The sequence below is a fragment of the Corynebacterium sp. MSK041 genome (genome assembly GCF_030232265.1).
In the GTDB taxonomy this organism is placed as follows: Bacteria; Actinomycetota; Actinomycetes; order Mycobacteriales; family Mycobacteriaceae; genus Corynebacterium.
On sequence record NZ_JASPJK010000002.1, the window covers coordinates 230386 to 287525 of the forward strand.

Here is a 57140-nt window from a genome sequence, read left to right on the forward strand (position 1 = left end):
TTGTGTTCGGGCTCGCGCATATCGCGCCGGCTGCGATCATTTACACGTTCTTCGCTGGCCTTTCCTTCGCCCTGGTCACCCGGTGGCACCGCTCACTGTGGGCCGGCTTCATCCTGCATATGTGCACTAACGTGCTGGTGCAGATCATTGCGATGGCGGGACTCTAACCGCGTTTTTGCTGGCCAACGCCATAAGAAAAGCAACGGCCACGACGATGAGCCCCAGCGGGATCAAGAAGATAAAGAGGTTAATAATCGGCAGCGCCTGACCCGCCTGCACCTCTTCCCACGAGGCAAGCGCCGTCGAACCGAACCCGATAAACAACATCGCGCTGCCCACCAAGGCCGTAACCAAAACACCGGTGCCCACCGGCTCCCTGCGCGAGACCACGAAAAGGTACGTATCCAGGAAACCGACCCACACGGTGGCCAGCGTCGCTCCCATCGCCATAGTCACCGCACTGATCGCCGACCAGTACTCCGGATCACCAATAACGCTGTTGAGCAACACCGTCAGCACCGGAATGCCTATCGCACCGGCGAGCAAGGTTCCAAGAATCGCTTGAGGTTTCATGGGCAAAAGCCTAGCTGCATCCTTCTGTTCGCTCGTTTAGATAACGAGACACAACTCACATTCCCCGTTACCCTCGTGGGCAAAGCCCAAATCTGGAGAGAATCATGAAACCAGCTCCCTTTGCAGCCACGATCACCGTTCTTTTCACCTCCGCCACCCTGCTGAGCTCATGCACCCTAGGAGCTTTCGACGGTTCCTCTAGCCCCGCCGAATCAGACAGCGCCCAGGCTTCGGAGGACACATCCAAGTCCGACACCAAGGGCACACAGCGCGCCAAAGAAGGCCGAATCTCCATCGAACTTCCCGACGGCTGGACCAAGAACCCCGACTTCAAGCCCACCATGAACGGGTTCACCACATCATGGGCCAATGACCTGGACAACCCCACGGACATCGCCCGTATGAGCTCCAACCAAGGACAGGGTCCCACCGCCATGGCAAACATGGGCCACTTCGAGGCGAACGCCCTGTTCAGCACCACACACGGCACCGACTTCGAACTCGGTGAATCCCGTGACCTCAAGATCAAAAACGCCGACGAAGCCAAACTGACCACCTGGACAACCAACGGCTCCAAAGGCGAGACCGTCAAAGACGCATGGGTATTCGTCTCCTCCGGCACCGGCGGCGCCGCCGGCCTCGAGATCACGGCCACCACATTGTCCGATAAGGAGATCGAGGAGATCATCGACTCAGTCGAATTCAACCCGGACGAATAAGTCCGTAAAAAGACCAGATCCCTTCGCATCAGGGATGCCCGGACCCAACCGGGTTAGTCGATCTTGTCATCCTCTTCTTTACGGACGGTTCTAACGAACTTGCCAAGAAACTGCATTACAGGAGGCGCTAGGAATAATCCAGCGAGCAATTCCGAACCACCGCCGAAGTAAACAAGTAATGAAGCCCCGACAGACGCGACAAACATTCCAAAGCTCAGATATTGGCCACGCTTCAGTGCGTCTACATCGCCCTTAGCAAGCCATTCCTTCTCACGGTTTGACGCCGCAATACTTTGCTCCGCCATTTGCATCGCACGGTCAGCGAAAGTCGGATCAACCTGGTTATAGGCTTCGAGAGTATCTGGCGATGGTGCTGGAGCGGCCCACATGTACGAACTAGCTACTACTTGCCGTTTTAGTTCGCTAACAAACTCAGCATCGATTACTTCGTCGAGAGAGCTTTCTGGATACTGTCGTCCAGCGCGCTGAATGTCGTTTTCCAACCGTTGTAAATGGTCAGCCGGGGATCGTTCCCCTCCATGCGCGCTTTCGTCCGCAGCGGACGCGGATTGGTCTCCATCAGGTCCACTCCCCGGCGACGTGCTCGAACCGTGGCGTTCCTCATCTTGAGAGTCATAGCCCATGCACCTTCTTCCTTTCGGTAGCCAGATCCGCTGGATGTTGTTTCCTTGTGCCATTCAACCACAAAATCAGTTCCTTCATTACAGCACATCCGACTGACCTAAAAACCACAACCGGCGCCTTGGAAAATAAAAACCATGACGCCGGTTTGTCAACGATGTCGCAACTCATAGTGTCAACTATGACGCGACTCATGACAACGCGTCCCCGACAGGATTCGAACCTGCGACCTTCGGTACCGGAAACCGATGCTCTAATCCACTGAGCTACGGAGACAGTCAAACTGTGCAGCGTACCGCACATGCTGTGACAGCGCTCCCTAATCTAGCACTCCCCTATTGGCACCTGACAAACCGGCCCGCTGAAGAAAATTCACAAATATTGTTGACATGTCACCGTCTTGCTCTTACTATTGAAAACAGCCCCGTTGGGGACACGTCAACATCTTTAGGAAAATGATTTAAGGAGTCACCATGACCAACACTCTGACCGGTACCTACGACCTTGACACCACCCACTCCACCGTTGGATTCACCGTGCGCCACGCCATGGTGACCAAGGTCCGCGGTAACTTCAACGACTTCCAGGCAACCCTGACCGTGAACCAGGAGAACCCGGCAAAGAGCAAGGTGGAGGCGACGGTGGAGACGGGTTCCGTCGATACGCGTAACGCTGACCGTGATGCACACCTGCGCAACGAGGACTTCTTCGACACCGACAACCACCCGCAGATGACCTTTGTGTCCACCGCGTTCGACGTCGACGCATCCGGCAACGGCACCGTCACCGGTGACCTGACCATTAAGGGCACGACCAAGTCCGTCACCCTAGACGTGGAGACCTTCGGCACGGAGGTTGACCCTTACGGCAACACTCGCGTTGGTTTTGAGGCACGCACCACCATTAACCGCAAGGACTTCGGCATCGACTTCGAGGCACCGCTGAACTCCGGCGGCGCACTGGTTGGTGAGAAGATCGCCATCGAGATCGACGGCTCCGGCATCAAGCGCGCTTAGTTAGCGGTGGGGGCATCCGCATCGTCATTGGCGTCAACAGCCAGGATGCCCTCAAAGAACCGTGAGATCGCGGGAATATCGGCGGGGGCCAAGTGGTCAAAGACCGCGCGGCGCACCGTCTCAACATGGTCAGGCGCAGCCTGCTCCAGGTGAGTCATCCCCCTATCGGTGAGGCACACCATCACGCCCCGGGCATCGCCCGGGCTTTTTTCTTTGGACACCAAACCGCGGCGCTCCATGCGCGTGATCTGGTGGGACGTGCGGGACCGGTCCCAGCCAAGCTCCGCGCAGACTTCACGCAGGCGCAAGCGCCGGTCCTCGGCTTCGGACAACGTAACCAACACTGCAAATTCCGGGCTGGAGAGATCCGCGCTTTCATTCAATGCGGTATCCACTACCTGGTCGAGTGTGCGGCCGGCTGCCAGAAGCAACCGCCAGAACGCCTGCTCTTCATCGCTGAGCCAGCGGGGTTCGGCTGTCATACTGGCCTAGACTAGCCAACCCTCAGATCGCCGCGCGAATCCACCCGCGAATTACCGCCGGCTCTTCAGCTCCTGGATCGAAGCACTCTTGGCCGCGGAAACACGGTCGAAGCGTTGCGGGAAACAGGTCAGCACAAACACCTGGGAGCGTGTACCCACTTGCGTGAACAATGCGTTCATCAACTCCAGGCGCGTGGGGTCCGTGGCCCCCAAGGCATCATCGACGACCACTGGCATCGCATCCGGTGAATTCCCCGCCACCATGTCCGCGATGGCAAATCGAGTGAGCAGCGCCATCTGCTCCTTTGCGCCACCGGAAAGCTGGTTCATATCCACCGTCGTGCCGTCGAGCGTGCGGGCGGTGACCTGCAGCGACTCATCCAGGGTGAACTCGGTACCCGGGCCAAAGACGCGCGACGCGTAGCGCTGCAATGCCTGAGCAAACGGTGCCGCATACTTCGCACGCGCCGCATCGCGGTGCGCGACAAGGGTTCCATGGAGCAGCTTGACGGCAGCGGCTTGGCGGCGCAGCCTGTCGCACCGTACTCGTGCTGCCTCCAACGCGGCTTCTGCCTTGTCAAGGGCCTCTGCTTCGCCTTCCGCACTGGTCACGCGGAAGCCGAGCTCCAGCTTGCGGTCACGGGCAGCGTCATAGCGCCGGCTGAGGTTGGCTACTCGGTTGGCAGCGCCCTCGCGGAGGCTTTCTGCCTGCTCCGGATCAACGTCTGCAACCTGGGCGGTGAGTTCCTCGACAACTGCCTGCGCTTCCTTTTCAGCGAGCGCCGCTTCTTCGGCGGCAGTGGCCAAGTCCGCATCACTGATCTTCTCCCGTGCGGCATCGAGTTCAGCCTGGGCAGCATCACGGATTGCAGTGTGGTTGGCCACGCGCGCTTCAATATCCGCGAGCTTCGCCGCATCGGGCTGGGCAGCCAGCTGAGCCAGTTCCACTTCGAGAACATGCGCTGCTTCGCTCGCGTCTTTCTCCGTAGCGCGTGCAGCTTCCAGCGCGGCATCGGCATCCTCAACGCTGAGGATGACACCGTCATTGCCGGCAGCGTCCTCGGAGGACACTCCCGCAAGTTCACGCAGGCGCACCAATTCTTGGCGCAGTTCCTCCGGCTCCTTACCGCGAAGGATGTCAGCTCGACGAGCACGGTAGGCGGCAAGGGTGGCGGTGGTGTCCCTGTGCTCGTCGCGAAGCTTCCTTGCTTCCTCCAACGACTCACAGCCAGCGGCTTGCAGTGCACGCCCAAGTTCAGCTTCAGCATCCTCCACCGCATGGGACGCATTGCTGGTGCCGGGGGCAGCCCGGTAGGTCAACGTCACATCACCGATGGTCAGCTGGACACCGTCATGCAGGGCGAGGGACATCGCCTCATCCCCGACTCCCACCTCTTCCCCATCAACGGTGACCGTGGACGCGGTGGTGGCGGTGAGGTCTAGGCGGGCGGCCGCGGCATCGAGCAGCCGGCGTTGCAGTGCCACGTTTTGGGTAGCGCTTTCGATCGCGCGGACATCATCATCCGTCACGGGACGCGCGGGCAGGGCTGCCACGAGATCCGCGATCTCCTTGTCTACCCGGTCAAGCTCATCAACCTGATCCTCGACATCACCAATCCGCTCGTGCGCGATGGCAAGCTCGCGGGCGCGCTCCTTATCCGCAGTGGCCTGACGCGCAGCAACCAGTGCTTCACGGGCATCGGCGTGGGCAGTCTTCTTCTCCGCCACTCGCTCGTTTTCCGCCTCGGCCTTCTGCCGCGCGGGTTCCACCAAAGCAGCCAGTTCCGTCAGTTCCGTTGCTGCTGCTTCTGCGCGCTCCGTCAACGTCGTGCGGTATTTCTGGTCCGCTTCGGCGCGTTCACGGTCCGTGGTGGCACGCGTGGCCTTGTCTTTCGCCTCAGTGAGCTTGCCGGCAACTTCACGCGCCTGGGCAGCTTCGGCTTCGCGCTGTTCGAGTTCCTTCTCCGCGTCGGGCAGTTCGGCTGCGATGGTGCGCATCTCCTGCTCACTGCGCGCGTACTCATCCACGTCATCCTCATAGGCAGCCTTGCGTGCCGCGGATTCGCGCACGGTTTCTTCCGCGGCAGCCACCGCGGCATCAGCGTCCTTGAGGTTCTGTTTCTCCGCACCGGACTTCGGGGAGAAGAACTTCTCGTACTCCTTCTGCACTTTTTGCATCAGGCCCGAATCCTCAAGCATGTCCGCCCCTGCGGCTGAGCCAGCATCCGTGCCGGTCTGCTCCAGAGCGCGGGTGAAGGACGGAATGCCAGCGGCTTCAATGACGTCGGTGAAGGAGCCTTGGCGCATAAACAACGCGCTAAAAAGCTGCTCATCCACATGCTCTTCGAGGATCTCCCGCAGACGGTTGTGGGCCTGCTCCCCCGTCAACTCCTCACGCTTGGGCGCTGTGATCCTCAGCTCTGTTTTGCCCTTGGCTCCCTTAGCAAAGCTCTTGTGCACAGTGAATGTGTACGGCCCCACCGTCGCCCCGAGTTCTACTGACGGCGTTTCATCGCGCCCAATAGGGTTGAGCGCCCGGATATTCGCCGCGGTGGACGTATGCTTCGCGGTGAGCACCGCATCGAGCGCTTCGAGGATCGTAGACTTTCCGGCCTCATTATCACCGTGGATGAGAATCACACCGGTGTCCGGCACGTCCGTCAGGGCAAGGTGCTCCACGCCACGAACGTTGTCAATGACCAGGTTGTGGATGCGCATTAGTTCGCCTCCTTACTCAGACGGAACAGCAGGTTCACTGCATCACGCGTGGCTGTGTCTCCCGCTGGGACGGCAGCAGCACTGTCGATGAGCTCCGTCATCGCCTCACGGGCATAGCCCGCAATCGGGAGTGACTCAAGCTCCTCATCGCTGGGTTCTAGGTGTAGGTCCATGATCCGTTCACGCTCGTACAGCGCCCCGAACACGTGCTCACGCTCGGCCAGACCGGCCTCCAGCTCCCGGGTGGCCTCTAAACCCAAGGTGCCTGCCAACGAATACTTCACCACCGTGCGTCCCTTCTCCGGGTACGCATCCAACTCAGCCAGCAGGTGCTTCACGTCCTCACCGTCAGCGACATCCCAGTGCAGCGCCTCGAAGGTCCACTCGCCCACCTGATGTTCTGTCACCTCAACGCTTTGCTTATTCGCGTTCACCACCAGCGCCTTCCCGGAATTCACCTCATTCCCGGCCACATTCTCCCGCCGATCATGAAAGTCCGTAGTTTCCGGAGAACCAGAGAACCAGATCCGGCCGCTGGGACCAACAGGCCCTGCGGAGTGGGTATCCCCCAACGCCACGTAGTCAATGACGCCATCCTTCAGCGCACGTTCCAAGTTCGGGCGCGACAGAAGGACCTCTGACTCATCCCCGCTGCGCCCCTCCGTCTGGCCGTGAGCGACAAGAATGCGGATAGCATCCGTAGGCTCCAGTTCGGCAATGGCCTTGGCCGCCAAGTCCTCGGACGCATAGCGCGCCAATAGGGGCGCCCCGACGATTTCCACCCCGGGACGGTGCTCCACCGGGGTATTGTCACGTAACACGGTGATGTTGGCGCGCGCATCCGCCTTCTCTAGGGCAGCTCCGGGCACCAGCGGGTCGTGGTTGCCGGGCAGCAGGTAGACGGGCACCGGCAGCGCGTCAATCGCGTCCAAGGCACGACCCATCGTGCGCTCACTTAAGGCATTGGCATCAAACACATCGCCGGCGACGACGATGAACTCCGCTCCTGTTTCCACGGCGAGGTCGCCGAGGCGGGTGATGGCGCGGAGCCGAGAGTCGTCGAAACGCGATTGCGCTTCCTCATTGAGAAACCATCGTGTCATTCCCAATTGGAAGTCCGAAGAATGGATGAAAACAAGCCCGTCACTCATGCTGTCCACTTCTATCAGAGGGGTACGACACGCCACCGAAACATTCGAACATGCGCGCGTTAGTTTCTTGTCAGCGCGTCATACAGATCCTCCAGATCTGATACCGCACGCAACTGATCGATGTTGGTAAAAGAGATCATCTGCATCGCTTTATGCAGCAAATCCAGATCCGAATCCTCGATCATCGGGGCCACCTTCGGCTGTGGCAGATCGGGCAATTCATGGCCAGCCCAGAAAAACTCTGATCCTTCCGCCGCGGACGCCATTGCCCGCTGCCCCGCTGTTTCACGCAACTGTTGATCCAGCGTGTTCACGTCCAGGTTGCGCAGGCGGAACACAACGCTCGGATCCGAATCCACCAACTCCGCTGCCTTGATGGACACGGCCACGGCGTGCTTACACACATCAGAAAGATCCGGGCAATCACAGCGATAGCGGAACCGCTCACTGCTGCTGGCAAAGAGAATGTCCAACAAAGCGCGGTCGAACGTGCCCCGGCGCGCACGGTCAAGCAGTTTTGGCTGGCGGGTGATCATGTCCAGTGCCTCCGCGATCTCCGGTCCTTCGCGGTACGGGAGGATGACCAAGACGTTGAAAGGCTCGTTCTGAGATCCCGCAACGGTACCGGTGAATCGCCCGCTTTCCACGCGGACTTCTAGGACATTGCCGCCATCCGCATATCTGCGTCCTCTGCCAAAGCGCCCCTGGTCTGTGGCGCGTGCAGCCGCATTCATCAACACCTGTGCCGGGTCGCTGTACTCCAACTCAGTTCGCTGCGTAGCTTGTCCTTGCCGCAGCGTCCACGCATCCTTAATCTGCTGTGCTTCAACACGCTCATCAACAAGCCGGTGCGTTTCCTCCGGGGAATTGACCTTCTTGCGCTGATTGAAGTTGACCCAGGTGACATTGTCCTCGTGTGGTCGCTGTGCCATGGCTTTACTCCTTTCCCTCATCGCGGTAGCTCATCAGCGCAGCCAGATCCTCTGTGTCTAGCTCAGTGATCCAGCCTTCACCTTCCCCGATCACAGCGCCGGCGAGCTGCAATTTGCCGTCCAAGATGTCCTGGATAGACTCCTCCATGGTCCCGCGCGTGATCATCTTGTACACCTGCACGTTGCGGTCCTGCCCAATGCGGTACGCCCGGTCCGTGGCCTGGTTTTCCACCGCCGGGTTCCACCACCGGTCCATGTGAATGACCATCGAAGCAGCGGTGAGGTTCAAACCGGTGCCACCGGCACGCAGAGACAAGATCATCGCTCGCGGACCATTCGGGTCCTGGAATGTGGCCACCATCTCATCGCGCGCTGCCTTACTCACTCCACCATGCAGGAACGGAATAATGTGCTCCAGCCTGTCACTCAAGTAGGGCTGCAGGATGTCACCAAAAGCCTTGTACTGGGTGAACACGAGCACGCGCTGATCAGTCTCAATCGCTTGCTCGATGAGCTCCATGAGCATGGCCACCTTGCCGGAACGGTGCTTGCCTTTCTCCGTCACCGGGGAACCATCGGCCAGGTAATGCGCCGGATGGTTACAAATCTGCTTGATGCGCGTGATGGTGGACAGCACCAATCCCTTGCGCCCAATTCCGGTGCGGCTTTCCAGCTCCTTCTGCATTGCCTCCACCAGCGCGGTGTACAAGGCAGCCTGCTCCGGAGTCATATCCACCGTGACCACTTGCTCGGTTTTTTCCGGTAGGTCACCCACGATCGCGGGATCCGATTTCAGTCGCCGCAGCACAAAAGGCGAGGTCAATCGCTGCAGACGCTCCTGCATGGCATTGGCCAGCTCCTCATCCCGGCGCGATTCAATCACCTTGGCAAAGTGGTTGCGGAAGAACGCCTGGGAGCCCAGAATTCCCGGGTTCACAAAATCAAGGATGCTGCGCAATTCAGCCAGTCGATTCTCCACTGGCGTGCCGGTTAGCGCGATGCGGTGACGTGCACCAATCGCACGCACGCTTTTCGACGCCTTCGTTGCCGCATTCTTAATCGCCTGCGCCTCATCCAACACCACGTGGTCCCATTCCACTTCACTGAGGGTGAGGTAGTCCCGCCCCACAACGCCGTAGGACGTGATGAGCAGATCAAGATCCCCGATCCACTCAACGAGCTCGTCTCCCTTGAGACGGCCGGAACCATGGTGAACACCGACCTTGAGGCCCGGTACGAAGCGCTGCGCCTCCCGCGCCCAGTTGCCCACCACCGATGTCGGTGCAACGACGAGTGTGGGTCCGGTTTTCTCACCCTTTTCGGCTTCAACAGCCAGCAAGGTGAGAAGTTGCAGGGTCTTGCCCAAGCCCATGTCATCCGCAAGCACAGCGCCGAGCTGATTACGTGACATGAAATAGAGCCAATCCACTCCCCTGCGCTGATAATCCCTCAGCTCCGCATGCACCGTGTCTGGAATCTCTTGGCGGGTGGGGGCCGGCCGGTCCGTGCCACCGATGAGAGCTTGCATCCATACCGGCGAATGGGCATCCCCGATGATGTCCAAGCCACCACCGTCATGCTCCGTGGATGCCTCCAACGCCAACTGGCGGAGCTCCTCGGCGGTGATCAGACCTGAGTCCACTTCCTTCTTGTTCAGGGACTCGATGTATTTCCGCGACTTAGCCAAACTGCGGGTATCTGCCAGCACCCACTGGCCACGCAAATTGATGAGTCCTGACTTAGAGCTGACCAGGCGGCGCATCTCCGACTCAGTGAGTTCTGTATCACCCAGCGCCAGCTTCCAGTCATAGGCCACCAGCTGATCCACACCAAAGCGGCGTACGGCCCCCGGATCCCCTGAATCCGGTTCGGACACCGTCAACTTCGCCGTTGTTTCCATGCGCTGCCACGCCGCCGGCAACATGATCTTCACGCCATGTGCACTCAAAAGGCTCGCAGTTGTGCCCACCAAGCGCATGATCTCCTCGGTGGACAAGTAGGAATCCCAATCACCATCACGCTCAGTCGTCGGTGTGAAGGGATGGCGTGGATGCTTATCCGGATCCAACAGGTCAGTCACCGTCACTGCCTTGCGCAATTGATCCCGCAAACTCGACAGGGAGGCCCGATCTAATTCGCTGACCCGAATCGGGCGCGGCGCGTCCCCACCGGCGCGCACCTGCGCACGAACAGGCCACTGCAGGGCCTCGGATGTGGTGAGAGTTTCGGTGGGGTCCCCAGCGTCGCGGATAAGCTGCTCATCGACTGGTTCCTCCACGATGAACACGAGCTGCACATTGACCGCGGTGATGGACCCGTTCCACTGCGCGATCTGCTTCGACACATCCGAGCCGCCTCGACGCAAAGCGGACGACGTGAGCAGCGCCTCCGCGAAATCATGCCACGGGTACACGCGGGACTGCTCACGCTCATCGGCCAGCAACGCCGTGGCGATCCAATGGACCAGGTTGGTGGCTACATCCTCGTCCAAATTCATGTTGTTCGCGGTGATCACCCCCGGCGCGGCAGCAATCATCGCGGCGAGCCACCCGCGCTCCTCCAGCCCCGTTCCCAACTTCCACTCGGGGAACCACAGCCCCTCGATCGGGCGCACATGAATGCTCACGCGCCCAGCACGAACAAACCGAATTAAACCGTTGTACAGACGAATGATCCAGTACAGGTCTGGTGCGATGGCTTCCCGCTGCGCCGCGGTGGCTGCCGGGGAATTCTCATCCAGCATGGACACGGTGCTGAGGAACTGCACTGTGTCTGACGGTGAGAACGCCGCGGTGGGAACCTTGAGGTGCAACTGTTTGCCCTTCGGGGTTTGCAGCTTCACCGAATCACGGCGCCGGAAACGCGCATCCTCCAAGAAACTTTCCACCACAGCGGGAAACGTCCCAGCGGGCACTTGAGACGGCATAACAATCTTGTGCCCCTCCACACGCTCAACCCACAGGTTGAGACCAGACCCGGGCAACCACAGGCCGTGCAGAAGGAATTTAGGCATAAGGTCTTTTCTACCACCACAGCGCGACACTGACCTCCCTAAGCATTCCTTCAAAAAAGAGCCGGTGATCCCGCCCACACCCCTCGTGCGTTATTCTGACCACACTTTCCACCTGTCAGATGACAGGTGTGACATTTTCTCTTGCCCTCTAAGCAGATCTATGCAGAAAGGACGTGCGCATGTCTGATAACACCTGGATCATCATCGCCGTCGTCACCTACTTCGCCGTCATGCTCGGCATCGGCTACTACGGCTGGCGCAAAACCACCGCCTACGGCGACTACGTCATCGGTGGCCGCGACCTCCCCGCCTTCGTCGCGGGTATCTCCGCCGGTGCCTCCGACATGTCCGGCTGGCTCCTCATGGGTCTGCCTGGCGCCCTGTTCGTCTCCGGCATGAGTGAGCTGTGGATCGTCATCGGCCTCTTCCTCGGCACATGGGCCAACTGGCAGTGGGTGGCCCCACGCCTGCGTGCCTACTCCGAGGTGGCCAACAACTCGATCACCCTGCCCAGCTTCTTCGAAAACCGCACGCATGATCAGTCACGTGCTCTGCGCGTCATCGCCGCCCTGATCATCATCTTCTTCTTCACCTTCTACGTCTCCTCCGGCATGGTTGCGGGCGGCCGCTACTTCGAGTCCACCTTCCAGGGCGACTACGTCACCGGCCTGCTCATCGTTGGCATCATCACGGTGATCTACACCTTCATCGGTGGCTTCTTCGCGGTGTCCTACACCGACGTTGCCCAGGGCGTGCTCATGTTCGCTGCACTGGCCATCGTGCCCATCATGGCGCTGCTGGCCATTGATAACCCCGGCGACATCTTCTCCTACCCCACCAACCACGCCTACGGCCCATGGCCGGAAGGCAACCCAGACTTCTTCAACTTCTTCACCGGTGTGTCCGCCGCCGCCATCATCGGCAACCTGGCATGGGGCCTGGGCTACATGGGCCAGCCCCACATTGTCACCCGCTTCATGGCACTGCGCAGCCCAGCTGAAGCTCGCTCTGGCCGCAACTCCGGCCTCATCTGGGTGGGTGTCTGCTTCCTCGGCGCCATCTTCACCGCCATCATCGGTGCAAGCTACTTCGGCCAGACGGCACACTCCGTGACTGACCAAAAGGGCTTTGAAACCATCTTCCTGGACATGACCCGCATCCTGTTCCACCCGCTCATTGCTGGTCTGGTTCTCACCGCGGTTCTGGCCGCCATCATGTCCACCATGTCCTCCCAGCTCCTGGTCACCTCCTCCGCACTAGTGGAGGACCTGTTCAAGGTCTTTTCCAAGAAGGAGCCCTCCCAGTCCGCTCTGCTCATCGCTTCCCGCACGATGGTCATCCTCGTGGCCATCCTGGGCATGGTCATGGCCCTCAACCCGTCCGACACCATCCTTGGCCTCGTCGCCTTCGCCTGGGCTGGCTTCGGTTCTGCGTTCGGCCCCGTGGTCATCGCCTCCCTGTACTGGCGTCACCTCACCTCGCAGGGTGCTATGGCCGGCATGATCGTGGGCGCTCTCACCGTGTTCATCTGGGGTTCGCTGCCCGCCACCTCGGCTCTTATCTACGAGATGGTTCCGGGCTTCGCGTTCGCCACCATCGCCATGATCCTGGTCTCCCTGGCCACCAAACCCTCTGCCGCATCTGAGGCCGAGTTTGACCGTCATGTCAAGGTCATGGACTACGCGATTGCTCACCCAGAAGCAGACTTCCACCAGGCACTTTCCAACATTTCTGCACCCGAAGGGAACCAAACCGGCTCTGACGCAGTCTAAGGAGGTATGAAGCCCTTCCACATTTATCTCGGGGCACTGACCGCACTCACGCTTGCGGTCGTGCCCCTTCCGTTTGTTCACACACCGCCTATCAGTGCCACCTCAACAGTCCCCTCCCGCCCCACAGTCCCCGATTACTCTCGGGCGCAGTTCGGCGACGGCTGGGCTTACCACCCCACCGGCTGCACCACCCGGGAAACGGCCATGGCCGCTGCATACAACCAGTCAACCTGCTCCGTGCCCTACACCCAGTGGGAACCCGTGACCATCACGGACCCCTACACCGGCGACCCACTCCCACCTTCCGACGTGGAACTCGACCACCTCTTTCCCCTCCGCGCCGCCTGGGACATGGGCGCCCACTCCTGGCCCGACGAAAAACGCCTCACTTTTGCCAACGACCCTGCCAACCTCATCGTCACATCCTCTGCCGCCAACCAAGCCAAGTCCGACAAACTCCCCAGCCAGTGGCTCCCCACCGCCCGGTCCTACCGCTGCGACTACTCTCGTCGCCTCGCCGCCGTGGCTAACGCCTACGACCTCCCCGTCACCCGCGCCGACAAAGCCGCCATGCGCCGGGCCTGCGCTACCCTTCCGGCTTTACTCGGGTTGCCGGCATTGCCGTTCTGAGGAGGGTGGGTGGCGCCACGAATCCAGGCTCCGTCGAGAAGCGTGTGCAAAATTTTACATGCCACCGCAACTAAAATTCTGAACCTGCAGGTCACGAGTTCCTGCCCTTTGATAGTTACCCCTGCAATGTAAGCTTTTACACAGCCACCCCACGCCAACACCCACGCACCGCATACAAAGCCCGCCCCACCCCGTAAAGTGGTAACCCATGAACACCTTCCTCATTTTCCTGCACGTCGCCGCCGCGATCATTTTGATCGGCCCCGTCATGGTGGCCACATCCGCTTTCCCGAAGGCAGCTACTCAAGCCAACACCGGCGACGCCCAGGCAATCGGCCGCGCGGCCCTTCTGCATCGCACCTCCACTACCTACGGCTTGATCTCGATTCTCGCCCCGCTCCTTGGAGCCGCCGTCTTGGCCTTTGATTTTGAGACCTACCGGTCTAACTACTTCCTCCACACCGCCATTGTCCTGTCGGTGCTGGCGTGGGGCTTCCTGTTTGCAATGGTCATCCCGCAGCAGCGCAAGATCGTGGGCTCCCTGGGCGCCCTCGACCCGGCGGAAGCTGACGCCCGCGACGTGGCAACCAACTTCGAGTCCGCCCGCGTCAAGGCCGCTGCCGGCGCCGGCATCTTCAACCTGCTCTGGGTCCTCGTGCTCATCCTGATGTTCCTGCCGTCCCCGGCTTAAGTCCCCAGCACACGAAGACACAAAGACTGAAGCGGTGCCCACTACGGGCACCGCTTTTCTTTATCTCTTAACTCAAGACATACACAACATACGAAAGCAAAAACAGGACGCAGGTTATCGCACCTAACACTGCCAAAGTACTGGCCGGCCGGCGCGCGGGCTGTCGCACGTCCGAGGGTATTTACTAGCGCGATTGCAAAACGGCAGTCAGAGCACCAGAGATGACCGCAAGACCGGCCACGATAATGATCACCATCAACATGCCCTACATTGTCTCCCCCGCATAGAGACCACTCCTGCTGGCCAATCTGTCTGCGCACCAGCATATGAAAAAGAGCGCCAGCAGAATCAATAACACGATTCCACTGACGCTCCCAGCTACAAGCGGGAAGGCCACTACCGCGAAGGCAGCAACCTAAAGGCGTTAGTCCCTCCAGTCACGCTTGCCGCGACCCTTGCCACGGTAGCCACTACGATCACCGCGGTCGCCACGATCACCGCGGTAACCTCCACGGCCACCACGATCGCCACGATAACCACCGCGCCCACCACGGCCACCGCGATCACGGGACGGCCCACCAGTATCCGGCTGAATGTTGATCAGCTGGCCGGAGATGCGGGTGTCCTTCAGGCGGTCGAGGACCTTACGGTCCATGTCCTTGGGCAGCTCGACCAGGGTGAAGTCGCCGCCAATGGTGATGCGGCCGAAGTCACGGTTGGTCAGGCCACCTTCGTTAGCTAGGGCACCAACGATGGCACCTGGGCGGACGTGCTGGCGCTTGCCCACGTCAAGGCGGTAGGTGTCAAAGTTGACGTCATCGTTGTGGAAGCGCCCACGGCCACCACGATCGCCACGATCACGGCCCCCACGGCCACCGCGATCAAACCGGTCGCCACGCTCGCGGTCACGGCGGTCATCACGGTCCCAGCGCTCGCGGTCACGTCGATCGCGCTTGTCCTTCGGCGGCTCCTTCATCAGGAACTCGTCGCCAGAGGTCTGCGCGGCCAGTGCGGCAGCGATGTCTTCCATGGGCACGTCATGCTCCGTGGAGTAGCTGCGCACGAGTGCGCGGAAGAGATCCAGCTGGGAATCTTCCAGGGACTCGGTGATGGAGTCGGCGAACTTGGACTTGCGGGAGTCGTTGACCTCGTCGACCGTCGGCAGTTCCATCTCTTCGATCTTCGCGCCCGTCACCTTCTCAATGGAGCGCAGCATACGGCGCTCGCGCGGGGTGACAAACAGGATCGCCTCACCGGTACGGCCGGCACGGCCAGTGCGGCCGATGCGGTGGACGTAGCTCTCGGTGTCGTTCGGGATGTCGTAGTTGAGCACGTGCGAGATGCGCTCAACATCCAGACCACGCGCGGCGACGTCGGTGGCGACGAGGATGTCCAGGCGGCCGTCGCGAAGCTGATCGACGGTGCGCTCACGCTGCTGCTGAGCGATGTCACCGTTGATAGCTGCTGCGGAGAATCCGCGCGCGCGCAGCTTCTCGACGAGCTCTTCGGTTTCGTGCTTGGTGCGCACGAACACGATCATGGCCTCGAACTCTGTCACCTCAAGGATGCGGGTGATGGCGTCGAGCTTGTTGCGGTGCGCGGTGAACAGGTAGCGCTGCGTGATGTTGGTGTTGGTGCGCGTCTTCGCCTTGACGGTGACCTCAGCAGGATCGTCAAGGTACTGCTTGGACAGGCGGCGAATGCCATTCGGCATCGTCGCGGAGAACAGCGCCACCTGCTTCTCATCCGGCGTGTCCTCAAGAATGCGCTCCACGTCTTCCTGGAAGCCCATGTTGAGCATCTCGTCCGCCTCGTCGAGCACGAGGAAACGTAGATCAGAGATGTCCAGCGAGCCCTTCTCCAGGTGGTCGATCACACGACCAGGCGTGCCGACGATAATCTGCGCACCACGACGCAGACCGGACAGCTGAATGCCGTATGCCTGGCCACCATAGATCGGCAGCACCGAAATGCCACCCAGGTGATCAGCGAAAGACTGGAAGGAATCAGATACCTGCAGCGCCAGCTCACGCGTCGGCGCAAGCACGAGGGCCTGCGGATGGCGGGCCTTCTTATCGATGCGCGCCAGAATCGGCAGCGCAAACGCCGCCGTCTTACCCGTACCGGTCTGCGCAAGGCCGACCACATCGCGGCCTTCCATCAGCAACGGAATCGTCTGCGCCTGAATCTGCGACGGCGTTTCAAAGCCGACCTTCTTCACCGCATCAATGACATCGCCCGGGAGGTCAAGGCCGTCAAAGCCGCTTGTCTGCGTCTCCCCGTCCGCAACATTCTCGTTGTTTTCGTTGTTTTCAGTTTCTTCGTTCGCGCCGGCCTCAGTGCCGGCCCCCATCTCTTCCCCGGTTTCTACCGGGGGCATCGCCTGCTGGTCTTCAGCGGCGGATTCATCAATATTCATCAATCGCAAACAGTACGCTACCCATGGCCCTATAGCTATTTCGTGGCAAGAGCCCAGCGGATTACAAAAATGAATTTCTGGCAGGGCCCCACCCGCATGCTCTTTGAAGACGTCTCACGCTAAGTCATCTGAAACCCCCCAATCAAGGCATTCCCCCTGATTGCAACAAACACTTCTGCCTACACTGTGTTCCTATGCGCTTCACCCGATCACAAGCTCTCCCCCTCATTACCCTCGCCGCCACCGGCCTAGTCCTCACCGGCTGCTCCTCCACCGACGAGCTCGCCGAACCAGCGCTGACAACCGTCGCTGAAGCCTCCTCTGCGGCCCAGCCCGAGTCGCACGAGGAGAAGCCCTCCGAAGAGAAAACCACCGAGGAAAAGCCCGCCGAAGAAAAACCTGACGACGACCTCGACCCTGCCGGCACCATCTGTGGTGAGGTCGATTCGTTCACCATCGTCACGCTTAACGACGGCCTCAGCTGCGACGAAGCCATGACCGTCTTCAACGACTACATGTCTGGCTCCCCCTCCGGCACCCCACCCCAAGGCTCCGGCGCATTCTGGGATGCCCCGAACGGTTGGTTCTGCGGCGGCAACAACTTCCTCTTCCCTGGCGACGAGGACCAGAAGTTCAACAAATACCCCTCCTGCGGCCCGAAGGACAGCCCCGAGACCGTCGTCGCCGTGCCCGCAGAGCGTGTTGGCGAGCTTCCCGTTTAATTCCCCAGCCCCTGCCCTACGATGAAACGCATGCCAAAGCTTATCGGCGTCACCGGCGCCGTCATCCTCCGCAACGGCACCGTCTTCTCAGCCCGGCGCGGTGAAGGCAAGGCCCTCGCCGGCAAGTGGGAATTCCCCGGCGGGAAGATTGAGGCCGGTGAAACACCGGAGGAGTCGCTCGCCCGGGAGCTCAAAGAGGAGCTGCTTGTCGACGCCACCGTGGGAAATCACATCACCACAACCGAGTACGAGTACGACTTTGGCAGTGTTCGCTTGTCGACGTTCTACTGTTCCCTACCCGCAGACACTGAACCCACGCGGACCGAACATGCTGAGTCCCGGTGGGTGCCCATCGCAGACGCTACCGTCGAACAACGTCGGAGCGGATTTCCCGGCCAAAACAGACGTCGAATACCGGCAGATGCGAATTAAACAGATGCTAAAGCTACTCAACACCACACGCCTAACGGACAAGAGTTTACGGCCCGAAGCTTTTCATCCGATCCAAGCAACCCCTTAGGTCAATTGAAATGACAAGTCCAAAAACCGCAATCAAGTCACCGAGTTCAGACTGTGACAATTCGTGGAGTGTGTAAAGACAATTTTGCCCCCTGCCTGCACCAGAAGCGCATTCCCAAACATCACTGGACCCACACTCCAGCAAGTACACACGCAAAAACCGACAACCACCACAAAAGAAAATCGAATATGTGATGCATTGCACAGAACATCTACAGGACCGATTTTTAGTGCCCTCACGACAACACACACAGTGTAGGTCAATCCTGCCGCGCCAAAGGTTTATGCCACTTTCGGCAAGGTGAAGCGTCCTGGTTTTCGTTCCGCTTATTGAACGCCTAACGTTTGAGCGCCTGATCGTTGATAGTAGGCGTCCTCCATCTCCTGTGGAGTGATATATCCCAGGGATTGATGAAGTCGCTGGTTGTTCCACCAGTGCACCCAGCGAAGAGTGGCGATCTCGATTTCACCGACCGATGCCCACGGCCGGTGGGGATAAATCAGCTCTGTTTTGTAGAGCCCGTTGACCGTTTCAGCCAACGCGTTGTCATAGGAGTCGCCAACGGTGCCGACAGACGGATCGATACCCGCCTGGGCGAGCGCTTCACCGTAACGGATCGACACATACTGGGAGCCGCGGTCACTGTGGTGGACAAGCCCTTCTGAGCGAAGATCACCAGCGTGATACAGGGCGTGCTCAAATGCCTCCAGCGGCAGTTCATCGGTACGCATGCTCGCCCGAGTTGCGACACCGACGATCTTTCTGGAGTACACATCGGTGATAAACGCGGTGTAGGCAAACCCCGACAGGGTATGCACGTAGGTGATGTCAGCGACCCACAACCGGTGCGGCGCGGGGGCAGTGAAGTCACGTGTGACCAGGTCAGGGCGGCAATCCGGAACGTTGGCCCGAAGCGTTGTCATCGATGTGCGGCCACGCCTGCGGCCGTAAATGCCAGCTTGCTTCATCAAACGCGCGGTTTGATCACGACCGATGTTCCAGCCGGCGCGCTGCATAGCCTTCCACATCTTGCGGACTCCGTAGACGCTGAAGTTATCCTCGTAGACCCTCACCAATTCGGGGATAAGCAGCGCGTCTGACAAGCTCCTGGCCGACGGGGCTCGTGTTTTCGCTGCTCGGTAGCCACGAGAGGTGATGAACCCACATTCTGTCTCTTTCAATGTGCGACAGATAGCCTCGACCCCGAAGCGATCGCGATACGCATCGATGTATTCGATCATCTTCTGGTGGGACGGTCGAGTTCCGCCGCGAAAAAAGCTGACGCGGTTTTCAAGATCTCGTTAGCCCTGCGTAGCTCCTTAATCTCTTTCCGGAGCCGCTTCAGTTCGTTAGCCGTTGACTCGCCGGCGCCGACCTCAACATCGGACGAGGCCATATTCGGCTTCAACCAATCGTTGAGCGTGTGCGCTGGAATGCCGAGCTTTTCACCGATCTCTACGGCTGCACTCCATTTCGAGCACCCTTCGAGCTCAACGAGCTCCTCAGCCAAACGCACTGCCTTGGCCTTGAACTCGTCACTGAACTTCCTAGGCATGATCCAATCCTCCTCTAGAAACGATCGGAACTAAACCCAGGACGCTTCAAGGAACAAAGTAAAACGATTATAAAATCGTCAAAATAGGTTGTTTTTATCCAAAAGCCGCCAGCCCGGCCAGATTGCATTTGCAATAAAACCTTGACCGAACACAACTTGAAAAGAACCAATCCTCCGAGCTTGCGCCAAAACACTGCACGCCCGGTGAAATCGAACAAATCAACGACTGAAACGCCTTCATCGTTAACTTCATATGTAAGAATGGCCCCATGATTCAAACAAGGAACGCCAGTACGCAAGCTCGTACGCTGAAAGGCGTTGAACTTTTTGCTGGAGGAGGCGGACTCCTTCTTGGTTCATCTAAAGCCGAGATTTCTCACCTGGTCGCATCGGAATGGGACAAGTGGGCATGCAAAACTATGAGAGAGAACGCGAATAACGGGCACCCTTTGATTCAGGGAGTTCAAGTCCTTGAAGGTGATGTTCGAGATGTCAAGTGGAAAGATTACGTTAAGCCTGAGGAAGTCGACATCGTTACCGGAGGACCGCCCTGCCAGCCCTTCTCCTTAGGTGGCCTGTCCCGCAGTGCTGACGACCCCCGTGACATGTTTCCCGCTGCAACCTCGGTTATTGATCAGCTCAAACCAAAGGCATTTGTTATCGAGAATGTAAAAGGGCTAACCCGTTCAACTTTTGCAGATTACTTTGAATACGTAAAACTTCGCTTAAGCCATCCAGAACTTCGTTCACGCGAAGGGGAAATGTGGCACGAGCATTTTTCTCGATTAGAGAAAGAACATTTACATGTCCAGAGTGATCTCCGATACAACGTTGTGTCACGGTTAGTTAACGCAGCTGACTATGGGATACCCCAGCACAGACATAGGGTCTTTTTGATCGGATTCCGGAGCGATGTTGACGTTGATTGGGAATTTCCGAAGCAAACACATAGCGGCAAAGCGCTAGCCGCTGCGCAAGCAGATGGAAGCTACTGGGATGAACATAAAGTCGCTAAACAAGACCGCATAAGCATAAGAACTCGGCCAAGCATTGATGGTTTTAAACGCTGGCTCACCGTCCGCGATGCACTGCGGGATCTCCCGGATCCTACGACAGAGCTTGCTATGGAATGGCCTGATCATGATTTTAGACCAGGAGCAAAAGTATACCCAGGACATACTGGGTCTCCCATTGATGAACCCAGCAAAGCACTGAAAGCTGGAGCTCATGGAGTTCCTGGCGGCGAAAATATGATTAGATTCCCAAACGGTTCAGTGCGCTATTTTACTGTCCGTGAAGCCGCCAGAATCCAGACCTTCCCTGATGATTACGCCCTTCATGGCGCTTGGGGTGAAGTAATGCGTCAACTTGGAAACGCAGTTCCGGTTGATCTAGGCCATATCGTCACGTCATCTGTCCACGCAGCTCTGACACATCCTGCGGCAACAAACCACGAATCTCCAGTTTGGGCGGTCTAATGCGGAACTCGAATCAACATTTTATCGCGGACTTCAAGCTCAGCATCACCAAAGCTCTAGCAGATCAGTTACATGCAACGCTCCAACAAATCGATACCGCAACGTTGGAGCAAAGCAACGTGGATAAACTCGAAGCTCGTTCCGGTGTATACGAACTTTTCAAGTCCGAGGGTGATTCTCTAACGAGAGTTTACGTGGGAAAGGCCAAATCTGATTTGCGATCCAGGTTAAATCAACATCGGATCAAAATCTCGGGTAGAAAAGGAATCTGCCTTCAAGATATTGAGTTCAAAGCAGTCTATGTTGACGAAGATTTAGATGCAGCTGCACCTGAAAAAATGTTGATTGACCACTACAGAAAAGGGGGCTCTGTACCATGGAATACTAACGGTTTTGGCAATAAGGATCCGGGGCGAAACCGGGACAAGACAATTGTCAAGGGCAATCATTTCGACGCACTGTATCCGATCAATCTCGAGTATCCTCTTGACGAACAGGAGATGGGATTATCTGAAAATGCACAGATAGAAAGTGCTCTATCCCTTCTAAAAAGAGCAACACCCTTCACTATCCGCTTTCAGAGCCACCCGGATCTAGATAAGCCTTTCTACCTATTACCGCACTCCAAGATTCCTCAAACAATCAAAGAATGGATTACAGCCATATTTGAGTGTTTACCAGAAGGTTGGCAAGCTACAGCCCTCCCCGGGTATGTGATCATTTACAAAGAAACACAAACCTACAGCGCAGCTAGCCATTACTGGTACAGAAATCGTGAGGTTGCATTCAATCACGCCGCACAGCCGAGTTTCGAATAGTTTTCTGCAGCGAGAACCGCCGACTTGTAACCGATCATTGTTATCTACAAAGGTCAGCAGCCAACGCGCAGCAACACCCTAATCATCCGCCCGCATATGCCGGAGCCGCTCCAGGGCGGGGTCGCCGGCGGCGATGCGGGCGTGGGTGGTGCAGGCGGTGTCGAAAAGCTGCCAGGCGGTGGTGGGGTCTGTGTCGGTGAGGATGTGGGCGTTGGGTTCGCGGTCCCACATGCCGGTGTCGTCGGCGATGGAGGTGCCGCGGGTTAAGGGGGAATTGGGTTCGAGGTCGACCGTCGATAAGCGAAACTCCGATGGGACCTGGCCCAGTGCAACCATGACGGTGAGGAGGTCGTGGATTTGGGCTTGGTAGCCGTCGCCGGTGTCTTCGTGGAATTCGAAGTAGAAGCGGGTGATGGGCTCAAGGTGCTCGGCCAGCGGTGAGCTGCCCAGGGTGGCAATGATGTGGGCGAGGTGGTCCGGGGTGAGGATCATGCGTTCCGTCACGTTGAGGGGGCACACCGTGATTGGCGTGGGCGTGGTGGCAAAGACGTGCTTGGCGGCGTGCGGGTCGACCCAGAAGTTCCACTCAGCGGTCGGTGTGGTGTTGCCCGGGTACAGGAACGCGCCGCCCATGACGGTGATGTGCTTGAGCTTGGCGTAGTGCTGCGGGTGCAGGTGAGCAAACGCGGCCAAGTTGGTCATGGGGCCGGTGATGATGAGGTGAAGGTCGTCCGTCCCGCGGTCGATGGCGTCGCACCACAGCATGGCCCAATCGTGCTCAACATGACGCTTGGGTGCGGTGGCATAGCCCAGGCCGGTGTCCCCGTGGGTATCCGGCGTGGTGGTGAGCTCCCACTCAAGTGGGGCCTGCATCCCCGCGGCAAGCGGAATCGTGGGCAGGCCACACAGGGTGAGAATCCAGGCGGCGTTGCGTGCGCACTGGTCAGCATCCACGTTGCCGGCACTGGTGGTCACGCACTCAAGCTCAATGTCCTGTGTGTGCGCCAGGGCGGCGAGGTAGATCAGCGCATAGGTGTCGTCGATGCCGGGATCGCAGTCGTAGATGACTCTCATGATGTCTTTCCGGTTGTTCTATCGGGATGCTTTGTCTGGATGGGTTTCATTGCCAAGGGTTGCCCATACGATAAACGCACCAGCGGCGATAGCACCGCACACCATGAACGCGGCGGGGAAACCGTGGGATTGGGCGATCGCACCGATGATGATGGGGCCAAGGACCTGGCCGGCGTCGCCACACATTTGGTATGCGGAGAGAGCTTTGCCGCCGGAGCGATCATTGCCAATGATGTCCGCGAGGCTCGCCTGCTGGCTAGGCACGATGAGGCCACCGCCCACGCCCGCGATGATGGACAGGGTGATCAGGGACCATACGGCAGTAGCGAATCCGAGGGTGCCCGTAGCCAGTGCGGTGACCGTAAGGCCTGTGAGAATGAGCGGTTTGCGGCCGATGCTGTCCGCCAAACGCCCGGAGAATTGCAGGGTCACCGCATTGCCGAAGGCGAAAGCCGCAAGCGCTAAGCCCGAAGCAGCCGCGCCGTGCGTGAACACCGATGCTGCAAACAGCGGCAGAATGGCCACGCGCACGCCCATGTTCACCCAGCCATTAGCAAACATTGAGGCCAGCAAGGACTGGTAGCTCGGATTGCTGAAAGCCTCATGGAGACGCATGGGTGGGCGCCGAAGCATCGACACATCCGTATCCGAATTCGGCAGCGCCACCCACACCACCACGGCAGCGAGTGCCACAGCGGTGCCGTAAATAACAAAAGGCCAGCGCATACCCATGAAAGACAGCGCCGCGCCGATGACGGGACCGATGATGTTGCCCAATAGAAATGCCGTCGCGTACGTGGAGCTCGCCCGCCCGCGGATCTGCGGCGGGGCCACCTTCACAATCAGCGCCTGCGCGGAAATGGTGAACATGGTGGACCCCAACCCCGCAACGAACCGCAGCGCCAGCATGTGCCAGTATTCCTGCGCCACAGCCACCAGCCCGGTGCTCACCGCCACGATGACAAGGCCCGTGATGTACACCTTGCGGGAGCCAAGCTTATCCACGAGCCTTCCCGCCCCCGGTGCCCCCACCAGCCGTGCCGCGGAGAACACAGACACCACCGCTGCTGCCGCCGCCATAGTGACCCCGAAGCTGCTGGCAAACTGTGGAATCACCGGCGCAATAATCCCGTACCCCAGCGCAATCAGAAAAGCCGCAGCCACCAGCACCCAAATTTCCTTGGGTATGGCGGGCAATGGTGATACTTCCGGTGCCCGTGCTAGCGGGCTTCCGGGAATCGGTTCAGGCTTGCTCATGTACCCGCATACACTACTATCACCTGCGAAGAACCAGCCAATGCGAAAGGTGCCATGCCACGATGACCACACCATCGCCGAATGCTGCTTATCCCACAAACGCCTCCGGCGGCGAGCAACCGTCAAAGAAGAGTCGACGGCTTTTAGCCATTGCTGGTGTGGCAGTAGGCACCCTCACCATCGTTAGCGCGCTCAGCGGTGGTGGCAGTGGCACTAACGCAGCCTTCAGCAACGTCTTGCTGGGTGTTGCTTTTCTCATCCCTAGTCTCTGGTGGTTCTACTGCGAGAACGCCGATCAAAGGTCACTACAGGCCTACCAAGAGGCTATGAAGGTTCGCGGGCAAACGCCGCAATTGTTGACTGTGTCAGACATGATCCTTCTTCGAGGCATGGACGAACTGGAAAAGCCCCGGCCGAAAAACCGGCGCTGGAGACTAGTCGCAGCACTGTCTGTTGTCCTGTACATCCTGGGCACGGTGATCAGTCCGGACACGCCGGAAGGTGGCACCTCAAGAGAAGTGTTAGAGGAGAACGTTTCAAACAACCCGTTCGAATAGTTGTTCTAATTTTCCCCTTTGGGTGTCGCAGGGGGCTCCTATCTTGTGAAGCATGACTAACACACGAGAAATTGCCCGCACCATCCGTTCCAACCATGCCGATGCCCTCGAGCGCTTTGAAGCCGTGATCCACCACCCGCGCTCCCTGGCCCGGCCCAACCCCACGTGGCGTCCACCAACCAGGGAACTGCCCCGCGTTGCGGGTGGCCCCGCATTGAAGGCCGCGATCACCCGCCGCCGCGTCGGCCCTCGCGCTCAAGCCCGCATCAAGGGCTTCGGCGAATCACATGTGCCCGCCTACCTCATTGAGGTCCGCTTTACCGACGCATCCGGGTACACCGTTGACCGTGAAATTGCTGAGGCTTGGGTCCGGGCCCTTGTCCCCGCCGACATGGCCAGCGCAGTGCACGAGGTGTACTCCCCCACCGGCGCCACCTTCGTCTGGCTCGTGGACGGCACGTTTACCCCCGTCTACTCCCCCGCTTCCATGTTTGAGGGGATCGCGGCGGCGTAGTTACTGCTCGACGTCCTCGTCATCGTCATCGTCTTCGTCATCGAAGTCGATGTCATCGTCCTCATCGCCGTCGTCGGCGCCGAAGATGTCGTAGACGTCCGGCTCATCAAAATCATCGTCATCGAATGGGAGGAGCTGAGCTTCCCATTCCTCGGCGTGATCGGCGGCCAGGGAGAGGACGTCGAAGAGCCGGTCAAAATCGTGGAACACACCCAGATCCAGGGTTTCAGCCTGGGAAGCAACCTCGGCATGCAGAGTGGCAAAAAGATGCTCACGGTCTTCATCGGTGAGCTCCGCATCCCCATCTGAATCCCAGAGTTCCCCCATGGCATCGTCTAGGAGATCATCGTAGGAATCGGGCAGGGCTACAAACGTGACGGTTGCGCAGGGCGCGCCATCGACTTCTTCCACCTGAACTTGTAGTTCAGCATTGTCGCCCACCTCGGCGCGTACCAAGTGTGGGTCAACTGGGTCCTGGTAGAACTCCACATCCCCAATACGCTCGTCCGTGCCCTCCAGCAGATCACGCAGCACTGTGATCACCTGATCGGTGGCCATGTGCCGTGCCACCGTAGCCACGGCATCCTCCACGGAGAAGACAACGGAAACGAGTACGGCCTCAAACTCATCATCATCCGCATCCACATCCGCCGCAGCGATGTACACATTCGCGGCAGGGAGATGCTGGTCAATCTCCACAAAATGGATTTCAACATCGGATGTGATGGGCACGAACATCGTGTCATCGTGCACGCGGGATTCAATTCCCTCCCGGTCAAGACCGGCGGCAATATCCTCAAAAAAGCTCATGACGTGGGGTTCCCTTCTGGTTGCCCGCAGCGCCGCTCCGACGCCCTGGGGGTTGCCTCTGGTAGCGGGAACCAGCCTAGCCATCAGTGGGCTCAGGCGCAGCAGGATTCCACGCCGGATCATCCGGATCAATGCCCAAGAAATCCGCGAGACTCTCTGCAATATCGCGCCGGCCGGTCCCCCACTGCGTCAGGTTGAAACCCTCCCACGCACGACGTTTCTCCGCCTTGGGGTCCCACACCACCGTGGAGTCGGTGCGAAGCACCGCCGTGGCGCGGCCCGGCGCGGTGTCTGAGCTGAAGCCGTATTCCGGCCAGATGTCGCCGGGGCGTCCGGTGTGGAAGAAGGAGCCCCAGTGGCGCTGCATCATCTCACTGACTGTGTCAAAGTCCTCCCGCGAGCTCAGATGCTGCAAGATGCCGGCGTGGGTGGTGAAGCGGGCGCCGAAGACCGCCTCCAGATCAGCGGTGTGAACCGCGCCCACACCGAGTCTCTGCAGGGGTGCCCCGGCGAAGTCAAAGTGGTACATCCACACCGGTGCCACGTGACGGTGATCGGAGGCAATGCTTACGGAAGGCGCCCAGAACACAGCATCAGCGATCAGTTCAGCGAAGTCACTGCGGTCGGTGGCGTTGTTGTAGGCAGCCAAGATCGCGTCGGCGTTCTCCGGATCAAAGACTTCCAAAATCCTGCGGGCTGCTTTTTGTCGCGTACGGCTGAACATGAACATCGCTTTGGTGAAGCTGGCTTCACCCGAATTCGACCCAATGATCAACGGCACCGGGGCTTCCTCATGCGCAGCGAACGCGTCAATCGGGTGCTGCGGCAGAACCGAGTTATCCACCGTTGGCATGAAAGAGAGATTCAAGTACTGGATCTCACCGGAGCGAATGAGCAAGGCGTTGCCAACTCTGACGAGGTCTTCGGCGGGGACGGCGCGGAGATCAGTAATCGTCGATAAGCGAGACATGCCCATCCCGTCGAGCAGTGCGCGCACCCACATTGCTGCTTGGAGGCGCGAGTGCACCGCGGCGACGGGCGCGGACTGCGCAATCGCACCGTGGAACAATCCTCTTGCCTGTGGCGACGACATGAGAGCGGTAACAGCGCTGGCTCCCGCGGACTCCCCCATGATGGTCACGCGGTTCGGGCTTCCCCCGAACGCAGCGATATTGTCGCGCACCCACTGCAACGCCAAAATCTGATCATGAGTGGCGGGAGTAGCCACGCAATCCTCGCCGAGTGAGCGCATATCCAGATACCCCAGCACCCCCAAACGGAAGTTAATGGAGACATAAACGATGTTCGTCGCTTGCGCGAACTGGTGGCCCTGAAAAATCTTTTCATTAGAAAAGCCGGTAAGGAACGTCCCGCCGTGGATATACACCACCACCGGCAGTTCCTCATCCGTATCCGGGCGGACAATGTCCAACGTGAGGCAATCCTCCGTGCCCATCACCTTGTCATTCCACCCGTACGTGCCCTGCATGGCCGGCTCAGCAAAGGTGGTGGCATCAAAGGTCCCTGACCAGGGCTCCCGCGCATGAGGAGCGGAAAAGCGATTCTTCCCACCCGTGGGTTCCCCATACGGCACGCCCCGCCACGTGCGCATGCCAGTTGCCGGATCCACAACGCCGCGGATCTTTCCCGCAGTGGTCATCACAACTGGGTCGGTGGCCATACCGCAACTCTAATCGCGGAAATTCATTCCGGCCTAGGATGGTGTGATTGCCCGCGCAACATTCAAGGAGATACCCCAGAGTGGTTTTTGGCAGGAAGAAAAAGCAGAAAGACGTAGCGGTGGTGCAAGCGAACACCGCTGCCACTGCTATCAGTGAGGAAAATGCCTCCCGCATCGGCCGCACCTTTATCAAGGGATTGGATCGTGCCGTGCATCTGCAATCCGGGTTCATCAAGGGTTACGTCAACTGGCTGCGCCGCTCTAACCCGGAGGCCACGCCTGCGGAGATCCAAGAGATCATGCGCAAGCATTTCATGAATGCCGCTGCAGGCTCCGGCGCTGGCGCTGGTGGCGCGGCCGCTGTGCCGGGTGTCGGTTTTGTTACAGGCTCAGCAGCCATTGCGGCGGAATCTCTCCTCTTCGTGGACATGGCAGCCGTATACACCGTGGGCTCGGCGTACCTGCGCGGGGAGGATATTGCTGATGCAGAGCGCCGTCGGGCGATCGTCCTGTTGGCGTTGTCGGGGGCGCAGGGCGCGGCGATCGTCGATACGCTTGTCGGCCCTGAAGCAAGCGCATTGCCCACAACGAAGTCTCTGGCTAAATTCACCGGGCCCACCCTGACTCAGGCCAACAACATGATGACGCGGACGGTGATGAAGAGCATCAACCGCAGGCTGCGCCGCATGTGGATCGGCAAAATCATGCCCCTGGGCATCGGTGTTATTGCGGGTGTAACCGCCAACCGCGCGCTGGCAAAGAAGGTCGTGGAAAACACCGCGCGAAATCTCGGGCCAGTCCCCGCACAGTTTGCCGCACCACTTCCCCCAAAGAGCAACGAGGAAGAAAAACTGGCCGAAGCCGCAGACGGAAAGAAAACATGGAAGTCCCGCTTCCAAGCCGTGATGGACGTGTTTGAGAAAAACCGCGACGACGCGGAGGAGACCGCTAACTAAGGGACTCTTCTTGCCCCACAGCGAAGAGCACGTCCTTGCACCGTATTGAGCTGCCGTAACAAGATAGGTAGACCGAGCGAATACTCGATACGGAACAAGGACGTATCATGAATGACAGTGCCCGCAACCACCTTCCCCGAAACAGCGGAAAGTATGCAGTATTGTGGGCTGTTAACAATGATCCACGCCCCGGTTAACCCCGAGTAACGTGGGCAACGTACAAAGAGCAAAACGCAGTAGTAGAGCACAGAAGCGAGGCGAGTAACTGCCGTGAGCAGCGAGAGCACATTCGGCCAAAACGACTGGCTGGTTGATGAGATGTTCCAGCAGTACAAGAAGGACCCCAACTCCGTAGACGCGGAGTGGCGGGACTTGTTTGAAAAGAAGGGTGTCACCAGTGGGTCTAGCCCGCTCGCTTCTGGCGCCGCGGACAGCACGGATAAAACCGCGCACCGCGCACGCACTGAGGCGAAGGTTGCACAGACCACCGGCGCACCGAGCCAGGACGGTCGCCTGACCAAGGTGGACAAGGCTGTCGCAGAGTCCACCGCCCCGTCGGCCCGCAAGCAGCCAAAAGCGCCGAAGCCGTCCCCACTGGACAAGATTGGCACCCTGCCGGAGGCTGGTGAGCAGCAGCTCAAGGGCATGTTCAAGGCTATTGCCAAGAACATGGATGAGTCCCTGACTGTCCCCACCGCGACGACCGTGCGTGACATGCCGGTCAAGCTCATGTTTGAGAACCGCGCGCAGATCAACGATCACCTCAAGCGCACCCGCGGTGGCAAGATTTCCTTCACCCACATCATCGGCTGGGCGATTGTGAAGTCAGCGTTGCTCCACCCGGGCATGAACGTGAACTACAAGGTTGTGGACGGCAAGCCGTTCGTTGTCACCCCGGAGCACATCAACCTGGGTCTTGCCATTGACCTTCCGCAGAAGGACGGCAGCCGCGCCCTCGTCGTCGCAGCCATCAAGGAATGCGAGACGCTGAGCTTCGACCAGTTTGTTAATGCCTACGAGGACATCGTCGCTCGTGCCCGCGAGAACAAGCTGAAGCTCGAGGACTTCCAGGGTGTCACCATCCAGCTGACCAACCCAGGTGGCATTGGCACCCGCCACTCCATCCCACGCCTGACCAAGGGCCAGGGCACCATCGTCGGTGTCGGCGCCATGGACTACCCAGCCGAATTCGCTGGTGCTTCCGAGGACCGTTTGGCAGAGCTCGGTGTGGGCAAGCTGACCACGCTGACCTCCACGTACGACCACCGCGTCATCCAGGGTGCAGAGTCCGGCGAGTTCCTGCGTGATATTTCCCAGTTGCTTATCGACGACAAGTTCTGGGACGAAATCTTCCAAGCCATGCAGATCCCCTACGCACCAATGCGTTGGGCCCAGGACATCCCGAACTCTGGCGTGGACAAGTCCACCCGTGTGATGAACCTCATCGAGGCATACCGCTCCCGCGGCCACCTCATGGCGGACACCAACCCGCTGAACTGGCACCAGCCAGGTCTGCCCAAGCCAGATGCCCGCGATCTCCTACTGGAGACCCACGGCCTGACCCTCTGGGATCTGGACCGCACCTTCAACGTCGGCGGATTCGGTGGCAAGGAGACAATGACTCTGCGCGAGGTGCTCACCCGCCTGCGCGCCGCCTACACCCTCCACGTCGGTGCGGAGTACACCCACGTCCTCGACCGTGATGAGCGTGACTGGCTGCGCGACCGCCTCGAGGTGGGTATGCCGAAGCCGACCAACGCTGAGCAGAAGTACATCCTGCAGAAGCTCAACGCCGCTGAGGCCTTTGAAAATTTCCTGCAGACCAAGTACCTGGGCCAGAAGCGTTTCTCCCTCGAGGGCGCTGAAACCCTGATCCCGCTCATGGATTCCATCATTGACACTGCCGCTGGCCAGGGTCTGGATGAAGTTGTCATTGGTATGCCGCACCGTGGGCGCCTCAACGTTTTGTTCAACATCATGGGCAAGCCGGTCAAGACCATCTTCAGCGAGTTCGAAGGCAACCTGCAGCCGGCCCAGCAGGGTGGTTCCGGTGACGTGAAGTACCACTTGGGCTTCGAGGGCGAGCACCTGCAGATGTTCGGCGATGGTGAAATCAAGCTCACCCTGGCCGCTAACCCGTCTCACCTTGAAGCCGTCGACCCGGTCCTCGTGGGTCTGGCCCGCGCTAAGCAGGACCTGATCAACCACGGCAAGAATGCTGATGATCACACCGTTGTTCCGCTGATGCTCCACGGTGACGCATCCTTCGCAGGCCTTGGCGTTGTCCAGGAAACCCTGAACATGTCCAAGCTGACCGGCTACGACGTGGGCGGCACCGTCCACATCGTGGTGAACAACCAGGTTGGCTTCACCACCACCCCGGACCAGGGCCGTTCCACCTACTACGCCACCGATTTGGCTAAGGGCTTTGACTGCCCGGTCTTCCACGTAAACGGCGACGACCCGGAGGCAGCAGCCTGGGTTGGCCAGCTGGCTACCGAGTACCGTCGTGAATTTGGCAAGGACGTCTTCATTGACCTCATCTGCTACCGCCTGCGTGGCCACAACGAGGCAGATGATCCGTCCGTGACCCAGCCGCTCATGTACGAGCGCATCGAGTCCCACCCGTCCGTGCGTACCCGCTACACCAAGGACCTCATTGGCCGTGGCGACATCACGCAGGAAGAGGCCGAAATCGCGGCACAGGACTTCCACGACCAGCTGGACTCCGTGTTCAACGACGTCAAGGAAGGCGGCGGACAGCCAGGCGAGCAACACGGCATCACCGAGTCCCAGTCCCTCACCCGCGGTCTGGACACCTCCATCGACGAGAACACCTTCAAGGCTCTCGCGGACGCGTATGCACACTTGCCGGAGGACTTCACTCCGAACAAGCGCCTGAAGTCCGTGCTGAAGAACCGTGGGGGTTCCTTCGAGTCCGGCAACATCGACTGGGCATGGGCCGAGCTCCTCGCCTTCGGCTCCCTGGCTAAGCAAGGCAAGCTCGTCCGCCTGGCCGGTGAGGACTCCAAGCGCGGTACCTTCACCCAGCGCCACGGCGTCCTGTTCGACCCGAACACCGGAGAGCAGTTCAACCCACTCGACGCTGCAGCTATTGAGGCAGGCAACGGTGGCCGTTTCCGGATCTACAACTCCGCTCTGACCGAGTTCGGTGGCCTGGGCTTCGAGTACGGCTACACCGTGGGTAACCCGGACGCACTCGTCGCATGGGAGGCACAGTTCGGTGACTTTGCCAACGGTGGTCAGACCATCATCGATGAGTACATCTCCTCCGGTGAGACCAAGTGGGGTCAGCTGTCCAAGCTGGTCATGTTGCTCCCCCACGGCTACGAAGGCCAGGGCCCGGACCACTCCTCTGCACGCATCGAACGCTTCCTGCAGCTGGTGGCCGAAGGTTCCATGACCATCGCTCAGCCGACCATCCCGGCTAACTACTTCCACCTGCTGCGCCGCCAGGCACTCGGCGACATGAAGCGCCCGCTGATTGTCTTCACCCCGAAGTCCATGCTGCGCAACAAGGCTGCGGTCTCCCAGGTTGATGAGTTCACCGAGCAGAAGTCCTTCCGCTCCGTCATCGACGACCCGCGTCTGGTGGACGCCACCAACACGGTCATCGGCAATGCCAACAAGGTGACCACCATCATGCTCTGCTCCGGCAAGATTTACTACGAGCTGGAGAAGCGCCGCGCCCAGGACGAGCGCGAGGACATTGCCATCATCCGTGTGGAGATGCTGCACCCGATCCCGTTCAACCGCCTGTCCGACGCGTTTGCGAACTACCCGAACGCCAAGGAGATCCGCTTCGTGCAGGACGAGCCCGCCAACCAGGGTCCGTGGCCGTTCTACAACGAGCACCTGGCCAACTTCGTGGACAACATGCCGCCGATGCGCCGCATCTCGCGCCGTGCACAGTCCACCACTGCTACCGGTGTGACCAAGATCCACCAGCAGGAGGAGAAGGCACTGCTGGACGAGGCATTCGCCGACTAATCCGCTAAGGCGAAGGGGAGCTGCTTTGCGCAGCTCCCCTTTTTTGTTTTCCTTCGTAGGAAGTTCCGGGATAAGTAGCAAAAAGTGTGCCTGCTACCGCGGCACAGCGTGGAGGATCAAGGGGAGCAAGGGTCACCCTTCGTCGCTTTCCTTCGCTAAGTGTGTGTAAACAGTTACCTCGCGAAAGATCGGCTCGAATGAAGTCCCTTGTAGAAAATTTCTACTATTTGGTAGTTACCGGCGCAATGTAAGCGTTTACACAGATGTCCGCCGGAGCGAGCGCTTACAGGCCCCTACCTCACGGCAGCTTCAGCCTTCTTCGCAGCGAGCATCACCAGGACGACCAAAACCACAACAACGGCGATACTCACCCAGCCGATGATGGAATCATCCACGAAAAGACACACGATGCCGCCGATGATCAGCGGGATTCCGCTGGCGGTGAGCAGACTTGCCGCAGCCTTATGGCCAGTGATCCAGGATTCATCACTCGCGAGGAGAGCTGGGGTCCTAATACCCACCCAGTTGTTCTTCGGCAAAGCCCCTTGGCCTGCCTTAACTCCTACCCAGACCAAAACCCCGCCACAGAGCAACCACGTGATGGCCATGATCACTGCAAATACAGACACATCTATCTCCTTTTGTGTGCTGGTGAGAGGCTTTTAGGCGTCTCCAGATTCATCTTCGTCCACGGCGCGCTCAAGCGCAACACCCATGCCGGTTTTCTCTTGGATCCATTCGCTGACTGCGCGGGATGGATCGGGATCCTTCGCGGCTTCCTCAACGAGTTCTTTGAATTCCTCGGTGCTTAGCGCGCGGGTTGCCTTGTTCATGGCGCGGAGAACACCGCGCTCAAAAAGTTGGGCTTTGAATACCGGGATGATGTTGTTGGGCAGGTCGCCGTGTTCTTGGTTCTCGCAGGACTCAGCCGGTGAAGGGTCGATGGTGCGCAAGAAGGTAGGCAGGGTTGCCACAGCAGCGTCGTAGGTAGCCAGGGGGATGTCTGCGACGTTGTCTGAGTGCCCCTCTTCAGCAGCCTCAGTGGCAGCGCGGTTGAGTTCCGTAGCTTCACCTGGGTTCGTCTGAGTGACCAGGGAGCCGGCGCACATTACTGCAAAGTTCGCTTCACCGGTTTGAAGGACATCAAGCTTCGTGCTGTCATCGGCGATCTCCATGGGGATGATGCCTACGTTACGGCCGTCATACTGAATGATTTGACGATAAATTTCTGCCAGCACCATCTGTTCTTCATCGGTGGGGTCCACCGCAATTTCCACGGTGGCATCCGACTCAGTCGTGGGTTGAGCACAGGCACTCAGTGACAGAAGGCCGACACCGGCAACGGCGAGGAGAATCTTGCGCATTTACTGGCCTGCCTGCGGGAGGTTCTTGGAGATCATGTCGCGGGCACGGGGAGCCTGGCTGGCTTCACAGAGGACGTCATAACGTCCCGCCACAATCGTGGTGGCGGAGGAAAAATCGCGCTTGCCCTGCGTCATGGCGTAGCCCACGCTGGCGAAAATCACGCCGAAGATAATGCCAATCACAACGGCGGTGAGCATGGACAACATCGGCTCCGGGCTAAACAGCGCGAAGAGAAGACCAACGAACAGTCCGAACCATAGGCCGGACAGTGCACCGCCTCCCAGCACGCGCCCCCAGGTCAGGCGACCAGTGACTTTTTCCACCTGCATGAGGTCCACACCCACGATGGTGAGTTCTTCCACGGGGAATTCCTGGTCCGACAGGTAGTCCACTGCGGCCTGCGCTTCGGCGTAGGTGTGGAAGCTGCCCACGGGCCACCCGGAGGGGCGTTGAGGGGTGGTGCGCGCGTTGTACGGCTGGGTCATGGTGTTTGAAAACCTCGCTTCATCTGTCACGTACATGGTCGAGTGTAGTGTTCCCGCGGGTGGGGGTCATATACTGACCGGTGATGAGTAACTCAAGCCCTACACCAGGAATTTCTGAAGCAGCCGTCCGTAACGCGTTGTCTCGGGTGGATGACCCCGAGATTGGCAAGCCGATCACTGAGCTGGACATGGTTGAATCCGTTCGGATTGATGGCAATGATGTCGCGGTGGGTATCTACCTCACCATTGCTGCCTGCCCGATGCGTGACAACATCGAGGGCAATGTGCGCGCGGTGGTTGAGGAGCTCGAAGGCGTGGGTGAGGTTAGCGTGACCATGCACACCATGAGCGATGAGCAGCGCCGCAATCTCGCGCAGCGTCTCAAGGGCGACCGTTCTGAGCCTGTTATTCCGTTCGCGCAGCCCGGATCCACTACGCGCGTGTTCGCGGTGGCGTCCGGCAAGGGTGGTGTGGGTAAGTCCTCCATGACGGTGAATCTAGCCACCTCACTTGCCGCACAAGGGCTCACCGTGGGCATTCTCGACGCGGATATTTACGGCCACTCCATCCCCGGTCTCATGGGTTCTGTGGGGCAAGGCCCAACGCTTGTCGACGACATGTTGATGCCCCCCATCGCCCACAACGTCCGCCACATCTCCATCGGACAATTCGTGGAAGGCAACGCCCCGGTGGTGTGGCGCGGCCCGATGCTCACCCGCGCAATCCAGCAGTTCCTCGCGGACGTGTACTGGTCTGAGTTGGATGTCCTGTTCATGGACCTGCCACCGGGAACCGGTGATGTGGCTATCACCGTGGCGCAGCTGGTGCCGAATGCGGAGCTGCTCATCGTGACCACCCCGCAGGCCGCTGCCGCCGAGGTGGCAGAACGTGCCGGTTCCATCTCCCAGCAGACGGGCCAGCGCGTGGCCGGTGTCATTGAGAACATGTCCGCCATGGTCATGCCAGATGGCACCACCATGGACATCTTCGGCAGCGGTGGTGGCGAGCAGGTAGCAGAGCGCCTCACCAGCATCACCGGAGAAGAGGTTCCATTGCTTGGCTCTATCCCCCTCGACCCGCAGCTACGCGCACATGGTGATGACGGCACCCCCATCGCCGTCTCCGCACCGGACTCCCCTGCAGCGAAGGCGATCAATGACATCGCGAAGAAACTCAAAGTGCGCCGCGAATCCCTCGCCGGCAAAAACTTGTCACTCGGCGTGACACACAACTAGCAACTAGCAGCTACGAACAGCTACGTAACGTCAGCCCAGGAAAAACCGCCACCGCTCGTCGCTGGCGGTTCGGGCTGGCTCACACCCGGTTGCTTCCGCCGGGGTCGTGACGGCTTCGGCGTACCAGCAGCCGGGACGGGGTTCCCATCCATCATCGCGCTGGGTTTGAGGGCGTCAAGGTAGGCCTCATCTTCGTCGAAAAGCACTTTGGCAATGGCCTTCTTCGGGCCCATCGCCGCGTACTCCGTGACGGTGCTCATTGGCTTGCGAAACTCATCCAAGCCATCAAATTCCCCGTTGAGCTCCTGTTTTGCATTGGCAATCGCTTTACGCGCAGCAAAAATGGCGGCGCGGACATCCTGGATCACGCCAGGGAGACGCTCCGGCCCCACCACAATCAGGCCGACGAGAATGATGACGAAGATCTCGCCCCAGCCAATGTTAAACACGCCTCTACTTTAACCCCCCGCGCAATTTTGACCACGTAGCGCTCAACCCGCTGCTCTTCGCCTCGGGCTTCTGCACAGGAAGCTCCTCTGTCCCCTCCATGTGAGCAAGTTTTTCCACCAGCGAGCGTGGCGCACGCAAGCACCCGTCCGTGTTGTGCTCGCGCACTGCTGCCACTGCGGCGCGCTGACGGGACTCCTCATCCCGGCACAGCTGGCACGCCGCCAGGTGCAGGCGAGCGCGATGCACCGCGGTGCGCGACAACTCACCATCCACGAGCGCCGCAACCGCTTCGAAGCTCAGGTGATCAGTCGAATCAAAACGTGACACGAGGCACCACCCTAACGCGCGCGGATGAGCTCGCGTGCACCTTCGTTCGTCTGTGCTTTAGCCTCCAGAGAATCACGCAGCTGGCTGCGCCCACGGTGAATCCGTGAACGCACAGTACCCATTTTCACGTCGAGGGTCTTAGCAATCTCCTCGTAGCTCATGCCCACCACATCACACAGCACCACGGAAACACGAAACTCAGGGCTGAGCTCATCCAGCGCTTCCTGCAGTGCTGGGTCCAAGTTGGCCACGCTGTATACCTGCTCCGGCGTCATCTCCGTGCCGGGAACTCGCTCGTAGTCTTCCGGCAGCGCTTCCATGCGGATCTTGCTGCGGTGGCGCGCCATGTCCAAGAACAAATTGGAGGTAATACGGTGCAGCCAGCCCTCAAACGTGCCGGGCTTGTAAGACTTCAGGTTGCGGAAGACACGCATGAAGGTTTCCTGAGTGAGGTCTTCTGCATCCTGCTGATTGCCGGACAGGCGGAAGGCGAGGCGGTACACGCTATCCGCGTGCTCCTCCACGAGCTCCGCCCACGTAGGCATGGCACCTTCTCCCGCATCAAAAGCGGCGGTTCCGGTCAGTGGCTTCAAGGGCTCCAAGGACTCAGCAGGCGCATCCATGTGCACTATTGTTCCTTATCGCCCTCACACAGGTGTAGCCAGGCCCTAGGAAATTCCTGTGAGGTATCCGCACGGCGTGCCCCACCCGTCGAAGTCCCCTGTGTTTCGTAGGATGGCCGGTGTGAGCGACTCTGCATTTTCTTCTCTGAACGCATACATTTCCTCCGCCGCTGGCCGCAGTACCCAGGCTGACCTGCAGGCAGCGCTTGACACCGCACGGGCGGATGCCAGCGAGTACGGTCTGTCCAGCCCGGGCGTGGCGCTGGGTAGCCTGCTGGGCACACTGGCTGCTGTCGGTGAGGGCGGAGCTGTAGCTATGACCCCGGCCGCCGGTGTCGTGGGCTTGCACATCCTTGCTGGCCTGCCGGAGAAATCGAATCTGACCTGTATCGACCCGGAAGCAGACCACCAGGCGCGTGCCAAGGCCACCTTCCGCGATGCGGGCTTTGGCCCTTCACGCACCCGTTTTCTGCCGTCGCGCCCGCTGGACGTACTGGGGCGTCTGGCTACGGAGTCGTACCACCTCGTTGTCGCGGATGTGGAGCCGGTGGATCTCCCCGCCGTTGTTGAAGCCGCATGGCCGCTGCTCACGCCAGGTGGCACGCTCGTTCTGCTTGGCTCGTTGCTAGACGGCACGCTTGTCGACGCGTCCCGTACCGACCGCAACACCACCGCCGCCCGTGAAGCCGACGCGCTCATTGACACCCTCGACGGTGCCCTGGTCACACGCCTGCCACTTGATGCGGGTGTCACGCTGATCACCCGCGCCCAGTAAGAGCTGGTTTAGGGGCTACTCGACGAGTTCGCCCTTGCCCACAACCACCACTCCCTCGGCGGAAATGGTGAAGCCGCGGCGTTCATCGTCCGCGCGGTGCGTGCCCACAGCAGCACCATCGGAGACGTAGACGTTCTTGTCCAAGATCGCGTGGCGCACGATCGCTCCCTTGCCCACGCGCACACCCGGCATGAGAACAGAGGACTCCACCACTGCCCCATCCTCGACGTACACATCCGTGGATAGTACCGAATTTCGCACCGTCGAACCGGAAATAATGGACCCCGGCGCGATGATGGATTCCTGCGCAAGACCCCCGGAGACGAACTTCGCCGGCGGCAGGTTCTCATCCTCCGTGGAGTGGATTGGCCACGCCTTGTTGTACAGGTTGAACACGGGGTGGATGGAGATGAGGTCCATGTGTGCTTCGTAGAAACTATCGATGGTCCCTACATCACGCCAGTACGCCTTATCGCGTTCCGTTGCCCCCGGTACTTCGTTCGAGGAGAAGTCATAGACATTCGCCTCACCGCGTTCCACGAAGTACGGAATGATGTCCCCGCCCATATCGTGGTCAGAACTTTCGTTTTCGTTGTCGTCGCGGAGGGCTTGGATCAACGCCTCCGTCGAAAAGCAATAATTGCCCATTGACGCGAACGTCGTATCCGGATCATCGGGAGTGCCCGGCGGATCAGCCGGCTTCTCCAGAAACTCCGTGATGGTGCCATCCTCATCAGACTGAATACAGCCAAACTGCGAGGCCTCACTGCGCGGCACACGAATGCCCGCGACGGTACAGGCATTACCCGACGCGATGTGATCCTCCACCATCTGTGACGGATCCATGCGGTACACGTGGTCCGCGCCGAAGACGAGAACGTAATCCGGGGACTCATCAAAAATGAGGTTCAGCGACTGCAGCAGCGCATCCGCAGAACCCTGGTACCAGCGCTTACCCAAACGCTGCTGGGCTGGCACCGACGCAATGTACTGGTGCGTCGGACCCGAGAAATTCCAGGCTGTAGCAACGTGGCGGTCCAGCGAGTGTGACTTGTACTGCGTCAACACGGCGATGCGGTTATAGCCCGCGTTCACCAGATTCGATAGCACAAAATCGATCAGGCGGTAATTACCGCCGAACGGGACGGCTGGCTTGGCGCGGTCGAGAGTCAGCGGAAACAGTCGCTTTCCTTCTCCACCGGCGAGGACGATGGCAAGAACATTCGGCTGGCGTATCACACCATTAAGACTAGGTAACTTGGCTCGTTCTCGCAGCGCATCACACCCGAAATTACCCTCGCGGGTCGCGCTCATGCACTGACGCGCAAACGTAGCTAGTGTCGGTGATCATGAGAGTCGGAATGATGACCCGCGAATACCCACCGGAAATTTACGGTGGTGCTGGCGTGCACGTCACGGAGCTGACCCGCTTTATGCGCCAGCTCGACGGCGTGGAGGTGGACGTCCACTGCATGGGTGCGCCCCGTGATGCCGAAGGCGTGTATGTGCACGGCGTGGACCCCGAACTTGCGGAAGCAAACAGCGCGCTCAAAACCTTGTCGACGGGCCTGCGGATGGCCAATGCCGCCACCAACGTCGACGTGGTCCATTCCCACACCTGGTACTCCGGCCTCGGCGGCCACCTCGCCGGCCTCCTGCATGGCATCCCTCACGTGGTCACCGCACACTCGCTTGAGCCGGATCGCCCCTGGAAGCGCGAGCAGCTCGGCGGTGGATACGATGTCTCCTGCTGGTCCGAGAAGAACGCCATGGAAAACGCCGACGCAGTGATCGGTGTGTCCTCCGGGATGAAGGACGCCATCTTGCGCGTCTACCCCCGTATCGACGAATCACGGGTCCACGTCATCCTCAACGGCATCGACACCACCGAGTGGTTCCACGTCTCCCCCGACACCCCGGAATCCACCGGCATCATCGAACGCCTCGGTGTGGACACTTCCCGGCCGATCGTCGCCTTTGTTGGCCGCATCACCCGCCAGAAGGGTGTCCCCCACCTGGTGAAGGCTGCCCAGGACTTTGACAAGGACATCCAGATCATCCTGTGCGCTGGTGCGCCCGATACGCCGGAGATTGCGGCGGAGACCGAAGGGCTCGTGGACAAGCTCCGCGAAACCCGCGGCGGTGTGCACTGGGTGACCGAGATGCTGCCGAAAGAACAGATCCGTGAGATTTACTCCGCAGCCGACATCTTCGTGTGCCCGTCAGTGTACGAACCATTGGGCATTGTGAACCTCGAAGCCATGGCGTGCGAAACCGCTGTTGTTGCCTCCGACGTCGGCGGTATCCCCGAGGTTGTCATCGACGGGGAGACCGGCACGCTCGTGCATTACGACGAAGCAGACACCACCACCTTTGAAAAAGACATCGCGTCTGCTGTCAATGCCCTTGCCGCCGATGCCGCCCTGACCAAGAAGTACGCAGCCGCCGGCCTGACTCGCGTGAAACAAGAATTCACCTGGGACAAAATCGCCCAAGAAACCGTGGACGTCTACGCCTCGCTCATGTAGCACCGCCCCCACAACAGCACGCAAAGGAACCCTGACAGTGAGCACCCTTCGACCAGAACTGCACGTCACCGCCGAGCGCGGCATCCTCGATGCTGCCGCCGGAATGCTCCGCAACGGCGAAGATTGGCACCTGTTCTACCAGTACGAAACCGAGCCAGGCGCCCCCACCCGCTGGGCCCACCAATTCTCCGAAGGTAACCCCTTCGACTTCTACGAATGCGACGACGTTATCGCTCCCGTCGGTGGTGAAACCCGGGTGCTCGCCGGCTCCGTGGTGGCCAGCAAGACTGGCACCAACCTGTACTTCACCTCTGAAACATCCGCTGGCACCACCATCCAGGTCGCGCACGTGGACGATATTGAGGCGCTGTGCGAGCACCTCGACGAATCCGACGACGTCGACCCCGGTGTTCGCCGCCTTGGTCCTGTGGTGAAGGACACCGGACGCTTCGTCCGCTTCCGCTCCCCCTGCGTTGTTCCGGACTGGGAGGAAAACAACGACCGCGACCAAGGCCAAGCCGGTTGGCTCATGCTCGCCTCCACCGGCCCGGAAGAGGAACCCGTTCCGGTGGTGCTGGAATCCACGGACCAAGAGACGTGGACCATCATCGGCCCCTTGGGTTTCGCAGGTGAATCCGGGATCCCGGCTGATGCCCGCACAGTCGCTCCCCGCATCATCCGCCTGCGCGATGAGGTGGATGGCGTCATCTATGACGTGCTGTTCCTCACCCAAGAGCGCGAGGGCGGGGAAATCTCCGGCTACCTCGTGGGCACTCTCGACGGCTCCGAATTCCAGGTGACCACCCCGTTCACCCGCCTCGACCACGGCCACGACTTCACACGCCCGCGCAGCACCAACGTTGTCACCGGCACCCAGACCGATGATGAGCGTTACGCCGAAGCCCGCATCTTCGGATTGCTTGCCTCCACCGGTCGCGGCGGCGACCCCACCACCCAGCCCACCTGGGCCACGGAAGGCTGGGCCAATGCGTTGTCCCTCCCCCGCGTGGTCACCCTCGCCGGCGGCAAGCTCTACCAAACCCCAGCGCCTGGCCTGCCCGGCGCAGTAGACGCCACCGAGCGCGCCATTCTGTGGACCGGCATGTGTGAGATCCCCGTCGGCTCCAGCGTCACCGTCGACGTGCTGGACAACGCGGGTGAGGTCTGCGCCTCCATCGTCCACTCCGGCGACAAAATCACGCTCGACCGCCTCGACGGACAGCCCGCTATCGCCGAACTCGACGACGAAGACGAAGATCACATTTCCGTGCTTATCGACGGCTCCGCCATCGAAATCTTCGCCGGCGGCGGCGCCGTCACCCTCTCCAGCCGGTTCTGGCCCGAAAACGGCGTGGCAGACATCCGCACCACCGTTGAAGGCGATGCGGAGATCAACGATCAGTGGCGTCGATAGGGCGTAAGCCCTATCGACGGGTAGAGCGAAACGATAGAGGCCCTACCTAGGGAGAGATAGCAAGCTGGGTAGATCCTTCTAGGTAGGGCGTTCTACGCCCTACCTAGGCGGGTTAGCTGTGCACGCGCGGTGACCTGCATCATCTCCGGCAGCTGCGCCACGCGCTCGGCGAGCACCGCAGGCTCAATATGGCGTGCGGAGGGACTCATGCCCACCTGCGCGGCAATCGCGTCACGGTCCAGGCGCATGGGGAACTCAATCAGTTCACCATCGCCCACCGGCTCTAAGTATCCGCGGGCTTGTTCGAGGAGGCGGTCAACCTTGCCGTCCTCCACACCCAAGATGCCGAGCGGCTCACGCAGCTCATCCAGGTGCCCTTGCTGCGGGGTGAGGACGATGACCTCACCGTCATCACTGAGCACGCGGGCAAATTCCGCCGGGTTACGTGGAGCGAAGATCACCGTGATCACATCCACGGACTTATCCTGCAGAGGCAGGCCTGCCCATACGTCGGCAACCACAGCACCCACGCGTGGGTGGGACTTCGCCAGGTGCTTCGCAGCCGGGACAGCAATATCCACACCCACACCGCGGGAATTCTCCACCGCGTCGAGGGTGTGTGACAGGTAGTAGCCGGTGCCGGCGCCGACTTCGAGGATGGTGGGCTGGGCATCGTCGACAAGCGGGCCGTGCGATAACGCATCGAGCACGCGCTCCGTCACGGTTTCCACGAAGGGCGCGAAATGCCCGCGCGACAAGAAAGCTTCACGCGAGGAGACCATCGCCGGGCTATCGCCCTCATGATTCAAACCCGCGCCGGACGCCAACGTGACATAGCCCTGCTTAGCCACGTCATACGAGTGACCCGTGGTGGACACCAACCGCGAAAACTCGTCCGCACCAGAAAGCGCCGACCCATCAATCGGATCGGCGAGAACGTCAATGACGTGGTGGAGCATAAAGTTCCAGTTACTCCCCTGCCACGGACAACAGCAGGTTGCCCAGCTCCGTTGCTTCCTCGTTGTTGAGCTCAACCACGAGACGGCCGCCACCATCAGACGGGATGCGCATCACAATCTTGCGACTCTCCTCGACCACTTCCATCGGGCCGTTACCAGTGCGAGGCTTCATTGCTGCCATGCGGTGTCACTCCTTTGTCTTCAACAGTGTCAACTAGATCAATAGTACGCGCACCGGCAGAAAACTGCCTGAGGTCCTCCACGAGAGCGTCCACCTGATCCTGCCGATAACCGCGCCTGACCACCTCTAATACGATGTCATCGAAACGCCCCTCAGCCACAGCAGCGCGGTTCGCGGCGATCACGTCTGCAGGCTCATCCAGCGGTGGCAAAACTTCACCGCGCCCGAAGAGGCTTGCGGAAACCCAAATGCCAAAAACGGCAACGGCGGCGATCACCAGGATCAGCAGAATCCAAGACAGCATGAGGCGAGTTTATCCCACCCAGGGCTCGCGTTCTTCCACAGCAGTATCAGCGACCCCGGCCCTATTCAGGATGGTGCGGGCCACGATGTCAGACATGCCCGCCAATTGCGCCAGCGGACGGTTACGGTGCGTTTTCACGCCGAGGTTGACCTGGGTGATCGCATTCGGCCCGTAAGCCGTGGCGATGTCAATGAGCAGGCCCACCTCCACGCCGTAGCCTGCCACGAACGGCAGGCTCAAAGCCGCGTCGCGCCGGATGGCGTACTCGCCGGCCAATGGTTGCTCAAGCGCGGGGATCTCCGGGAACAGGAGATTCAGCAGCGGTTTCGCGGTCAACTCCGTCACACGCCCACCGCCGTGATCCACGCCGTCGAGCGTGCGGCGATAAGTCGCCTTCACTAGCTGTACGTGCTTGCTTGCGAACTCGCCCGCCAGCTTGTCCACCCACTCCGGCTCCACCGTGGTCACGTCCGCGTCGAGGAAGACCACGACATCGCCGGTGGCGGCACGCACACCGCGCCAGAGCGCTTCGCCTTTGCCGGGGCGAACAGGGATGTCGGGGGCGATGCCCTTCCAATTAAGCACCGTGGCGCCGGCGTCGCGGGCGACGGCGGCGGTGTTATCCGTGGAGTCCGAATCCACCACGATGACCTCGCTGGCGCAGGACGCACGCGCAGCGGTCACAACACCGGCGACGGTGGCTTCCTCGTTTAAAGCCGGGATGACAACGGAGACCTTCATGCCAGACCCCGCACGGTGTTCAGGGGCGCGATGGTGTCCTGGATGGCGGCGGTCATGCGGATGACGTCCACGGTTTCAGCAACTTCATGCACCCGGAATGCCGCCACACCCCGGGCGGCGCACCATGCCGTCGCCGCGAGGGTGCCGGCAACACGCTCACCCACCGGGCGGTCAAGTGTCTCCCCGATGAAGTCCTTGTTCGACAGCGCCATGAGCACCGGCCAGCCCGTCGCGGTGATCTCCTCAATACGCCGCAGGATCTCCAGGCCGTGGAAAGTGTTCTTACCAAAGTCATGGGTCGGATCGATGAACACTTTCTCCTCCGAGACGCCGCAGGAGGCAGCACGTTCGGCCAGGGATGTGGTGGTGTGGATGATGTGGGCAACGACGTCGTCGTAAAGCACTCTATGCGGACGCGTGCGCGGCGTGGCCCCGCCTGTGTGAGAGCACACGTAGCCGACCTTGCGCGCGCCGGCGACCTCGACGAGCTCAGGGTCGAAGCCCGCCCACGTGTCATTGATGATCGTGGCTCCAGCATCCACCGCCACATCGGCGACAGCGGCGCGCCACGTGTCCACCGAGATGTCTACCGCCGGGTGCTGCTCACGAATCGCCGCGATGAGGGGCACAACCCGCTCGGTTTCCTCCACGACGTCAACCTCTTGGCCTGGACCGGCCTTGACACCACCGACGTCGATGATGGAAGCACCTGCTTCCACCACCTCGGCGCAGCGGCGGAGAGCATCATCGAACTGATAGGTCGCGCCGCGATCGTAGAAAGAATCCGGGGTGCGGTTCACAATCGCCATCACCCTCGGTAGCGCAGGCGAGGTCACTGGATATTCCGGGGATCCGCCATCGTGGAGTGGGCCTGCACGATGTACTCCACCGCCTCATCCACCGAATCTGTGACTAGGAAGAGCTGATCATCGCCGTCCGAGATGAGTCCACGGCCGAGCAGCTGTGAACGGATCCAATCCACCAGACCACCCCAGAATTCAGTGCCGAGGAGGACGATGGGGAAATTAGTCACCTTGCCCGTCTGGACCATGCACAGGATCTCAAAAACCTCATCCATTGTGCCGAATCCACCCGGCAGCGACACGAAGGCCTGGGAGTACTTGAGGAACATGGTCTTGCGCGCAAAAAAGTAGCGGAAGTTCAGCCCCAGATCGACCCACTCGTTGAGCCCTTGCTCAAACGGCAGTTCAATGCCCAGGCCTACCGACGTCCCTCCTGCGTCATGCGCCCCACGGTTCGGCCCCTCCATGAGGCCAGGACCGCCACCGGTGATCACGGCGTAGCCCGCCTCAACCAATGCCGTGCCGAGCTGGCGGGCTTGCTCATACTCCGGGGTCCCCTCGCCCAGGCGTGCGGAACCGAACACGGTGACTGCCCAATCCAGATCATGCAGCGCATCAAAACCAGCGATGAACTCTGAGGTAATGCGCATCACGCGCCACGGATCAGCGTGCTTCCAATCATGGTCAGCGCGACCCATCTCCAGCAGACGCTGGTCATAGGTGGACGGGTCGAACCCGTCCCTATCGCGCGCCAAAATGGGGCCACGAAGCGTGCGGTCACGGCCAGGGCCGGAAGACTGACGGGGAGTTTTGTGTGGAGCCACGGAAATTCTTCGCCTTCATACTGTCGTGCTTGTCTGTTCTCTTAGGCCCCGGTGAGATATGCCATCAGGGCGTTCGCAACATCCTGAATCTGTGAGACGGGGCATTGCTCGTCGATCTTATGGGCAAAACCCGGATCGCCTGGGCCAAAGTTCACAGCCGGAATACCCAGACTAGAGAAGCGGGCTACATCCGTCCATCCGAACTTGGCGCGGTAAACGCCACCGACAGCCGCCAAAAGCCCCTGCGCAACCGGATTCTCCAGGCCGGGCAGTGCGCCGCCAACGGCGTCGTCGTAGGTCAGCTCCAAGCCTTCTTCGAGGGCCAGCACCTCCTCCAGGTGCGCCTTGGCGTCTGCCAGGCTGCGGTCGGGTGCGAAGCGGAAATTCACGGTGAGCTGCGCTTCATCGGGGATGGTGTTCGTGGCCACGCCACCTGACAGACCAACGACGTTGAGGCCTTCTCGGTACTCGCAGCCGGCGATAGTCACAGTGCGCGGCTCGTAGGCTGCGATGCGTGCCAGCACGCCTGCGAGATCATGCGCCGCATTGTGCCCCAGCCAAGCCCGCGCGGAATGCGCACGAGTGCCCCGCGCCGTGATAAAAACACGGATGCTGCCCTGGCAGCCGGCCTCAATGACGGCGCCCGATGGCTCGCCAAGCAGCGCCAAGTCCCCCGCCAAAAGCTGTGGGCAGTCGCGTTCCAGCAGCGCTAGGCCGTTGTATTGCGCGGCCACTTCCTCCGCCTCGTAGCAAATCAAGGTGAGATCAAAAGCAAGCTCATCCGCATCACACAGCGTGGCAAAAGCATGAATGTAGCACGCCATACCGGACTTCATGTCCACGGAACCACACCCCCACAGCACGTCCCCCTCCATGTGGTGCGGGACGTTGTCCGCCAGTGGCACCGTATCAATATGCCCCGCCAACACCACCCGCTGCGGCAGCCCCCGGTCCGTCCGCGCTACCAGCGTATTGCCGCGCCGCACGACCTCCACACCAGGCAACTCCCGCAGAGGTCCCTCAAGGGCATCGGCGAGGGCGTGTTCGTGGTGGGAGGGGGACGGGACGTCGATAAGCTGCTTGGTCAGCTCAACTGGGTCGGCGAAAATATTCACGCGAGCGAGCCTAGTACGATGACGCATATGCCAGTTGGAGCCCGCGCATTAGGAATTGCTCACATCGCCGCCGACGGAACCGTCCTCGATTCCTGGTTCCCCGCAGTTTCGCTTATCGACGATGCCTCCACCCCCTCCACCCGCCGCGTCAGCGCCAACGAACTTTCCCCGCGCCTGCTCAACCTCGTGGGCATGGACCGGGACAGGCACGTCGAAGTGGTTCCCATCCTCACCGAAATCGCCGACCTAGACGCCCCTGCGATTGATGCTTTCGACGTCTACCTGCGCCTCCACCTGCTCTCCCACCGCAAAGTACGGCCACTGGAGATCAACATGACGGACGCACTGGACCTGCTCGTGCCCGTCGCGTGGACCAACAAGGGCCCGTGCCTGCCCGATGATTTTGAATTCGTGCGCACAAACCTGCGCTCCCGCGGAACGATCCACGTGTACAGCATCGAACGGCTGCCCCGCATGGTGGACTACGTGGTGCCCACCGGTGTCACTATTGCGGAGGCTGAACGCGTCCGCCTGGGCGCTTACCTCGCGGAAGGCACCACCGTCGTGCGCGAAGGCTACGTCTCCTACAACGCCGGCACTCTCGGGCCAGTGCGGGTAGAAGGCACCATCTCCTCCTTCGTCGTCGTCGGCGCGCACAGCACTCTCGAACGTGGCAGTGCGCTGATGGCCACCCGCACCACCGATCTTGGTCGCGCACCCATGCGCATCGGCGACAACTGCTACTTCCACCCCACCGCCAGCATCAACGGCATCAGCTTGGGCAACAACTGCAGCGTTGGTGCCGGCGTCATCCTGGAACCACAGACTCCCATCTTCGACCCCACGACAGGCAATGATTTCCCCGCTGCCAACATCGCCGGTTCGGACAACGTGAGCATCCAGAACGAGCCGTATTCCACTATCCCCGTTCTTCGCTGGCGCACCTAGGGCACCCACAACACTGCTAAACCGGAGCACAATGTCAGCTTCTGCGCAGCGAGGTTTAAAGTGTTGGACATGTCGACACCTATTTCCCCCGTCGCCGATTCCACCGCCCTTGCTCGCGGTCTGAAAACGCGCCACCTCACCATGATGGGCCTCGGCTCAGCCATCGGTGCCGGACTCTTCCTCGGCACCGGCGTTGGCATCGCCGCTGCGGGCCCCGCCGTCCTCCTTGCCTACATCGTCGCTGGCTTCATCACCGTGTGCTTCATGCAGATGCTCGCGGAGATGGTTGCCGCACGCCCCTCCTCCGGCACCTTCTCCATCTACGCTGAGCAGGCCTTTGGCCGCTGGGCCGGCTTCGCCATTGGCTGGCTGTACTGGTTCATGATGATCATGATCATGGCCGTTGAAATCACCGGTGCCTCCGCTATCGTCGCCCACTGGTTTGGCATCTCCCCGTGGATTCCGGCGCTGGCTGCCATTGCTGTCTTCACCGTGATCAACTTCGCAGCGGTGAAGAACTTCGGCGAATTCGAATTCTGGTTCGCGCTGATCAAGGTGCTCGTCATTGTTGCCTTCCTAGCCATCGGCGCGGCACTGTGGCTCGGCCTGCTGCCATCGGGGGGCTTCGTTGGCCTGACCAACGTCAGCGAAGTCGGCTTCATGCCAAACGGCTGGGCCGGTGTGGCTACCGCGCTTTTGGCTGTGGCATTCGCCTTCGGCGGAATTGAGCTTGTCACCGTTGCTGCCGCTGAATCCGAAAACCCAGAGGCCGGCGTGCACTCCGCGATCCGCTCCATCATCTGGCGTATCTCCGTGTTCTACATCGGCTCCGTCCTCCTGATCATTCTGCTACTGCCCTTCGACCAGATCGGTGGCGCCGACTCTGCCGCTGAATCCCCCTTCACCGCCGTCCTGGAGATGGCCAACATTCCGGGTGCTGTGGGCATCATGGAAGCCGTCATCGTCGTGGCGCTGCTGTCTGCCTGCAACACGCAGATCTACGGTTCCTCCCGCTTCCTGCAGAACCTCGCCGTGCGTGGGGACGCCCCCACGGCCTTCGCCCAGACCGATAACCGCGGTGTTCCCGTCCGCGCCGTCGTCGTGTCCGTGTTCTTCGGATTCGTCGCCGTGGCACTCCAGTACTGGAACCCGCCGGGGCTGCTCGCCTTCCTGCTCAACGCTGTCGGTGGCTGCCTCATCGTGCTGTGGATCGCCGTTGCACTGTCGTTTGTGCGCCTGCACCCGAAACTCGTCGACAATGGCGAAATCACCGATGTCCGCATGTGGGCACCCAATGTCCTCCCCTGGATCATGATTGCGCTTACCGCCGGTGTCATCCTGCTGATGCTCTCCGATCCGGACGGGCGTTTCCAGATGTTCGCCGTTGCCGTCGTCGTCGGTGTCATCACTCTCGCCGGTCTCCTGTGGACGCGTAAGCCGGAAGGGACGACTGCGGGTTAATGGGGGCGCAGACAAGCGAACTCGGCACCGGCCTGAAATCCCGGCACCTCACCCTCATGGGCCTAGGCACCGCAGTGGGTGCCGGCCTGTTCCTCGGCGTCGGTGTGGGCATCCGCGCGGCCGGCCCCGCGATTCTTGTTGCATACGCGATCGCCGGGCTCATCGTCATCGCTGTGATGCGCATGCTCGGCGAGATGGCGGCCGCGCACCCCTCGTCGGGGTCTTTTGCCACCTACGGGCGCATGGCTTTCGGCCACTGGGCTGGTTTCCTACTCGGCTGGCTGTATTACTTCCTGCTGATCATGGCGTGCGGTGCCGAGCTCACCGGCGCATCCGCCATGATGGCCTCTTGGTTCGACGTGCCGCAGTGGATTCCGGGACTCATCGTTGTTGTCATTCTCACCGCCGTGAACCTCGCCCAAGTCAAGGGGTTCGGCGAGTTTGAATACTGGTTCGCCATGATCAAGATCGCGGTGATCGTGGGCTTCCTCATCATCGGCGTACTCTTGTGGCTCGGCGTGCTGCCAGCGAGCGGCTTCGTTGGCTTTGACAATGTACGCGAGTCCGGCTTCGCCCCCAACGGCATCGCCGGTATCGCCGCTGGTCTTCTCGCCGTCGCGTTTGCTTTCGGCGGTATTGAGGTGGTCACCATCGCCGCCGCCGAGTCCGAGAACCCGGCCAACAACGTCAAGCGCGCCGTGAATTCCATCATCTGGCGCATCGCCGTGTTCTACCTCGGCTCCGTCGCCGTGATCACGCTGCTGCTGCCCTACGCCTCCATCGATGGCGCGGATTCCGCCGCGGACTCGCCCTTCACCGCCGTGCTCGACATGGCCAACATCCCGGGCGCCGCCGCGTTCATGGAAGTGGTCATTGTGCTCGCGCTGCTCTCCGCGTTCAACGCCCAGATCTACGGCACCTCCCGCCTCGCCTACCAGCAAGCCCTCGAAGGTGACGCCCCGAAGTGGATGGCTAAAACCAACGCCAACAATGTGCCCATGAACTCGGTGCTCATCTCCGTGTTCTTCGCCTTCCTCGCTGTGGGTCTGCAGTGGTGGAACCCGCCAGGCATGATCGACTTCATCATGTCCGCCACCGGTGGCTGCCTCATTGTCACGTGGATCATGATCACGCTCAGCTTCATCAAACTGCACCCACGCATCACCTCGTCCGCCGTCCGCGTGCGCGGCGCCACGTGGGTCCCGTGGGTCACTCTGGCCGCTTTGCTCGGGCTCACCGTGCTCATGCTTTTCGACGACTCCGCCCGCTCCCAAGTCATCTCCGTCACCATCCTGTCGGCCGTTTTGGTCGGCTTGTCGCTCCTGACGAAGAAGCGCAGCGCCCTAAAGTAGTGGGCATGACTTCCCCGACTACTGCACACGCCCGTGGCATAGCAACACTGACCTACGACGGCACCGTCCTCGACGTCTGGTACCCAGCCCCCAAGGTTGGGGAGGCGGTTAGTGCCACGGGGACACAGCGCCTCGAGGAACCTGACGCCCGTTTCGCCGCGCTGGTTGGCCCTGATGAAGAGCGCGGTGTAGCGCGCGTAGCGGTGGAAACAACGATCGCGGATCTGACCCAGCCGGCCGTCGATGCTTACGACGTCTACCTGCGCCTCCACCTCCTCTCCCACCGCCTCATCCGCCCCCACGGCGCGAACATGGACGGCATCTTCGGCCTGTTGTCCAACGTCGTGTGGACGAATTACGGACCCTGCGCTGTCGGCGATTTTCAGATGACGCGGGGGCGACTCGCTGCGAAGGGACCGGTAGTGGTCTACTCCGTGGATAAATTCCCACGCATGGTGGATTACGTTGTGCCGTCCGGTGTGCGCATCGGCGATGCTGACCGCGTCCGCCTAGGTGCCCACCTAGCCGAAGGCACCACCGTCATGCATGAAGGCTTTGTGAACTTCAACGCCGGCACCCTCGGCGCTTCCATGGTCGAAGGTCGCATTTCTGCCGGCGTCGTTGTCGGCGATGGCACGGACATCGGCGGTGGCGCGTCCATCATGGGCACGTTGAGCGGCGGCGGAAAAGAAACCATCACCATCGGACAGCGCTGCCTGCTCGGCGCCAACGCGGGCGTGGGTATCTCGCTTGGCAACGACTGCGTTGTCGAAGCCGGCCTCTACCTCACCGCCGGCACCAAAGTCCGTCTCAGCGACGGAACAGAAGTAAAAGCCCTGGAGCTGTCCGGCAAGGATGGTCTCCTGTTCCGTCGCAATTCCCTCACCGGTGCCGTCGAAGCCACCCGCGCGAAGGCCGTGGAACTCAATGAGGAGCTGCACAAAAACTAGCCCAGCGCCCGTTTCTGTGGATAAAACGCCGTTTTGTAGACGTGTCACTACGGTTATCCACAGCCTTGCCACGTGATGCTTGCGGGGCCACTTCGCTCCGCATAGCGTCCGAGGCATGACATTCGACGAACTCCTGGAGGCCCTCTCCGGCGCCGCGCTCACCGCCCTCGAGGGCTTTGACCGCGACCGTGCCATCGCCGCTGGGATGTCGCCACGCCAGGTCGCCGACCTCAGCAAAGTCCACCACGCTTACTGGGGGCCAACGCGCACCCCGAAGCAGCAAAAGCTCGCCCGGGAAGAGGCGTTGGCGGGTGGGTTTACGGTGGAGCAGCTGGTGTTCGTCGAGAAGCGAATTGCGCATATTGAGCCCTTCGGTGAGCGTATGCGCCTGCGCCGCGCCCTCTTGACGTCGCATTGCACGTATGAGGCTTTACGACGTCGCGCCGACCGCCTCATCCCCCGCCCAAAGCCCCCGAAACCGAAGCCGCAAGTGCGATTCCACACTCCGCGCGAGGAAATGGGCGGCATGACACTGATTGCCCCGGCGCGCGATATGGCGGACTTGGAGCATGCGCTGCTCTCACACATCGATCCGGCGAAGCCGGCCGCGGAGCAGATGGTCGTCCCTCTCTTGGAGCTCTTGCGTGGCGAAGGCTCCGGGGTTCCTCCCGCGGCTCCCCGTCCGCTGGTGGTTATTCCGCTGCCGTCGTTTGTGCGCATCTTGCGGGGCGAGGGCGACGAGACTGTGCTCGGGCTTACCGACGGCACCACCATCACCGGTGCGCACTACCTGGCCAAGTACCACGGTGCCGAGCTTGAGGTAGCGCTGTTCCACCCGCAGGAAGGCGCCGTGAATCTCTACCGGACGCAGCGCTTTGCCAACCAGAAGCAGCGGGACCTAGCTAAGGCTGTGATGCCGGTGTGTCCGGTGCCTGGGTGCCGGCATGGTGCAGATAACTGCGACATCCACCACATCAAGGCGTGGAAACATGGTGGTGAGACGAACATTGCTAACCTCGTCCCCCTCTGCCGCTACCACAACGGCACCAATGACGACGACCCTGGTGTTGTGCGCCGCGGCCGAGTGGACACGATCGGCCCTCAACCCATCTGGCGCTCACCCAACGGGTACGCGGTGCCCAACAAACACAGCGAATGGGGCGCGTTGAACGTGCTGTTTAGACCGTTTAAACCGTTTCAACCGTTTCAATACGGATGACTTTGGGGCGCCCAAAAGTCCAGAGCTTGTTGATGATGAAGTTCACGGGCATAGCCACCAACGTCGAGATACCTGCGGACCAGTAGAACTTGGTGCGCAGGCCGGTGGAGCCATCGAAGATGTGATCCGGCAGCGCGATCGGCGATGTCGGGTTCATCAGCAATGTCGCCACCGTTTGGCTGACCACAAATGCCACGATGCCCGTGGTCAGGAAAGGGAAAAACCCGCGCAACCAGGACCGCTTTGGCACATTCTTAAACGTCCATGAGCGGTTCAACTGGTAATTCCAGGTGTTAGCCACGACGAAGGCGATCGTCATGATCACGTGGTACCAACGAATATTCCACCGGGTGCCAAAGAGGTTGAAAAACACATCATTCTCATGGATGCCCCACCCGACGCTGAAACTCTTCGTGGCGATGAACACCACGAGCAGGTTCACCAGCACACCCGAGCCACCCACGATGCCGAACTTGATGAACTCGCGGGCACTATCAACGATCTTCCCCGCTTTCCTCGCTTTCCCGGGCGACGACGAAACCGCATCCACCATGCATCTCTCCTCAGTCCGGGTTGTTTAAGCCGGGTTGTTTAGGGCGCGTTAAACTCCCGGCAATCTTACTCTGTGAGACACAGCCTGCCGAAACCCCACGCTTGTTGGGCGTGTTTTAGGAACCCAGGCGAGCAGCTGCGGCGGCGATGCGCTCATCGGTCGCTGTCAGGGCGATACGGACATGCTGGGCGCCGGCAGGACCGTAGAAATCACCGGGGGCAGCGAGGATGCCGCGTTCGGCGAGCCAGTCGAGGGCCTGGCGAGCATCCATGCCATCGCGGCGTGCCCAGAGGTAGAGGCCCGCATCCGAATAGTCGACGGTGAAGCCAGCCGTGGGAAGAGCTTTGAGCAACTCAAGGCGCCGCATGGCGTAGGTGGAGCGCTGCATCTCCTCATGCATGTCGGACTCCAGTGCAGCAACCATGGCGTGTTGGATCGGTCCGGGGACGATGAGGCCGGTGTGCTTGCGTACCTCCAGAAGCTCCTGCACCAGTGCCTCGTCGCCGGAGACCATGCCGCACCGGTAGGACGCCATATTGGACGTCTTAGACAGGGAGTGCAGCGCCAACAGCCCAGTGTTATCACCATCCGTCACAGACGGGTGCAGCAACGACACCGGCTCAACGGACCACCCGAGGTACAGGTAGCACTCATCGGAGGCGATGATGGCACCGGTCTCCCGCGCAAACGCGACCCAGGCGCGCAGCTGCTCCACAGAGGCCACGGCACCGGTCGGGTTGGAGGGGGAATTGAGGAAGACGAGGGCGGTGTCGCGAGGGGCTTGGGAGGGATCGTCGCAACGCACAACGTTGCACCCAGCAATGAGCGCGCCGACTTCGTAGGTGGGGTACGCGACCTCCGGAATCACAACGGTCTGCCCCCGCAGCCCCAGCATCGTGGGCAACCACGCCACGACTTCTTTTAGCCCGATGGTGGGCAACACAGCGTTCTCGCTCAGCCCTTCAATGCCGAAGCGACGCGTCAGCGCGGAGACGATCGCCTCCCGCAGTTCAGGTGTACCGGTGGTCTGCGGGTACCCCGGCGCGGCTGAGTTTTCCGCCAGTGCGAGCTGGATAGGCGGCGGGACGGGGTCAACGGGCCCGCCCACGGATAGGTCCACGAGGCCGTCAGGGTGGGACGCGGCGCGCGCCTTCACGTCGGCGATGGTGTCCCACGGGAAGTCCGGCAAGACCTGGCTGAGCGATTGGCGCGGCCCCATGTCCTACTCCTGGTTCATCGGTGGCAACGCGGCCACGAAGGGGTGGTCGAAGTCGTAAGGGCCTTCGGCGGCGGCGCCACCTGGGGAGCCAAGGTCGTCGAAAAATGCGACGTTGGCGTCGTAGTAGTCGTTCCACTCATCGGGAAGGTCGTCTTCATAGAAGATGGCTTCGACGGGGCAGGCAGGTTCGCAGGCGCCACAGTCCACGCATTCGTCGGGGTGAATGTAGAGCATGCGCTTGCCCTCATAGATGCAGTCGACGGGGCATTCCTCCACACATGAACGGTCGAGCACGTCAACGCATGGTTCAGCGATGATGTAGGTCAAGGGGTCTCCTCCGGTTTTAATCGGTTGGGTCCAGTATGTCACTTGGCTCGCAGTAAGGGCCAAATGCCTCCCGCCGTACCCGCGACAAGCAAGAGCAGCGCCTGAATATGGTGGGTGCGCAGCAGCTCACGGGTCACTTCGGGCCCGATGTAGAGCAGTGCGAGGCCCACCAGCCACGTCAAGGTGGGTACGAAAGCAATGATGCTTTTCTGCGACCACAGTCTCCCCGTCTTCGTCCCCACTCCACCCAACACCCAGGCGGCGATAATGGCCGGAATCCCCCAGAGCACGTCGAGGGAACCGACCTCCACCAGCAGCGCCACCAGTGCGCCGACGCTGAGCCAGGTGATGCCAGCGCGGGCTTCTGCGGGTGTGAAGTCGGAGCGTGGCTGTGGCTGGGGGTTCATCGGAGGATTCCGCTGGCGATGTCCGCGCCGGGTTCCAGCGGAAGGCCCGCGCCGACGCAGTAGTGTTCGCGGCGCAGGATGGGTTGGGCGATGAGGTTGGACAGTGCGTAGGTGACCACGGTGGGATCAGGTGCGGTGGCGAAAGCGGCGTGAGGGTTGGTGGTGGACACGGAGCCGTCTGCGATCCAGATCTGGGTGGCGTGGGCGCGCATGGCGTCGGTTTTGGCGGCGTAGGTGGCGTCGTCCATTTCCACCCACGTGTCCACTGTGTCGACGGCGTCAAGTTCGCCGGGCTTCGGCTGGGTCCAGCCGGCGGGGATATGGGTGGGGATCATCCCGTCAAGCTCGCTGCGCAGAAGCGCTGACCACAGGATGCGCGGGATGTCCACGCGTTCAGCTGCGACATGGGTGATCTCATGGGCACGGATGTGGTCGGGGTGTCCGTAACCACCGTTGGGGTCGTAGGTGATCACCAAGTGGGGGCGCTCACGCTCAAACACCGCCACGAGGTCGTCGACGGCGCGCTGGCCTGAATTCACAAAAGCCTTGGGGTTCCGGCTTGCGGGTGAGCCCGCCATGCCCGAATCGCGGTACATGCCAGCGCCGCCGAGGAATTCCCCACGCACACCCAGGATGTCCAGGGCCGCGTTCAGCTCGTGGATGCGGAACCCACCGAGTTGGTCGGCGTGGTCATTGACAAGGTGTTGGTAGCGCTCCCCGATGACCTCTCCCTCCTCACCCAGTGTGCAGGTGACCACGAGGACATCTGCACCACGGCGTGCCAAGGAGGCAAGGGCGCCACCGGTGAACAGGGACTCATCATCCGGGTGGGCGTGGACAGCCACGACTCTGAAACCTGTGAGATCACGGGACATGTTCGGTCTCCTTCTCGAGGTTGCCTGCCGGGCTCTTAAGTACCCAAGCAGGGGCTGCGGTTAGACGTGCATCAGGTTCATCAATGCGGGAGGGGGAAGACAAGGCAGTGCCCATTGCCACGATGTGTTCCTCGCGGAGCAGTGGCAGCCATACCGCCTCCTTCTTCAATAGGTCAGCCACCTGCTTAGCATCAGTGTCACCTTGAAGGATGTCTGCCGCCAAGGCTTCCGTCTCCGGCAGGCACAACCCGCTCAAGTTGCCGGCCACGATGCCGTCCTCAGCTGGGCACTGAACTGCGCTCGCCCACGCACTGGGACTGGTGGGCAGGGACCAGCCAACAACAGCATCAATCTCACCGTCCGGCAGACGCTTTGCGATGTCGGTCATGTCTGCAGCAACAGCCTCCGCGGGAATATCGTGGCCATTGAGCACATCCACGATGGCGCGCGCCGCAGGCATCGCCTCACTATCGCGCGGGTCCGCAGCAATCCGCAGCGGCCGTTTCTGAGTCGCAGGAATCGCGGCGGCGGACTCCGCCGGGTCAGCAGAAGCGGCGCGAGAAGACTCAACAGGGGTGGAGGTGCGGCCGGAGGCGATGCGGGAGATAAGGGGGACGTCGATAAGCGACGTCAGAGCTTCACGCGCGGCGAGTTCCCCAAGGACCGGCGAATCAACAGACATGGTCACGCCGAGTTCGCGCGGGCCTTCCCGCATCTCCACCTGGGTGTCTGGGATGAGAGAGTACGTGTCCAGGGAGGTCTCCCCCGGCACGTGGTCCACAAAGGCGTACTGGCCGGAGCGGAGACGATCCGCCACCTGATCCGTCGAACGCGCGGCGGCGAGGGTGAGGATATCGATCCCCGCCGGATCTTCCCCCCAAAACCTGTCATTCCGGTTCAACACGATGACGCCCGCGGCCTGATCCACGGAATTCACCATGTAGCGGCCAGCGGAAGCAGGAATAGTGCTGGCAAGGGCAGTGGCGAAA

The 57140-nt window shown here is 60.5% G+C and carries 56 protein-coding genes and 1 tRNA gene (2 of these 57 only partly in view); 23 read left to right on the plus strand and 34 right to left on the minus strand.

The window, feature by feature from the left end; translation table 11 throughout:
• On the plus strand, positions 1-167 hold the final stretch of the coding sequence (locus tag QP968_RS03425) for a CPBP family intramembrane glutamic endopeptidase (RefSeq protein WP_284855024.1). It extends 532 nt beyond the left edge of the window; only the last 167 of its 699 coding nucleotides appear in the window; its start codon lies beyond the left edge, outside the window; its stop codon occupies positions 165-167.
• Here the strand turns inward: QP968_RS03425 and QP968_RS03430 are convergent.
• Positions 145-573, minus strand: a complete 429-nt coding sequence (locus tag QP968_RS03430; protein ID WP_284855025.1) for a hypothetical protein — start codon at positions 571-573, stop codon at positions 145-147. The two genes, QP968_RS03425 and QP968_RS03430, sit on opposite strands and share 23 nt — an antisense overlap.
• Before the next feature lie 104 nt (positions 574-677).
• On the opposite strand from QP968_RS03430, the gene QP968_RS03435 reads away from it, so the two are divergent.
• Complete coding sequence (locus QP968_RS03435; protein WP_284855026.1) at positions 678-1292, plus strand: hypothetical protein; 615 nt, start codon at positions 678-680, stop codon at positions 1290-1292.
• Between the two features lie 53 nt (positions 1293-1345).
• Here QP968_RS03435 and QP968_RS03440 read toward each other — a convergent pair whose 3' ends face one another.
• Together QP968_RS03440 and QP968_RS03445 are read right to left on the minus strand one after the other, a co-directional pair.
• Positions 1346-1936, minus strand: coding sequence for a DUF2335 domain-containing protein (locus tag QP968_RS03440; protein ID WP_284855027.1), 591 nt, complete (start codon positions 1934-1936; stop codon positions 1346-1348).
• A 200-nt stretch (positions 1937-2136) separates the two neighbouring features.
• Positions 2137-2210: transfer RNA gene (locus QP968_RS03445), tRNA-Arg, on the minus strand.
• Positions 2211-2407: 197 nt separating this feature from the next.
• Between QP968_RS03445 and QP968_RS03450 the strand changes: the two genes are divergently transcribed.
• Positions 2408-2950, plus strand: coding sequence for a YceI family protein (locus tag QP968_RS03450; protein WP_284855028.1), 543 nt, complete (start codon positions 2408-2410; stop codon positions 2948-2950).
• Here the strand turns inward: QP968_RS03450 and QP968_RS03455 are convergent.
• From QP968_RS03455 to QP968_RS03475, 5 genes are read right to left on the minus strand one after another with little or no spacing between them, the layout of a single operon-like run.
• Positions 2947-3432 carry a MarR family winged helix-turn-helix transcriptional regulator gene (locus QP968_RS03455; protein WP_284855029.1) on the minus strand — a complete coding sequence of 162 codons (486 nt, stop codon included), beginning with the start codon at positions 3430-3432 and terminating at the stop codon, positions 2947-2949. The genes QP968_RS03450 and QP968_RS03455 overlap by 4 nt on opposite strands.
• A 51-nt stretch (positions 3433-3483) precedes the next feature.
• Positions 3484-6150: an AAA family ATPase gene (locus tag QP968_RS03460; RefSeq protein WP_284855030.1), complete on the minus strand. Its 2667-nt coding sequence runs from the start codon at positions 6148-6150 to the stop codon at positions 3484-3486.
• Entirely contained in the window at positions 6150-7301 is a 1152-nt protein-coding gene (locus QP968_RS03465) for a metallophosphoesterase family protein (protein WP_284855031.1), read from the minus strand. The genes QP968_RS03460 and QP968_RS03465 overlap by 1 nt, the downstream gene beginning before the upstream one ends.
• 59 nt (positions 7302-7360) lie before the next feature.
• The gene (locus tag QP968_RS03470; protein WP_284855032.1) at positions 7361-8233 is read right to left on the minus strand and encodes an SWIM zinc finger family protein; all 873 of its coding nucleotides are present in this window, start codon (positions 8231-8233) and stop codon (positions 7361-7363) included.
• Between the two features lie 4 nt (positions 8234-8237).
• Positions 8238-11246, minus strand: a complete 3009-nt coding sequence (locus QP968_RS03475; protein ID WP_284855033.1) for a DEAD/DEAH box helicase — start codon at positions 11244-11246, stop codon at positions 8238-8240.
• Between the two features lie 179 nt (positions 11247-11425).
• Between QP968_RS03475 and putP the strand changes: the two genes are divergently transcribed.
• From putP to QP968_RS03490, 3 genes are all read left to right on the plus strand, one after another.
• Complete coding sequence (putP, locus tag QP968_RS03480; protein ID WP_284855034.1) at positions 11426-13018, plus strand: sodium/proline symporter PutP; 1593 nt, start codon at positions 11426-11428, stop codon at positions 13016-13018.
• A gap of 6 nt (positions 13019-13024) precedes the next feature.
• The gene (locus QP968_RS03485) at positions 13025-13648 is read left to right on the plus strand and encodes an HNH endonuclease family protein (RefSeq protein ID WP_284855035.1); all 624 of its coding nucleotides are present in this window, start codon (positions 13025-13027) and stop codon (positions 13646-13648) included.
• 208 nt (positions 13649-13856) lie between these two features.
• A complete protein-coding gene (locus QP968_RS03490; protein ID WP_284855036.1) occupies positions 13857-14339 on the plus strand; it encodes a DUF2269 domain-containing protein in 483 nt (160 codons plus the stop codon).
• A gap of 424 nt (positions 14340-14763) precedes the next feature.
• Here QP968_RS03490 and QP968_RS03495 read toward each other — a convergent pair whose 3' ends face one another.
• Entirely contained in the window at positions 14764-16758 is a 1995-nt protein-coding gene (locus QP968_RS03495) for a DEAD/DEAH box helicase (protein ID WP_284855037.1), read from the minus strand.
• A gap of 194 nt (positions 16759-16952) precedes the next feature.
• Here QP968_RS03495 and QP968_RS03500 point away from each other — a divergent pair, with 194 nt between their 5' ends.
• Entirely contained in the window at positions 16953-17480 is a 528-nt protein-coding gene (locus tag QP968_RS03500; RefSeq protein ID WP_284855038.1) for a hypothetical protein, read from the plus strand.
• 30 nt (positions 17481-17510) lie between these two features.
• A complete protein-coding gene (locus QP968_RS03505; protein WP_284855039.1) occupies positions 17511-17912 on the plus strand; it encodes a (deoxy)nucleoside triphosphate pyrophosphohydrolase in 402 nt (133 codons plus the stop codon).
• 414 nt (positions 17913-18326) lie between these two features.
• Here the strand turns inward: QP968_RS03505 and QP968_RS03510 are convergent.
• Positions 18327-19555 (minus strand): IS3 family transposase gene (locus tag QP968_RS03510; protein ID WP_284855040.1). Its coding sequence is split into 2 segments (ribosomal slippage): positions 18327-19279 and positions 19279-19555, totalling 1230 coding nucleotides; the frame shifts between segments, so codons are not numbered across the junction.
• A 269-nt stretch (positions 19556-19824) separates the two neighbouring features.
• On the opposite strand from QP968_RS03510, the gene QP968_RS03515 reads away from it, so the two are divergent.
• On the plus strand, positions 19825-21033 hold the full coding sequence (locus QP968_RS03515) for a DNA cytosine methyltransferase (RefSeq protein ID WP_284855041.1): 1209 nt from the start codon (positions 19825-19827) through the stop codon (positions 21031-21033).
• Positions 21033-21851 carry a GIY-YIG nuclease family protein gene (locus QP968_RS03520; protein ID WP_284855042.1) on the plus strand — a complete coding sequence of 273 codons (819 nt, stop codon included), beginning with the start codon at positions 21033-21035 and terminating at the stop codon, positions 21849-21851. The genes QP968_RS03515 and QP968_RS03520 overlap by 1 nt, the downstream gene beginning before the upstream one ends.
• Before the next feature lie 78 nt (positions 21852-21929).
• Here the strand turns inward: QP968_RS03520 and QP968_RS03525 are convergent, their stop codons facing one another.
• Both QP968_RS03525 and QP968_RS03530 read right to left on the minus strand, forming a co-directional pair.
• Positions 21930-22928 carry a nucleoside hydrolase gene (locus QP968_RS03525; RefSeq protein WP_502870907.1) on the minus strand — a complete coding sequence of 333 codons (999 nt, stop codon included), beginning with the start codon at positions 22926-22928 and terminating at the stop codon, positions 21930-21932.
• A 15-nt stretch (positions 22929-22943) separates the two neighbouring features.
• The gene (locus QP968_RS03530; RefSeq protein ID WP_284855044.1) at positions 22944-24182 is read right to left on the minus strand and encodes an MFS transporter; all 1239 of its coding nucleotides are present in this window, start codon (positions 24180-24182) and stop codon (positions 22944-22946) included.
• Positions 24183-24244: 62 nt separating this feature from the next.
• Between QP968_RS03530 and QP968_RS03535 the strand changes: the two genes are divergently transcribed.
• Positions 24245-24739: a hypothetical protein gene (locus QP968_RS03535; protein ID WP_284855045.1), complete on the plus strand. Its 495-nt coding sequence runs from the start codon at positions 24245-24247 to the stop codon at positions 24737-24739.
• A 52-nt stretch (positions 24740-24791) separates the two neighbouring features.
• Entirely contained in the window at positions 24792-25253 is a 462-nt protein-coding gene (locus tag QP968_RS03540) for a hypothetical protein (RefSeq protein WP_284855046.1), read from the plus strand.
• Here the strand turns inward: QP968_RS03540 and QP968_RS03545 are convergent, their stop codons facing one another.
• Positions 25254-26063, minus strand: coding sequence for a hypothetical protein (locus QP968_RS03545; protein ID WP_284855047.1), 810 nt, complete (start codon positions 26061-26063; stop codon positions 25254-25256).
• Between the two features lie 76 nt (positions 26064-26139).
• Positions 26140-27744, minus strand: coding sequence for a carboxylesterase/lipase family protein (locus tag QP968_RS03550; RefSeq protein ID WP_284855048.1), 1605 nt, complete (start codon positions 27742-27744; stop codon positions 26140-26142).
• Positions 27745-27824: 80 nt separating this feature from the next.
• Here QP968_RS03550 and QP968_RS03555 point away from each other — a divergent pair, with 80 nt between their 5' ends.
• Both QP968_RS03555 and QP968_RS03560 read left to right on the plus strand, forming a co-directional pair.
• Positions 27825-28700 (plus strand): hypothetical protein, encoded by an 876-nt coding sequence (locus tag QP968_RS03555; protein WP_284855049.1) that lies wholly within the window; start codon positions 27825-27827, stop codon positions 28698-28700.
• A gap of 270 nt (positions 28701-28970) precedes the next feature.
• Positions 28971-32711, plus strand: coding sequence for a multifunctional oxoglutarate decarboxylase/oxoglutarate dehydrogenase thiamine pyrophosphate-binding subunit/dihydrolipoyllysine-residue succinyltransferase subunit (locus QP968_RS03560; RefSeq protein ID WP_284855050.1), 3741 nt, complete (start codon positions 28971-28973; stop codon positions 32709-32711).
• 293 nt (positions 32712-33004) lie between these two features.
• Here the strand turns inward: QP968_RS03560 and QP968_RS03565 are convergent, their stop codons facing one another.
• From QP968_RS03565 to QP968_RS03575, 3 genes are read right to left on the minus strand one after another with little or no spacing between them, the layout of a single operon-like run.
• On the minus strand, positions 33005-33340 hold the full coding sequence (locus QP968_RS03565; RefSeq protein ID WP_284855051.1) for an SdpI family protein: 336 nt from the start codon (positions 33338-33340) through the stop codon (positions 33005-33007).
• Between the two features lie 33 nt (positions 33341-33373).
• Complete coding sequence (locus QP968_RS03570) at positions 33374-34075, minus strand: hypothetical protein (RefSeq protein WP_284855052.1); 702 nt, start codon at positions 34073-34075, stop codon at positions 33374-33376.
• The gene (locus QP968_RS03575; RefSeq protein ID WP_284855053.1) at positions 34076-34561 is read right to left on the minus strand and encodes a YflT domain-containing protein; all 486 of its coding nucleotides are present in this window, start codon (positions 34559-34561) and stop codon (positions 34076-34078) included.
• Between the two features lie 83 nt (positions 34562-34644).
• Between QP968_RS03575 and QP968_RS03580 the strand changes: the two genes are divergently transcribed.
• Positions 34645-35796, plus strand: coding sequence for an Mrp/NBP35 family ATP-binding protein (locus QP968_RS03580; RefSeq protein ID WP_284855054.1), 1152 nt, complete (start codon positions 34645-34647; stop codon positions 35794-35796).
• A gap of 20 nt (positions 35797-35816) precedes the next feature.
• Here QP968_RS03580 and tatB read toward each other — a convergent pair whose 3' ends face one another.
• Genes tatB through sigE form a run of 3 tightly spaced genes read right to left on the minus strand, consistent with a single transcriptional unit; the run spans position 35817 to position 37196 of the window.
• Entirely contained in the window at positions 35817-36245 is a 429-nt protein-coding gene (gene tatB, locus QP968_RS03585; RefSeq protein WP_284855055.1) for a Sec-independent protein translocase protein TatB, read from the minus strand.
• Between the two features lie 4 nt (positions 36246-36249).
• Positions 36250-36573, minus strand: coding sequence for an anti-sigma factor (locus QP968_RS03590; RefSeq protein ID WP_284855056.1), 324 nt, complete (start codon positions 36571-36573; stop codon positions 36250-36252).
• Between the two features lie 11 nt (positions 36574-36584).
• Positions 36585-37196, minus strand: coding sequence for an RNA polymerase sigma factor SigE (gene sigE, locus QP968_RS03595; protein WP_284855057.1), 612 nt, complete (start codon positions 37194-37196; stop codon positions 36585-36587).
• A 121-nt stretch (positions 37197-37317) separates the two neighbouring features.
• On the opposite strand from sigE, the gene QP968_RS03600 reads away from it, so the two are divergent.
• Positions 37318-37971 carry an O-methyltransferase gene (locus tag QP968_RS03600; protein WP_284855058.1) on the plus strand — a complete coding sequence of 218 codons (654 nt, stop codon included), beginning with the start codon at positions 37318-37320 and terminating at the stop codon, positions 37969-37971.
• Positions 37972-37986: 15 nt separating this feature from the next.
• Here the strand turns inward: QP968_RS03600 and glgC are convergent, their stop codons facing one another.
• On the minus strand, positions 37987-39210 hold the full coding sequence (gene glgC, locus QP968_RS03605; RefSeq protein ID WP_284855059.1) for a glucose-1-phosphate adenylyltransferase: 1224 nt from the start codon (positions 39208-39210) through the stop codon (positions 37987-37989).
• 110 nt (positions 39211-39320) lie between these two features.
• Between glgC and glgA the strand changes: the two genes are divergently transcribed.
• Positions 39321-40499: a glycogen synthase gene (gene glgA, locus QP968_RS03610; RefSeq protein WP_284855060.1), complete on the plus strand. Its 1179-nt coding sequence runs from the start codon at positions 39321-39323 to the stop codon at positions 40497-40499.
• 37 nt (positions 40500-40536) lie between these two features.
• Positions 40537-41913, plus strand: a complete 1377-nt coding sequence (locus QP968_RS03615; protein ID WP_284855061.1) for a GH32 C-terminal domain-containing protein — start codon at positions 40537-40539, stop codon at positions 41911-41913.
• A 92-nt stretch (positions 41914-42005) separates the two neighbouring features.
• On the opposite strand, the gene QP968_RS03620 is transcribed toward QP968_RS03615, so the two are convergent.
• Genes QP968_RS03620 through dapE form a run of 7 tightly spaced genes read right to left on the minus strand, consistent with a single transcriptional unit; the run spans position 42006 to position 46867 of the window.
• Positions 42006-42872, minus strand: coding sequence for a methyltransferase domain-containing protein (locus QP968_RS03620; RefSeq protein WP_284855062.1), 867 nt, complete (start codon positions 42870-42872; stop codon positions 42006-42008).
• A 10-nt stretch (positions 42873-42882) separates the two neighbouring features.
• Positions 42883-43053 (minus strand): DUF3117 domain-containing protein, encoded by a 171-nt coding sequence (locus tag QP968_RS03625; protein ID WP_084576442.1) that lies wholly within the window; start codon positions 43051-43053, stop codon positions 42883-42885.
• The gene (locus tag QP968_RS03630; RefSeq protein ID WP_284855063.1) at positions 43025-43357 is read right to left on the minus strand and encodes a cell division protein DivIVA; all 333 of its coding nucleotides are present in this window, start codon (positions 43355-43357) and stop codon (positions 43025-43027) included. The genes QP968_RS03625 and QP968_RS03630 overlap by 29 nt, the downstream gene beginning before the upstream one ends.
• Before the next feature lie 9 nt (positions 43358-43366).
• The gene (locus QP968_RS03635; protein ID WP_284855064.1) at positions 43367-44098 is read right to left on the minus strand and encodes a glucosyl-3-phosphoglycerate synthase; all 732 of its coding nucleotides are present in this window, start codon (positions 44096-44098) and stop codon (positions 43367-43369) included.
• Positions 44095-44907: a dihydropteroate synthase gene (gene folP, locus QP968_RS03640; protein WP_284855065.1), complete on the minus strand. Its 813-nt coding sequence runs from the start codon at positions 44905-44907 to the stop codon at positions 44095-44097. The genes QP968_RS03635 and folP overlap by 4 nt, the downstream gene beginning before the upstream one ends.
• 23 nt (positions 44908-44930) lie before the next feature.
• A complete protein-coding gene (locus tag QP968_RS03645; RefSeq protein ID WP_284855066.1) occupies positions 44931-45725 on the minus strand; it encodes an LOG family protein in 795 nt (264 codons plus the stop codon).
• A 41-nt stretch (positions 45726-45766) separates the two neighbouring features.
• Complete coding sequence (gene dapE / locus QP968_RS03650) at positions 45767-46867, minus strand: succinyl-diaminopimelate desuccinylase (RefSeq protein WP_284855067.1); 1101 nt, start codon at positions 46865-46867, stop codon at positions 45767-45769.
• On the opposite strand from dapE, the gene QP968_RS03655 reads away from it, so the two are divergent.
• The 5 genes from QP968_RS03655 to QP968_RS03675 all read left to right on the plus strand — a co-directional run bounded on the left by QP968_RS03655 (position 46868) and on the right by QP968_RS03675 (position 52770).
• On the plus strand, positions 46868-47788 hold the full coding sequence (locus tag QP968_RS03655; RefSeq protein WP_284855068.1) for a DapH/DapD/GlmU-related protein: 921 nt from the start codon (positions 46868-46870) through the stop codon (positions 47786-47788).
• 81 nt (positions 47789-47869) lie between these two features.
• The gene (locus QP968_RS03660) at positions 47870-49249 is read left to right on the plus strand and encodes an amino acid permease (RefSeq protein ID WP_502870025.1); all 1380 of its coding nucleotides are present in this window, start codon (positions 47870-47872) and stop codon (positions 49247-49249) included.
• Positions 49249-50601 carry an amino acid permease gene (locus tag QP968_RS03665; RefSeq protein ID WP_284855070.1) on the plus strand — a complete coding sequence of 451 codons (1353 nt, stop codon included), beginning with the start codon at positions 49249-49251 and terminating at the stop codon, positions 50599-50601. Before QP968_RS03660 ends, QP968_RS03665 begins: the two co-directional genes overlap by 1 nt.
• A gap of 5 nt (positions 50602-50606) precedes the next feature.
• Positions 50607-51551 carry a 2,3,4,5-tetrahydropyridine-2,6-dicarboxylate N-succinyltransferase gene (gene dapD / locus QP968_RS03670; RefSeq protein ID WP_284855071.1) on the plus strand — a complete coding sequence of 315 codons (945 nt, stop codon included), beginning with the start codon at positions 50607-50609 and terminating at the stop codon, positions 51549-51551.
• A 115-nt stretch (positions 51552-51666) separates the two neighbouring features.
• Positions 51667-52770 carry an HNH endonuclease signature motif containing protein gene (locus QP968_RS03675; RefSeq protein ID WP_284855072.1) on the plus strand — a complete coding sequence of 368 codons (1104 nt, stop codon included), beginning with the start codon at positions 51667-51669 and terminating at the stop codon, positions 52768-52770.
• Here QP968_RS03675 and QP968_RS03680 read toward each other — a convergent pair.
• From QP968_RS03680 to QP968_RS03705, 6 genes are all read right to left on the minus strand, one after another.
• Positions 52739-53323, minus strand: a complete 585-nt coding sequence (locus tag QP968_RS03680; RefSeq protein WP_284855073.1) for a GtrA family protein — start codon at positions 53321-53323, stop codon at positions 52739-52741. The two genes, QP968_RS03675 and QP968_RS03680, sit on opposite strands and share 32 nt — an antisense overlap.
• Before the next feature lie 115 nt (positions 53324-53438).
• Positions 53439-54542: a succinyldiaminopimelate transaminase gene (gene dapC / locus QP968_RS03685; RefSeq protein ID WP_284855074.1), complete on the minus strand. Its 1104-nt coding sequence runs from the start codon at positions 54540-54542 to the stop codon at positions 53439-53441.
• A 3-nt stretch (positions 54543-54545) separates the two neighbouring features.
• Positions 54546-54869 carry a ferredoxin gene (gene fdxA / locus QP968_RS03690; RefSeq protein WP_034662523.1) on the minus strand — a complete coding sequence of 108 codons (324 nt, stop codon included), beginning with the start codon at positions 54867-54869 and terminating at the stop codon, positions 54546-54548.
• Between the two features lie 38 nt (positions 54870-54907).
• Positions 54908-55276: a hypothetical protein gene (locus tag QP968_RS03695; RefSeq protein WP_284855075.1), complete on the minus strand. Its 369-nt coding sequence runs from the start codon at positions 55274-55276 to the stop codon at positions 54908-54910.
• Positions 55273-56151 (minus strand): N-acetyl-1-D-myo-inositol-2-amino-2-deoxy-alpha-D-glucopyranoside deacetylase, encoded by an 879-nt coding sequence (gene mshB, locus QP968_RS03700; protein WP_284855076.1) that lies wholly within the window; start codon positions 56149-56151, stop codon positions 55273-55275. Before mshB ends, QP968_RS03695 begins: the two co-directional genes overlap by 4 nt.
• Positions 56141-57140: the 3' portion of an ABC transporter family substrate-binding protein gene (locus QP968_RS03705; RefSeq protein WP_284855077.1), read on the minus strand. It continues 596 nt past the right edge of the window; 1000 of the gene's 1596 nt are visible here — the last part of the coding sequence; the start codon falls outside the window, past its right edge; its stop codon occupies positions 56141-56143. Before QP968_RS03705 ends, mshB begins: the two co-directional genes overlap by 11 nt.

Excerpts from the sequence above, each read along its gene's own strand:
- QP968_RS03430 (WP_284855025.1), bottom strand. The coding sequence starts at position 573 with ATGAAACCTCAAGCGATTCTTGGAACCTTGCTCGCCGGTGCGATAGGC.
- QP968_RS03435 (WP_284855026.1), top strand. The coding sequence starts at position 678 with ATGAAACCAGCTCCCTTTGCAGCCACGATCACCGTTCTTTTCACCTCC.
- QP968_RS03440 (WP_284855027.1), bottom strand. The coding sequence starts at position 1,936 with ATGGGCTATGACTCTCAAGATGAGGAACGCCACGGTTCGAGCACGTCG.
- QP968_RS03450 (WP_284855028.1), top strand. The coding sequence starts at position 2,408 with ATGACCAACACTCTGACCGGTACCTACGACCTTGACACCACCCACTCC.
- QP968_RS03455 (WP_284855029.1), bottom strand. The coding sequence starts at position 3,432 with ATGACAGCCGAACCCCGCTGGCTCAGCGATGAAGAGCAGGCGTTCTGG.
- QP968_RS03460 (WP_284855030.1), bottom strand. The coding sequence starts at position 6,150 with ATGCGCATCCACAACCTGGTCATTGACAACGTTCGTGGCGTGGAGCAC.
- QP968_RS03465 (WP_284855031.1), bottom strand. The coding sequence starts at position 7,301 with ATGAGTGACGGGCTTGTTTTCATCCATTCTTCGGACTTCCAATTGGGA.
- QP968_RS03470 (WP_284855032.1), bottom strand. The coding sequence starts at position 8,233 with ATGGCACAGCGACCACACGAGGACAATGTCACCTGGGTCAACTTCAAT.
- QP968_RS03475 (WP_284855033.1), bottom strand. The coding sequence starts at position 11,246 with ATGCCTAAATTCCTTCTGCACGGCCTGTGGTTGCCCGGGTCTGGTCTC.
- putP (WP_284855034.1), top strand. The coding sequence starts at position 11,426 with ATGTCTGATAACACCTGGATCATCATCGCCGTCGTCACCTACTTCGCC.
- QP968_RS03485 (WP_284855035.1), top strand. The coding sequence starts at position 13,025 with ATGAAGCCCTTCCACATTTATCTCGGGGCACTGACCGCACTCACGCTT.
- QP968_RS03490 (WP_284855036.1), top strand. The coding sequence starts at position 13,857 with ATGAACACCTTCCTCATTTTCCTGCACGTCGCCGCCGCGATCATTTTG.
- QP968_RS03495 (WP_284855037.1), bottom strand. The coding sequence starts at position 16,758 with ATGAATATTGATGAATCCGCCGCTGAAGACCAGCAGGCGATGCCCCCG.
- QP968_RS03500 (WP_284855038.1), top strand. The coding sequence starts at position 16,953 with ATGCGCTTCACCCGATCACAAGCTCTCCCCCTCATTACCCTCGCCGCC.
- QP968_RS03505 (WP_284855039.1), top strand. The coding sequence starts at position 17,511 with ATGCCAAAGCTTATCGGCGTCACCGGCGCCGTCATCCTCCGCAACGGC.
- QP968_RS03515 (WP_284855041.1), top strand. The coding sequence starts at position 19,825 with ATGATTCAAACAAGGAACGCCAGTACGCAAGCTCGTACGCTGAAAGGC.
- QP968_RS03520 (WP_284855042.1), top strand. The coding sequence starts at position 21,033 with ATGCGGAACTCGAATCAACATTTTATCGCGGACTTCAAGCTCAGCATC.
- QP968_RS03530 (WP_284855044.1), bottom strand. The coding sequence starts at position 24,182 with ATGAGCAAGCCTGAACCGATTCCCGGAAGCCCGCTAGCACGGGCACCG.
- QP968_RS03535 (WP_284855045.1), top strand. The coding sequence starts at position 24,245 with ATGACCACACCATCGCCGAATGCTGCTTATCCCACAAACGCCTCCGGC.
- QP968_RS03540 (WP_284855046.1), top strand. The coding sequence starts at position 24,792 with ATGACTAACACACGAGAAATTGCCCGCACCATCCGTTCCAACCATGCC.
- QP968_RS03545 (WP_284855047.1), bottom strand. The coding sequence starts at position 26,063 with ATGAGCTTTTTTGAGGATATTGCCGCCGGTCTTGACCGGGAGGGAATT.
- QP968_RS03550 (WP_284855048.1), bottom strand. The coding sequence starts at position 27,744 with ATGGCCACCGACCCAGTTGTGATGACCACTGCGGGAAAGATCCGCGGC.
- QP968_RS03570 (WP_284855052.1), bottom strand. The coding sequence starts at position 34,075 with ATGCGCAAGATTCTCCTCGCCGTTGCCGGTGTCGGCCTTCTGTCACTG.
- QP968_RS03575 (WP_284855053.1), bottom strand. The coding sequence starts at position 34,561 with ATGACCCAGCCGTACAACGCGCGCACCACCCCTCAACGCCCCTCCGGG.
- QP968_RS03580 (WP_284855054.1), top strand. The coding sequence starts at position 34,645 with ATGAGTAACTCAAGCCCTACACCAGGAATTTCTGAAGCAGCCGTCCGT.
- sigE (WP_284855057.1), bottom strand. The coding sequence starts at position 37,196 with ATGGATGCGCCTGCTGAGTCCTTGGAGCCCTTGAAGCCACTGACCGGA.
- glgA (WP_284855060.1), top strand. The coding sequence starts at position 39,321 with ATGAGAGTCGGAATGATGACCCGCGAATACCCACCGGAAATTTACGGT.
- QP968_RS03620 (WP_284855062.1), bottom strand. The coding sequence starts at position 42,872 with ATGCTCCACCACGTCATTGACGTTCTCGCCGATCCGATTGATGGGTCG.
- QP968_RS03625 (WP_084576442.1), bottom strand. The coding sequence starts at position 43,053 with ATGGCAGCAATGAAGCCTCGCACTGGTAACGGCCCGATGGAAGTGGTC.
- QP968_RS03630 (WP_284855063.1), bottom strand. The coding sequence starts at position 43,357 with ATGCTGTCTTGGATTCTGCTGATCCTGGTGATCGCCGCCGTTGCCGTT.
- QP968_RS03635 (WP_284855064.1), bottom strand. The coding sequence starts at position 44,098 with ATGAAGGTCTCCGTTGTCATCCCGGCTTTAAACGAGGAAGCCACCGTC.
- folP (WP_284855065.1), bottom strand. The coding sequence starts at position 44,907 with ATGGCGATTGTGAACCGCACCCCGGATTCTTTCTACGATCGCGGCGCG.
- dapE (WP_284855067.1), bottom strand. The coding sequence starts at position 46,867 with ATGCGTCATCGTACTAGGCTCGCTCGCGTGAATATTTTCGCCGACCCA.
- QP968_RS03655 (WP_284855068.1), top strand. The coding sequence starts at position 46,868 with ATGCCAGTTGGAGCCCGCGCATTAGGAATTGCTCACATCGCCGCCGAC.
- QP968_RS03665 (WP_284855070.1), top strand. The coding sequence starts at position 49,249 with ATGGGGGCGCAGACAAGCGAACTCGGCACCGGCCTGAAATCCCGGCAC.
- dapD (WP_284855071.1), top strand. The coding sequence starts at position 50,607 with ATGACTTCCCCGACTACTGCACACGCCCGTGGCATAGCAACACTGACC.
- QP968_RS03675 (WP_284855072.1), top strand. The coding sequence starts at position 51,667 with ATGACATTCGACGAACTCCTGGAGGCCCTCTCCGGCGCCGCGCTCACC.
- QP968_RS03680 (WP_284855073.1), bottom strand. The coding sequence starts at position 53,323 with ATGGTGGATGCGGTTTCGTCGTCGCCCGGGAAAGCGAGGAAAGCGGGG.
- dapC (WP_284855074.1), bottom strand. The coding sequence starts at position 54,542 with ATGGGGCCGCGCCAATCGCTCAGCCAGGTCTTGCCGGACTTCCCGTGG.
- QP968_RS03695 (WP_284855075.1), bottom strand. The coding sequence starts at position 55,276 with ATGAACCCCCAGCCACAGCCACGCTCCGACTTCACACCCGCAGAAGCC.
- mshB (WP_284855076.1), bottom strand. The coding sequence starts at position 56,151 with ATGTCCCGTGATCTCACAGGTTTCAGAGTCGTGGCTGTCCACGCCCAC.